Annotated in this window: 41 protein-coding genes and 1 pseudogene (2 of these 42 only partly in view); 10 read left to right on the top strand and 32 right to left on the bottom strand. The window is 45.0% G+C overall.

The annotated features are described in order from the left end of the window. Together RSX24_RS09835 and RSX24_RS09830 are read right to left on the bottom strand one after the other, a co-directional pair. On the bottom strand, positions 1–808 hold the 5' portion of the coding sequence (locus tag RSX24_RS09835; protein ID WP_343260442.1) for a carbohydrate ABC transporter permease. It extends 89 nt beyond the left edge of the window; the window shows 808 of its 897 coding nt (coding positions 1–808); its start codon is at positions 806–808; its stop codon lies off the left edge, out of view. 84 nt (positions 809–892) lie between these two features. Continuing rightward, a complete protein-coding gene (locus RSX24_RS09830; protein WP_343260441.1) occupies positions 893–2,230 on the bottom strand; it encodes an ABC transporter substrate-binding protein in 1,338 nt (445 codons plus the stop codon). 262 nt (positions 2,231–2,492) lie between these two features. Here RSX24_RS09830 and RSX24_RS09825 point away from each other — a divergent pair, with 262 nt between their 5' ends. After that, positions 2,493–3,557 carry a GntR family transcriptional regulator gene (locus tag RSX24_RS09825; protein ID WP_236412828.1) on the top strand — a complete coding sequence of 355 codons (1,065 nt, stop codon included), beginning with the start codon at positions 2,493–2,495 and terminating at the stop codon, positions 3,555–3,557. Positions 3,558–4,574: 1,017 nt separating this feature from the next. On the opposite strand, the gene ilvD is transcribed toward RSX24_RS09825, so the two are convergent. The 4 genes from ilvD to RSX24_RS09800 all read right to left on the bottom strand — a co-directional run bounded on the left by ilvD (position 4,575) and on the right by RSX24_RS09800 (position 9,062). Continuing rightward, positions 4,575–6,266, bottom strand: a complete 1,692-nt coding sequence (gene ilvD, locus RSX24_RS09815; RefSeq protein WP_339272240.1) for a dihydroxy-acid dehydratase — start codon at positions 6,264–6,266, stop codon at positions 4,575–4,577. A gap of 17 nt (positions 6,267–6,283) precedes the next feature. Then, positions 6,284–6,949, bottom strand: coding sequence for a GntR family transcriptional regulator (locus tag RSX24_RS09810; RefSeq protein WP_343260440.1), 666 nt, complete (start codon positions 6,947–6,949; stop codon positions 6,284–6,286). Positions 6,950–7,451: 502 nt separating this feature from the next. Continuing rightward, positions 7,452–7,949 (bottom strand): SRPBCC family protein, encoded by a 498-nt coding sequence (locus tag RSX24_RS09805; RefSeq protein WP_343260439.1) that lies wholly within the window; start codon positions 7,947–7,949, stop codon positions 7,452–7,454. A 177-nt stretch (positions 7,950–8,126) separates the two neighbouring features. After that, the gene (locus tag RSX24_RS09800) at positions 8,127–9,062 is read right to left on the bottom strand and encodes a phosphotransferase family protein (RefSeq protein WP_343260438.1); all 936 of its coding nucleotides are present in this window, start codon (positions 9,060–9,062) and stop codon (positions 8,127–8,129) included. A 583-nt stretch (positions 9,063–9,645) separates the two neighbouring features. Here RSX24_RS09800 and RSX24_RS09795 point away from each other — a divergent pair. Continuing rightward, the gene (locus tag RSX24_RS09795; protein WP_236412818.1) at positions 9,646–10,218 is read left to right on the top strand and encodes a sigma-70 family RNA polymerase sigma factor; all 573 of its coding nucleotides are present in this window, start codon (positions 9,646–9,648) and stop codon (positions 10,216–10,218) included. Then, positions 10,208–11,257 (top strand): hypothetical protein, encoded by a 1,050-nt coding sequence (locus RSX24_RS09790; RefSeq protein WP_343260437.1) that lies wholly within the window; start codon positions 10,208–10,210, stop codon positions 11,255–11,257. The genes RSX24_RS09795 and RSX24_RS09790 overlap by 11 nt, the downstream gene beginning before the upstream one ends. Positions 11,258–11,727: 470 nt before the next feature. Here RSX24_RS09790 and RSX24_RS09785 read toward each other — a convergent pair whose 3' ends face one another. From RSX24_RS09785 to RSX24_RS09755, 7 genes are all read right to left on the bottom strand, one after another. After that, positions 11,728–12,606 (bottom strand): CPBP family intramembrane glutamic endopeptidase, encoded by an 879-nt coding sequence (locus RSX24_RS09785; RefSeq protein ID WP_343260436.1) that lies wholly within the window; start codon positions 12,604–12,606, stop codon positions 11,728–11,730. A gap of 156 nt (positions 12,607–12,762) precedes the next feature. Then, positions 12,763–13,407 (bottom strand): response regulator transcription factor, encoded by a 645-nt coding sequence (locus RSX24_RS09780; RefSeq protein WP_343260435.1) that lies wholly within the window; start codon positions 13,405–13,407, stop codon positions 12,763–12,765. Beyond that, positions 13,394–14,572, bottom strand: coding sequence for a sensor histidine kinase (locus RSX24_RS09775; RefSeq protein ID WP_343260434.1), 1,179 nt, complete (start codon positions 14,570–14,572; stop codon positions 13,394–13,396). Before RSX24_RS09775 ends, RSX24_RS09780 begins: the two co-directional genes overlap by 14 nt. A 942-nt stretch (positions 14,573–15,514) precedes the next feature. Continuing rightward, positions 15,515–17,320, bottom strand: a complete 1,806-nt coding sequence (locus RSX24_RS09770) for a response regulator (RefSeq protein WP_343260433.1) — start codon at positions 17,318–17,320, stop codon at positions 15,515–15,517. Positions 17,321–17,425: 105 nt separating this feature from the next. Then, positions 17,426–18,013: a sensor domain-containing protein gene (locus RSX24_RS09765; RefSeq protein WP_343260432.1), complete on the bottom strand. Its 588-nt coding sequence runs from the start codon at positions 18,011–18,013 to the stop codon at positions 17,426–17,428. A gap of 508 nt (positions 18,014–18,521) precedes the next feature. Then, a complete protein-coding gene (locus tag RSX24_RS09760; protein ID WP_343260431.1) occupies positions 18,522–19,862 on the bottom strand; it encodes an erythromycin esterase family protein in 1,341 nt (446 codons plus the stop codon). An 813-nt stretch (positions 19,863–20,675) separates the two neighbouring features. Beyond that, positions 20,676–21,527, bottom strand: coding sequence for a helix-turn-helix transcriptional regulator (locus RSX24_RS09755; RefSeq protein WP_343260430.1), 852 nt, complete (start codon positions 21,525–21,527; stop codon positions 20,676–20,678). A gap of 148 nt (positions 21,528–21,675) precedes the next feature. Between RSX24_RS09755 and RSX24_RS09750 the strand changes: the two genes are divergently transcribed. Next, entirely contained in the window at positions 21,676–22,470 is a 795-nt protein-coding gene (locus tag RSX24_RS09750) for an SDR family NAD(P)-dependent oxidoreductase (protein ID WP_343260429.1), read from the top strand. A gap of 170 nt (positions 22,471–22,640) precedes the next feature. Here RSX24_RS09750 and RSX24_RS09745 read toward each other — a convergent pair whose 3' ends face one another. Beyond that, positions 22,641–23,492, bottom strand: a complete 852-nt coding sequence (locus RSX24_RS09745) for a helix-turn-helix domain-containing protein (protein ID WP_343260428.1) — start codon at positions 23,490–23,492, stop codon at positions 22,641–22,643. 117 nt (positions 23,493–23,609) lie between these two features. Between RSX24_RS09745 and RSX24_RS09740 the strand changes: the two genes are divergently transcribed. Continuing rightward, entirely contained in the window at positions 23,610–24,779 is a 1,170-nt protein-coding gene (locus tag RSX24_RS09740) for an epoxide hydrolase family protein (protein ID WP_343260427.1), read from the top strand. A gap of 438 nt (positions 24,780–25,217) precedes the next feature. Here the strand turns inward: RSX24_RS09740 and RSX24_RS09735 are convergent, their stop codons facing one another. The 8 genes from RSX24_RS09735 to RSX24_RS09700 all read right to left on the bottom strand — a co-directional run bounded on the left by RSX24_RS09735 (position 25,218) and on the right by RSX24_RS09700 (position 40,414). After that, positions 25,218–32,534 (bottom strand): DUF5695 domain-containing protein, encoded by a 7,317-nt coding sequence (locus tag RSX24_RS09735; RefSeq protein WP_343260426.1) that lies wholly within the window; start codon positions 32,532–32,534, stop codon positions 25,218–25,220. Between the two features lie 1,131 nt (positions 32,535–33,665). Beyond that, complete coding sequence (locus RSX24_RS09730; protein ID WP_236412798.1) at positions 33,666–34,082, bottom strand: helix-turn-helix domain-containing protein; 417 nt, start codon at positions 34,080–34,082, stop codon at positions 33,666–33,668. 402 nt (positions 34,083–34,484) lie between these two features. Beyond that, positions 34,485–35,444 carry an L-threonine 3-dehydrogenase gene (locus RSX24_RS09725; RefSeq protein ID WP_339272263.1) on the bottom strand — a complete coding sequence of 320 codons (960 nt, stop codon included), beginning with the start codon at positions 35,442–35,444 and terminating at the stop codon, positions 34,485–34,487. A gap of 37 nt (positions 35,445–35,481) precedes the next feature. Then, positions 35,482–36,672 (bottom strand): glycine C-acetyltransferase, encoded by a 1,191-nt coding sequence (locus RSX24_RS09720; protein ID WP_343260425.1) that lies wholly within the window; start codon positions 36,670–36,672, stop codon positions 35,482–35,484. A 601-nt stretch (positions 36,673–37,273) separates the two neighbouring features. After that, the gene (locus RSX24_RS09715; RefSeq protein ID WP_236412795.1) at positions 37,274–37,963 is read right to left on the bottom strand and encodes a metal-dependent hydrolase; all 690 of its coding nucleotides are present in this window, start codon (positions 37,961–37,963) and stop codon (positions 37,274–37,276) included. After that, on the bottom strand, positions 37,960–39,201 hold the full coding sequence (locus RSX24_RS09710; protein ID WP_343260511.1) for a multidrug effflux MFS transporter: 1,242 nt from the start codon (positions 39,199–39,201) through the stop codon (positions 37,960–37,962). The genes RSX24_RS09715 and RSX24_RS09710 overlap by 4 nt, the downstream gene beginning before the upstream one ends. A 153-nt stretch (positions 39,202–39,354) precedes the next feature. After that, positions 39,355–39,990, bottom strand: coding sequence for an FMN-dependent NADH-azoreductase (locus RSX24_RS09705; protein ID WP_343260424.1), 636 nt, complete (start codon positions 39,988–39,990; stop codon positions 39,355–39,357). Between the two features lie 40 nt (positions 39,991–40,030). Further along, positions 40,031–40,414: a tautomerase family protein gene (locus RSX24_RS09700; protein ID WP_343260423.1), complete on the bottom strand. Its 384-nt coding sequence runs from the start codon at positions 40,412–40,414 to the stop codon at positions 40,031–40,033. A gap of 124 nt (positions 40,415–40,538) precedes the next feature. Between RSX24_RS09700 and RSX24_RS09695 the strand changes: the two genes are divergently transcribed. Next, complete coding sequence (locus RSX24_RS09695; RefSeq protein WP_343260422.1) at positions 40,539–43,067, top strand: helix-turn-helix domain-containing protein; 2,529 nt, start codon at positions 40,539–40,541, stop codon at positions 43,065–43,067. A gap of 786 nt (positions 43,068–43,853) precedes the next feature. On the opposite strand, the gene RSX24_RS09690 is transcribed toward RSX24_RS09695, so the two are convergent. The 3 genes from RSX24_RS09690 to RSX24_RS09680 all read right to left on the bottom strand — a co-directional run bounded on the left by RSX24_RS09690 (position 43,854) and on the right by RSX24_RS09680 (position 46,488). After that, positions 43,854–45,251: a catalase gene (locus RSX24_RS09690; RefSeq protein WP_343260421.1), complete on the bottom strand. Its 1,398-nt coding sequence runs from the start codon at positions 45,249–45,251 to the stop codon at positions 43,854–43,856. Between the two features lie 174 nt (positions 45,252–45,425). Beyond that, complete coding sequence (locus tag RSX24_RS09685) at positions 45,426–45,566, bottom strand: hypothetical protein (protein WP_236412786.1); 141 nt, start codon at positions 45,564–45,566, stop codon at positions 45,426–45,428. A 103-nt stretch (positions 45,567–45,669) separates the two neighbouring features. Beyond that, positions 45,670–46,488, bottom strand: a complete 819-nt coding sequence (locus RSX24_RS09680) for an alpha/beta fold hydrolase (protein ID WP_343260420.1) — start codon at positions 46,486–46,488, stop codon at positions 45,670–45,672. Positions 46,489–46,887: 399 nt separating this feature from the next. Here RSX24_RS09680 and RSX24_RS09675 point away from each other — a divergent pair, with 399 nt between their 5' ends. Then, positions 46,888–47,322, top strand: coding sequence for an Rrf2 family transcriptional regulator (locus tag RSX24_RS09675; RefSeq protein ID WP_236412784.1), 435 nt, complete (start codon positions 46,888–46,890; stop codon positions 47,320–47,322). A 54-nt stretch (positions 47,323–47,376) separates the two neighbouring features. Here the strand turns inward: RSX24_RS09675 and RSX24_RS09670 are convergent, their stop codons facing one another. The 7 genes and pseudogenes from RSX24_RS09670 to RSX24_RS09640 form a co-directional block, all read right to left on the bottom strand. Continuing rightward, complete coding sequence (locus RSX24_RS09670) at positions 47,377–47,739, bottom strand: VOC family protein (RefSeq protein WP_343260419.1); 363 nt, start codon at positions 47,737–47,739, stop codon at positions 47,377–47,379. Positions 47,740–48,155: 416 nt separating this feature from the next. Then, a complete protein-coding gene (gene licT, locus RSX24_RS09665) occupies positions 48,156–49,007 on the bottom strand; it encodes a BglG family transcription antiterminator LicT (RefSeq protein WP_343260418.1) in 852 nt (283 codons plus the stop codon). A gap of 17 nt (positions 49,008–49,024) precedes the next feature. Next, positions 49,025–50,467 (bottom strand): glycoside hydrolase family 1 protein, encoded by a 1,443-nt coding sequence (locus tag RSX24_RS09660; protein ID WP_343260417.1) that lies wholly within the window; start codon positions 50,465–50,467, stop codon positions 49,025–49,027. Between the two features lie 59 nt (positions 50,468–50,526). Continuing rightward, positions 50,527–52,464: a beta-glucoside-specific PTS transporter subunit IIABC gene (locus RSX24_RS09655; RefSeq protein ID WP_343260416.1), complete on the bottom strand. Its 1,938-nt coding sequence runs from the start codon at positions 52,462–52,464 to the stop codon at positions 50,527–50,529. A 418-nt stretch (positions 52,465–52,882) separates the two neighbouring features. Beyond that, positions 52,883–53,190: pseudogene (locus RSX24_RS09650) on the bottom strand (MmcQ/YjbR family DNA-binding protein). 25 nt (positions 53,191–53,215) lie between these two features. Continuing rightward, positions 53,216–54,544, bottom strand: a complete 1,329-nt coding sequence (locus RSX24_RS09645) for a replication-associated recombination protein A (RefSeq protein ID WP_343260415.1) — start codon at positions 54,542–54,544, stop codon at positions 53,216–53,218. Positions 54,545–54,557: 13 nt separating this feature from the next. Continuing rightward, positions 54,558–55,319: an AraC family transcriptional regulator gene (locus RSX24_RS09640; RefSeq protein WP_343260414.1), complete on the bottom strand. Its 762-nt coding sequence runs from the start codon at positions 55,317–55,319 to the stop codon at positions 54,558–54,560. 340 nt (positions 55,320–55,659) lie between these two features. On the opposite strand from RSX24_RS09640, the gene RSX24_RS09635 reads away from it, so the two are divergent. The 3 genes from RSX24_RS09635 to RSX24_RS09625 all read left to right on the top strand — a co-directional run. Beyond that, entirely contained in the window at positions 55,660–56,505 is an 846-nt protein-coding gene (locus tag RSX24_RS09635) for an SPL family radical SAM protein (protein WP_343260413.1), read from the top strand. A gap of 51 nt (positions 56,506–56,556) precedes the next feature. Beyond that, positions 56,557–57,126 (top strand): 3'-5' exonuclease, encoded by a 570-nt coding sequence (locus RSX24_RS09630; protein ID WP_343260412.1) that lies wholly within the window; start codon positions 56,557–56,559, stop codon positions 57,124–57,126. Between the two features lie 193 nt (positions 57,127–57,319). Next, positions 57,320–57,671: the beginning of a carboxylesterase family protein gene (locus tag RSX24_RS09625; protein WP_343260411.1), read on the top strand. 1,118 nt of this gene lie beyond the right edge of the window; the window shows 352 of its 1,470 coding nt (coding positions 1–352); its start codon is at positions 57,320–57,322; the stop codon falls past the right edge of the window.

Here is a 57,671-nt window from a genome sequence, read left to right as displayed (position 1 = left end):
CAGCTGCGTAACCCAGCTTATTTTTCTCAATCCCTTGTCTATACAGATATCCGACAATGGTTAAGCCAATATTTTTGGGTGAATTATTACCGTTAAACATCATCAGGCTCTCGGTAAACATGGCTAAACCTGCATAAACACTAATTGTCGTAACATATACCGTGGTCGGCTTCAATAATGGCATTGTGATCGTTCTAAACTTCTGCCAGGCAGATGCTCCGTCAATTGAAGCAGCTTCATAAAATTCATTGTCAATGCTTTTCAAACCGGATAGATAGTAAAGCATATTAACACCTGTCCATCTCCAACATGCGAGGATTAACAGTGCTGCCATGCTCCATTCTCCGTCTTTCAAGAATTTAATAGGCTCTACACCAAATAGACCCAGGAAACTGTTCATTAATGAACCTTCCATTTCACCGAATGTAAGGCGGAAAATGGTACCCGCAACTGCGACAGATGTCAATGCAGGGAGAAAGAACGAAGATTTAAAAAACTCTCTTCCCATCATTAACTTACTGTTGATCATAACGGCGAATAACATGGGAAAGGGAATTAACAGCACTAAGGTTCCTAACATGTACACAACGCTATTTTTAATAGCCGTCAAAAACACTTTATCTGTAAGCAATTTCGAATAATTCGCTTCACCAATCCATTTAGGATCCTGTCCCAACATCTTATCTTGAAAGCTCATGACGAATGAATTTAGAAGCGGATAAAACCAGAAGATCAAAAATACGAGTATAAATGGCAAAACAAAAACATAAGGCGCAGCTTTTTGAGAGTATACAAATTTCTTTATCATATTCTCAATCTCCCTTGACTATGGTTAAACCTGCCGGCCACTATGCCTGCCGACAGGTTTAATCAAATCATTTGCTTATTATATTTATTTCAATTCTTGTTCAATTGCTGCTTGTGCTTCATCCAGCGCTTCCTTCACGTCTTGGCCATCTTCAAAGATCGCATTCAAAGTAACCGTATTGAAGACATTGCCGATCGTCGGTGAAGCCTTAACGGATTTGATCGCTTGAATTTCGTCTTTGATTTCATTCAAAGTATCAAACGCATTTGTTTTAAAGTATTGGACGTATTCATTATCAGGGTTTTTCGTTACTGCATCATCTTTCCATACTTCCATGTTGATTGGATCAAATCCAAGCGTATTCCAGATTTCAGTGGTAGCTTCTTTCGAAAGCTTAGCAAAGGCTACAAATTCTTTTGCCAGCTGAACGTCTTTACCATTCTTAGTAACAACTGTGCCGGTACCGCCTAAGCCAACGGAACGAGGATTACCTTCTTCAAATACAGGCAATGGAGCAATGGCATACTTACCTTTCAGGTCCTTCATTTCGTTTACAAAGCGGGACATGTACCACTCAGGCATCAATGCGCTTGCGTAGTTTCCTTTGTTGTATTCGCCTTTTGCTTCTTCTGTGTCGGGTTGCCCACCAGGGATCGTATGAATAACATTGTTCTTCTGCAGATCGACTAACATTTCATACGCTTTAATCATTTCAGGCGAGTTCACTTTTGGATTACCATTTTCATCTGTAAAATCAGCGTTTTGCTGAGCTAGCAGCATCGAAGCTTGCCACGTTGCTGATGTATCAGCAGTACCTAAGTACTTGCCAGTTTTTTCATAAACCTTGATACCTGCTTGTTTGTAATCTTCCCAGGTTTTGATTGTCTTGTAGTCAACACCTGCTTGTTCGAGAATTTCAGTGTTGTAGAAAGCAAGCGTAGCACCTACGTGATAATCAAAGCCATAAACCTGGTCGGCTTTGGAGTAAATCTCGACACGTGAAGGAACAACAACGTCTTTGTATGGTGCAAATACATCATTCAAAGATTCCAGTGGAACGTTGTCACCTTCCAAGAATTTAGGAAATTGACCAAGCTCAATATCCGCGATATCAGGAGCACCTTTTCCGCTTGTAACTGCCAATAAGAGCTTGTTGTGCATATCATCGTAAGGCATAACCGTTACATTCAACTTAATCTGTTTGTCTGGGTTCTGTTGGTTCCATAACCCCAGCATTTTATCCAAATGCTTGCCGTGCAAATCTACGAATGTCCAAAATGATAATTCTGTTGCATTCTCACCGGCATTAGCGCCTAACTGCTGTGTTTCCGTTTTTGAATCAGAAGGAGTACCACATGCTGTAAAAACAAGTGACATAATAAGGAGTGTAACGATGGAGATTAAAGCACTGCGTTTTTTCATTTGTTCGTCATCCTCTCTTTTTTTGTTATGCATTTGAAAAGTCGGCTGACTAGTTAGTTCTGTTAATTTAAGCGGGTTCAATCTACCTTGGCACCACCATCCTTAACATAATTCTAACCGTTCAAAGAAAAGACCCCTTCGCAACAATTTTTCAGATTCCATATTGTAAGCGCTTTACATGCCGTATTATAATATAGATGAAATATGCTTTATATAACCAATTGATTATAAAATCATAAAGTTTATGGGGAGATGCAACTTTTTGAAAAAGCTGGCGCTCTACAAACAAATTCGAGAAGATATTATACAGAAAATTAAATCAGGGCAGCTTCGGCCAACGGACCGCATTCCTTCTGAGCAAGAACTAATGGACGAATTCAGAGTAAGTAAAATTACCGTCAGGAACGCCCTAACCCTACTAGCTGACGAAGGATTAATTATACGCGTACAAGGCAAAGGCTCATTCGTCTCTTCTAGTCTTGTTGTTTCTAGCATCAATTCTCCACCATACTCACGCAGCGCGTCCTCCATGCCGCTCATCGGCTTCATCATTCCGACGATGAGAACCCGTGTCATTCAGAAGCTCGTTGACTACACGGAACACTTCCTGCAAGAAGCCGGTCTCAGCATGGTACTAAGCATCACGCGCGAGTCCTCCTCTATCGAATCAAACGTCATTCATACACTAACGGAGCTCGGTGTGAAGGGCCTGATCGTTTTTCCGACAGAAGATGAGAAGTACAACGAATCATTACTGCGTCTGTCGCTCGATAAATTCCCGTGCGTGTTCATCGACCGTTATCTGCGCAACATTGAGACGTACACCATTACATCCGACAATTACGGCGGTGCGTACAAGGCGGTCTCCCATTTGCTATCCAAGGGTCATCAGCAGATTGCGCTCATCTCACCTGAAAATGCCAATACAGCCGTCGAGGATCGCACGCTCGGCTTCGAGCAGGCGTACACAGATCAAGGCATCTCGATTGACAAGAGCTTGTGGTGTCACATCCCTCTCGACATTCTACGCGGAGAGCAAGCATTGGACTATGTATGCGACTTCTTGCAGGACCACAGTGGAATTTCGGCAGTCTTCTCCTTGACTGAAGAAACTGCACGTCTTACATCGGCTGCTATAAGTCGTCTGAACGATCACTCAAATATCGATTTGCTATCTTTCGATAATCCACATCTTTCAGGCGTAGCTTATGTGCAGCAGGATGAACAGGAAATGGCACGAACAGCCGTAAAGCTGTTACGTGAACAAATGGAAGATGTTTATTCTCCTAAGAACGCCGTCATTCCCGTGCAGCTCATCTTCCCATGACACGACAAACGTTGCGGCGATAGATGAATTGGGCATATTGATTGGTTTTACCAGCGATGTTGTTCATGATTGTCTGCCCAGTTATTTTAAGACTCACTACCAATTTGGTCGTGCCCCTTGCAACGCGAATTTCTACGCGAATACTAATAAATCTCCGAGCATAACGGTCATGAATGGTCCAGATGAATGGCGGAGCTGGTGTGAAAAGGATGGCAGTTCGCTCTAGTTTCTCGCCACAACAACACGCCCATCGGTTGTCTTTATGTTATTACAGGTCAACGCTGGGAAACATCATTACCAAGAATTGTGAAAAAGCGAAAGTGCCGTCAAAAGCATGTTCGCTATAAGTATCGACACTTCTGACACTGTTCTTTCTCAGCTTCGGGGAGTCTCCTCCATTCACGAAGACCTCTTCCCTCCGTGGGATGTGACAATGTATGTAAACACAAAGTACAGTTCGACCACAATATATACAAAAACCACTCCTGAAAATGGAGTGGTTTCTTTGGATTTAACTTCTCTTTTATGGAACTTTCGTTCCGCTAAATCAAGGGGGAGTAGTATTTCTAACATATTTTATTCCAACTCTAAAACTGATTCGACTATCGCCTGATCAATCTCATCAAGCATCCCATCATAGATGTCATCAAATGCGCTCGGCGAGGCCGTGATTGCTTCGGCAATCCGTTTGTGGATCATATCCTGTGTTTTCTGAAAATGACATTGTAATCACCGCTATCCGAAGGAATCGGTATGTTATAGGCAGCTCCCCACTCTTAACAGGTACTCTTCCTCAAAAGGGAATAAATCCTTCCACGTACTGATACCGTAATCTGCAAGAGCTTCTGTTTCCGCATTTGAATAACTTTCTTTGCTGTATTTGTTCAGGATAATTGGTTGTGTAATAGTTGCCAGTAGAATCTTTAACCCCGTCTCCGTAGTGAGCCCCCAAAAGTATGTATTACAAAAAAAACCGTTAATTTTCAAATGATGAAATTAACGGAGGTTTAAAATTGTCTATTCCATCAAATCTGTTACTGCACCTTTTGAAGCAGAGGAAACTAATTTGGCATATTTGCCGAGCACACCGGATTTTACTTTCAGTGGAGGTTGTACCCACGCTTGCGCTCGAGCGGCTAACTCTTCTTCTGACACCTCAACCTTAATTTCCTGAATGTCACTGTTAATGGTAATAATATCTCCATTTTGGAGCAAAGAGATCGGCCCGCCTACTTGTGCTTCAGGTGATACATGGCCGACTACAAATCCATGCGAACCACCAGAGAATCTACCATCTGTTATGAGAGCAACTTTCCCACCGAGACCTTTTCCTACAATTAGTGCTGTAACGGAAAGCATCTCAGGCATACCTGGTCCACCCTTCGGACCACAATAGCGTATGACCAATACGTCCCCTTCTTGAATTTCATCGTTCATGATCGCTTCTGTCGCTTCATCTTCGCTATCGTACACCTTTGTCGGGCCGGAAAACTGCTGTATCTTCATGCCTGACATTTTGGCAACAGCGCCTTCAGGAGCGAGGTTTCCTCGAAGCACAACCAGTGGTCCATCTGGCTTAAGCGGATTATCGAGTGGTCGTATAATCTCTTGATTATTCTGAAGTGGAGCAGCTTCCGCTAAATTCTCCGCCAACGTTTTACCAGTTACCGTGAGGCAATCTCCATGAAGTAATCCCTCAGCGAGCAATAGCTTCATTACCCCTGAAACACCGCCAATATCATTCAAATCCTGCATCACATATTGGCCACTTGGCTTCAGATCTGCCAGATGAGGAACACGCAAGCGAATTCGCTCAAAATCATCCAAGGTTAAATCCACTTCTACGGAGTGCGCAATAGCTAGCAGATGGAGAAATGCGTTGGTTGATCCCCCTAGAGCCATAACAACGGTGATCGCATTCTCAAATGCTTTCTTCGTCATAATGTCTCTTGGGTAGATTTCCTGTTCAAGAAGTGAAATGACCTGCTTACCGGCTGCTTCGCATTCCAATGCTTTATCCGCTGAGATCGCTGATGTCGAAGAAGAACCAGGCAAACACATACCCATTGCTTCTGCAGCTGCGGCCATCGTATTAGCGGTATACATGCCCCCGCAAGCCCCTGGACCCGGGCAAACACTACATTCGACCTTATGCAGCTGTTCATCTGTCATTTTTCCATCTTGATATTGACCAACTGCTTCAAAAGCTGAAACGATATCCACTTTTTTACCGTCGAGATTACCAGGTTGAATGGTTCCTCCATAGACATAAACGGAAGGAATGTTCATCCGTCCAATAGCCATCAAACATGCAGGCGTATTCTTGTCACAACCACCGATTGCAACAATGCCGTCAAAACGCTCCGCTCCAGTCACAATTTCAATCGAATCAGCTATAGCTTCCCTACTTGGCAGCGAGAACAACATCCCTCCATGCCCCATTGAGATCCCATCAGAAACGGTAATCGTATTAAAAATTAATGGAGCACCGCCATGATCGCGTGCTCCCATCTTGGCTTGCGTCGCTAAATCATTGATGTGCATATTACAAGGTGTTACCTCACTCCACGTACTCGCTATTCCAATCATTGGCTTTTTAAAATCATCATCCTGAAAACCAACTGCACGCAGCATGGCTCTGTTCGGTACCCGGTTAGCACCTTCACTGATCACCTTGCTTCGAATACGAAGATCTTTTTTATTCTCCATGTCCCTTACCCCTCATTTCAAAGTATTTCGTTCAGTTCCTGCATCGGTCGAATAAAATTTTGTTTCATTAGTACGTGAGCATCATCACTATTTTTGCCTTCAAAAGCTTTAATAATCAAATCATGCTCTTCGACTGAAGCTAGTGTAGCCGTAATAGGTTGTTTTAAAAACACATATTTAAATCGCCTGATGTGAATCTGGAGAGAGGCATTAAATGTGGCCACATAAGGATTATCTGAGAGCTCCACGATATAATTATGAAATTGCTCATCCACCTCCATAGCCTGATAGACTTGTCCATTTCTAATGGAACTTGCAAATTCCAAATTTATAGATCTTAGTTTCTCGATCTGTTCTGGAACAATAATTTTAGCGGTGATTTCAGCAGCCAAGGCCTGAAGAGCAGCCATGGTTGAATACATCTTAAAAATATCGTTTTTCTCAATATTTGTTACTCTTGTTTCTTTTCCTGGATGCATAGACACGAGGCCTTGAACTTCGAGTAACTGAAATGCCTCCCGAATCGGTGTCCGGCTGACTCCAAGCGATTCAGCCATTTCCGCATCAATAAGTTTTTCACCTGGTTGCAGTGTTCCATCAATAATCCATCGTTGAATCTGTGAAAACGCTCTTTCTTTTGCGGACATACGGACGGGTAAGGAAAAATCTTTAGGAATTGGCATTGTTTTTCATCCTCATTATAATTATTCTTATATGCAATATATCGCATACACAAGTGAGAAGCAATAATTATTTCATTTTTTACTCGCTCAATAAGTTTATCCAGATAATTACCTGTTTTTCGGAAGCTGAGCTGCACGGGATGTGGGTGCAATATTTAAAATCTAGGCTATGCTAAATTTTGATACTATGATTTGATCATAACAAAACCACCTGCGAAAAGGTGGTTTTGTTATGGTCTCATAGCTCAACAGTACACTATACATTGTACTATCTAGTACAGCCTTATAAACCCAATCATTAAACTATCCTGTCCGTTAGTTTAATGAATTAAAGGGCAAGATGCCGATTAGATACACGTCTAATCGGCAATAGGAACATGTTATTGTCCAATGCGGTAGCCTTCTTAAACAATCCTGCCAGCTAGCGCAACGAAGGCAGTCGATTTTTGTAGCCAACTGCCGTAGGGTCATCATTAAGCTATAACCCTCTCATGCTAACAGTTTAAGATGGATCATTTAATTTACCTGTTTCAACTAATTGTTTTAACCCCTCAAACATTAAATCCCATCCTTGTTCAGAACCATCATGGTATTCTGTAAGAGCTTTTTTGATATCTTCTGAAGTCCAACCTTCTTCATGAGGAACGATAATCACCTGTGTAAAGGTCATCTCGCAACCCTTTTCATGGGGTTTAATCTCTACAGTAATTCTATCCTCTAAGTCATTAAACTGAGGCATCCTAAATGTGAAAACTAATTTAGTTGGTGGATCAATTTCTAGGTACTCACCAATCGCTCTGTAATCTTTACCACCGCGATGATCAACAATTTCCCATGTCCCACCGACGTGAGGTTCGTTCTTTGTCACTTTATTTGTTGCTTCCATAGTAAAAAGCCATTTTTTAATCATTTCTGAGTTCAACCATGCATCAAACAATTTATCTGCATTAACATGAAAATAACGTGTCATCTTTAGTTCGGTAGTTGATGTATTAACCATTTCGATCATCCCTTACTAATTATTTCGCGCTTTAATTGTACCCATATTATTTCACGACGGCAACCGATCGTTCTGAGACCGTCTGCCGTCGTTTGAACTTGAGCTATTGTTCCCCGTTAGTTCAATCATTTTCTTCATCTTGTTTAACTGAGATACAAAAACATTGCTCAATCTCCGCTAGTCCATAATCATATCAACAACTTTTTTAGCGAACGCAGCATAGGATTCGATCAGGTCCGGATTTCGATCAATGGCCCATCTGAGGTTATCAAACGCGCTTAATAGCAGCAAATGTCTCATATCAGTCAGGTTTTCTTCACTTATTCCGTACCCGTCTAGAAATGCTTTGAATTCTTCTATATTCGGATTTCCGTCTAGGATATGGCACCGCATCAGCCAAATAATTTCTCCATGCGGCACCGTTCTTACTTCTGCATTGCCCCAATCCAATAATATTACTTGTCCCGTCTGATTGACGATCGTATTCTTCAATGAAATATCTCCATGAATTAAACCGAAGCGGAACGTTTCTTTTTTCAAATTCTCAAACAGTTTTCGCACTCTCTGCGATTTCATTGGATTGATTACTCCAAGCTCAATCAATGGATCATACTCCGTCAAACTATTGATATTATATTGCACATATCCTAGCCAACTTCCGTCCGACCCTGCATGCGAGGGTGAATGAAACTCACCATGGACTGGATCTATCAGATTTTCCCCATATCCCTTCACTGGGATCGAATGAATAAGTTTGGCATATTGGCCAAGCTGGCTCCAAATATCGGACTTAAAAACCGTACTATCTACCCCGTTGTCTCCATCAACGAAAGCTTGAATCATATATGCAGTTCTATCAATTATGCCAATAGACAACACCTCAGGTCCGGGAATGCCAATTGCCGCAGCTTGTTCAATACACCATTTTTCTTTCACATAGCTTGGATATGTACCTGAGTCGTTCATGCGAACAACGACTTTACGACTCTCTGTTTCGACTACGAAAACCTGATTTACGAAGCCTTTCCCTATGACCTGGTATGATGTTTTTACTTTTTCAAGAAGTACATCGCTTACAATTCGTTCTGCTTGTGTAACTACAGAGTCTCTCACAGTTTTTCACCTCCAAAAGTATCTTGTTTCGAATAGTTTACCACACACTTTTTTTGGAAAGTACGTTTATGACTAAACTAACCTGCCCGTTTGTTAAACCAAAGCATCCGATCACTTGGATCGGATGCTTTCTTGACTTTATTAAGCTACAGTTTCCCGTTAGCTCAATGAGTATCCTCCTTTTAAATCCCAGCTCCTATGCATAACGACAACCACAATGATTTCGCGAAGTCTAAGGAAAAGCTTCAACAAATCCTTCAAGTTATCTGGCGTGTGTCGGCCATCCTCTCCTAGCTCGAAGTGCTTTATGATAAGTTCATACTGGCCCTTTCGTTCGAGACTGATTATTACGCATCATTCATGTTCGCTTGAATCCGAAGACATGAATAATAATGAAAATAAGCTTCTCTCATGGGTTAGAGGCTTATTTTCTTCTCTTCCATACCTTGCGGCTTGTTTATTCAAGCCATAAACCTCACACTAATTACCGATGAGTTTACAAAAAAACAAAAAGAAAACCGAACCTTTTTCCGATAGAGAGACAATATAGGGTGTAAGCTGCTTACTCAGGAGGGCCCTCTGAATGGAAAGTGATATGTATCAATTACTCAAAAGGATGAAAGATGGTGATCAACAGGCGTTTCATACGATATATGATGCCACTTATCAGGACGTCTATCGGACCGTCACCTTTCTGGTGGATCATCAGCAGGATCGGGAAGATGTCATGAATGAGATTTATATGCAAATGTGGACCTCACTTGCCAACTACGATACGAGTAGACCTTTCCACTTCTGGTTGCACGGCTTGGTGATCCGTCAAGTGCAGAGACTTCGGGTCAAGAGCTGGCGGAGATTCCGAATTTTTGAACGGATCCGTTCCTTCTCTCGGGAAGAACCTCATTGGGATCAACCCGCGGTGTTGATGGATGGGACGAACGACATGATATCGCAGGCCATTAAGAAACTGACCGACAAACAGCGAACGGTGATTATCCTCCGCTTTTTTCATGACTATACGCTCGAGGAAACCGCGACTTTGCTCGATATTCCATTGGGTACAGTCAAGTCGAGATATCATGCTGGCCTGCAGGCGCTTCGAAAAAACATATGGAATCTCCCCCCAGAAAGGATGGAAAAGATCAATGACTATTGAACGCAAAATCCGTGAACATCTGCACAAAGAAGCCGAAACGGTGGAGTGCCCACCGGCCATTTCCAATCGAATAGAACAATCCTATTCTCAATATTTGCAACAAAAAAGGAGCGGAAGACCCATGAAAAAACGATTGATTGGTGGAATTGTTGCTGTTGCTATTTTGATTCCAAGTGCAGCATTTGCGGCACCTACCTTGATTGATATGTTTACCAGAACACCATTGACTGCTGAGCAAGTCAAAGCGGATGAGATTGGCAAAGCAGCACTTGAGAAGCTGTATAGCGCATTTCCCGAAACAAAAGCGTTTGAGATCATCGATGCAAGCAACGTTCAAGGTGTTCAAACAAGCATCATTCTACAAGAGAAGGGAGGGACCGGCAAAAAGATTACACTTCATATAAACGGTATTACCGGTGCGATTGAACACGTGATTCAAGAGAATTGGGAGCCTAAGGAGAAGCCGCTCACTGCTTTAACCGATCAGGAAATCATGTCGAAGGTAGATTTTCTCATTGATAAATTGTATGGTAACATCGAAAAGTACGAGTTTTCTATGGAGCAAATGGAGAACTCGAATCAAAAAACGTTTATATTGAATTACAGCACTAAGGGATCAACAACACCGTTCTACCAGGCATTTGTTCAGGGCAATTCCATCAGTGTTTCTCTGATCGGAGTTGAGACTACACCTTCAAACAAGGTAGAAGGTTTCTTCTCTACAAATGGTAAACCAGATTATTTTGCCGATGCCTATCTAAATGATGAAAAACTGTTTGCTTTACTTAAAATCAGCCCAGCAGAATTAAAACAAGAATTAGAAAAGGGTAAATCTGTTGTGGAGATTGCAGCATCTAGAAATGTATCAAAACAACAAGTGATTGACGTCATTGCAAAAACGCAGGCTGACGGACAGATTCAAGGTGAAAAAAATGGCGATGTTCCAAAAAGCAATCGTTCAAATGAACAAATGTTAAAAGCTGTTGAACTAAAAGTATTACAAGTTATTGAGCACAAAACTGAAACACCTTCAAAGTAATTATCCATTCAACTAAGAGGATGTACGCGTAAATATCGAGATTGGTAAAAAGTAATAAGAGGCCGGTATCCTTAGCATCCAGGAAACCGGCCATTTTTAGTTCAAAAGAGGCTAGCGACTTCAATGGGAAAACGTTCTTGTACCTTAACAACATTAACGTTTACTTCCTCTTTCCACTCCTGCAGACCAATAAATCAATACGAAGCAGCCGATCACTATGGTCGACTGCCTCATGGGTTTTACTGGGCTAACGTTTTCCGTTAGTTTAATACATCTTCATTATCACCTAAAGTCGCAGCCGGCAGCTGGCAACTTATTGGGTGGCACTTTGTTCCTGAACCTGGACCATCCTACCAAGAAAGACATCCTCTCGCAATTGCAGAGTATTTTTTATATACGGCGGGTTGGAATCCGGTCTGAAACAACAAGGGTATCATAGTGTTCAGGAACATTCTCTCTACTACCTAGCCTTATACCTTTTGAAGCATATGATTGCGATTTCGATTAGCGGCATACAGCATGGGAATGGCAATCAGCAGGCTGATGATAACCGGAACTACAGACCCCTCAAGCCCAAAATCACCTCCAGTGAGAAGATAAGGACCTTGCATTTTCACAATTAACAGACCGGCTGTAGTGTGTCCAGAAACAGGAATACCAAGCAAACCTTCAAGTGCATTCCAAGAAAAGTGCAGTCCCATGGCAAACCACAGATTCCGTCGCCACATAAATGCGGCTCCAAGCAGAACACCTGCTTCTAAGGTTATGGCGAACGCACTCCATAATGTTGCTCCTGCATTCCCAAGATGGGCGATTCCAAAGAATAGAGAAGTCACAGCGAGTGCGGCCCAATTTCCCAGCAATGTATTCATGGCTTGAAACATTAGTCCACGAAAGATAAGTTCTTCGACAATGGCTGCGCCTAAAGCGGCTTCAATAGAAGCGATTAGATTAGTAACCGTATCTGCGTTATTCGCCCATTGAAAGGAGTAACCTCCCAATGAAACAATAATAATCGTGGATAAGGCAATAAAGATAACCCCGGTTAGTGCTCCCATAACAGCTTCAAACCCTGCGCCCTTTTTTGATAACTCAGGAATGGATCGACGGGCCAAATATTTCATGGTGAGCATATAGACTATGATGGCCAGAAAGCTCATCGTTAGTGTCAAAAGAAGAGAAAGCAAGCCCGGTACTTGCTCCCCTAGCGGCCGGATGAGTGCATCAACAAGAATTATGCTGATAGCCCCCGCAACCATCCAGACTATTGGAAAGCGCCAAAATAATCTCCATTTGCTTAATTTCTCATCCATCTGCGAATGTTCTTTTTGTGCAGATCTTTTCTTCATGTCTTAAATCATCTCCTCTATGGCTTGATCATAGTTATGAGTATAGGGTGAAAAAGTCATAAAGTGACAGTGCTCTTTTGTCATATTAAAGTCATGTGACTATACCCCTAAGAAGCCGGCAACTATATACGTTGCCGGCTTCTTAGGGAGGTTGTCTTAGTATTTCATGATTCCCGAGTCTCTGGCTTTACGGGCTGCCTCTTGTCTTCCCTTAACATTAAGTTTTGAGTAAATCGTTGAAATGTAATTCTTAACCGTTCCTTCGCTAAGAAACAAAGCCTCTGCAATATCTCGATTGCGCATGCCAGAAGCCAGCTTTTGCAATATTTCAATTTCACGGCTGCTAAGCCCGTATTCATTATTTTTAATAGCGGATCCCGTATTCATACTTTTGATCATTTTACTCGCCATCTCCTGCGAGATTAACGTCCCGCCCGCATGAACCACCCGTATACCTGCAGCCAGATCCCTGGGATGGATGGCCTTAAGAAGATAACCTTCTGCTCCATGGCTTAAAGCCGCCATGACATACTCCACTTCCTGATAGGAGGTCAGCATCATCACTTTGATGATAGGCATTCGCTCTTTGATCAGAGCTGTTGCGTCAACGCCATTCATGACTGGCATATTGATATCCATCAATACCATATCGGGCTGAAACTGATGACAGCTTTGGACTGCTTCTTCCCCATTTTTAGCTAATCCAACGATTTCTATATCATCTTCCATGGACAATACGATATATAGGCTCTCCAAAATTAATTCCTGATCATCCGCAAGTAATACTTTAATTTTCCCCATGTAGCCCCACTCCTTTTAGGGGTATCTCGCATCTGACTTCGGTGATCGTTTCATCTCTCATCTCTGATGATACGAACAGGTTGCCCCCCAACCGCTCAACGCGATGTTTCATTGAAGTTAACCCGAAGCCATATTCCAATTTGTCAATCGGTTTCCCATTATTTCGAACAACCAGGTACAGAACGAATTCAGAAAATTGAAGCTCCAAATATAGTTGAGACGCTTTTCCATGTTTTAGTGCGTTCGTAATGGACTCCTGGATGACTCGCAGAATTGCCTGTCGTACTTCAAAATGCGTGTGCTTCTCTGTTCCTAGTACATTTAACGTCAAGAGAATTCCTGTATGTTCCCGAAAATTGGCCACATAGGCCTCAACCTGCCGTACAAGATCAGACTCTTCCTCTTCTTCTCCAATCTCATGAACAATACTTCTCATTTCGTCCAGATTTTGTTCAGCCAGTGCTCTTAAGCGAATTAACCGTTCCTTGACCTCTGCAGGCTTACGGTCCATAAGGGCGATGGAAGCATCAAGACTCATAATGATTGAGATAAAGGAATGCCCCAGGGTATCATGAAGTTCCTTGGACATACGATTGCGTTCTTCAAGCAGAGTCATTTTCTCAATTTCAGCAGCGTAGTGGGTTAACAGCTTATTTTGCTGCTCTACTTCGACCACAAGTTCATTTTTCTGGTGATACGCTTTGGCCACGAAGCTGGCCCACATGCCGATGAAGCAGAATAATACATTATCTGTCCCGCTACTAATGGCTTGTTCCCAAGGTACCTTTAAATAAGACTGGAAGATAAAAGGAATGAACAGAATTACGGGAATGACCCAGAATGTCTTCTTGGTCAATAAGTACCCCATTATTAGACTCGGCAGCAGGTAGTCTGCTTTGGAAGTCAGTTCCGGATGAATAACCGAGTTCACATAATAAGAACCACCCAGCATTAGCTCCGCGATACAAAACCAGACCTTGTTCGTCCGCCGTTGAGGAAACCAGAATATCATTGGAACGATAAGTGCTGCCATTAGCCAAATGACATTTAACCATGTTCGGTTTGACAGGTCACTTTCTGTAATCAGCCGTGATGAAAGCAAAATGTAATGGTATAAACGAAGAGCAAAAATACCCCAATCCATAAAAGATAATATCTTTCTCATATCATCATCCTACACTGTTTTTCAGTAAAAACATCAGAACCCGTGAATTTAGTGTATCACTTTTTGTTCGTTTGTTTACTATTAATTACATTCCTTAATTCTCGATTCTCTTAGAGGTGGACTCCATGACTCAATTTCTTGATGCAAGATCAAGCCAAAATGCTAGTTATGGAAGATCTATCTCAATATAAAATAGAAGACTAACTTAGTTGAGTTTTCAAAGTGCTTTGACGAGTTTGTTTGATCTAATTCAAATGAGGTCACAGTTTAAATTGAAGTGCTTCCGATTAATGAAACGGGTCTCTTTGACCATTAAACAGCATTTAGCGTTTCAGTCTCTCCAAAGAGACACAACACTTCTAATCAGATCTTCATCTAATTGAAATGCAAAACTGTCCTACATTATGCTGCTTATTGAGGTTTTAATTAATCGTTTTCACTTAGATATATGACTAATCGGCAATCGGACAATGTTCTTGTTCTTGGGTCGGGACAAGAACTTGTACCGATAACATGAAAAAGCCGCTAAATTAGCGACTTCAATGGGAATAGGTTCTTGTCCCTCGACATCTATGCGATCTCTGCTATTTTATTACTGCTATTCCTTAATCGTTAGGCGGCAAGATCTAATTGGCGACCGCGTACATATGACATGACGGTGAAGCCAGTCTCCGCCTCAAACACACGCAAAAAATGTGACTTAGAAAAGCCGGCTAACGCTACAAGCGACTCACACGGAATGTCTTTCTGTACATCCGTTTCAATATAATTAAGCACGGATTGAATTCTTTGTTTATAATCCATGGATGTGCACTTTCATGGCGTTCATTGTACCATGGAAAACAATTGGTTTCTCGATGTTTTTTCTCATATCGGCGGAGAAACACGGTTAGTACGTAATTCTGCCCGTTAGCTTAGGAAAAATGGATACATAACTTGGGGTTATTCCAGAAGCCCAGCCTCCCTGGCTTTCAGCACCGCTTCCTCACGGTTGCGGACTCCCAGCTTCAAACAAGCCGATGACGCATAGTTTCGAACCGTACCATCGGATAAATACAATTTGGAAGCAATGCTTTTATATCGCAGCCCTTTGGACACGAATTGTAAAATTTCAAGTTCCCGCGGTGTTAAATCATAGGCCGAGGAGACTTTGATTGACGAATGGTCATCGACGCTATTGTCCGCTTCCAGTTGGGCAAATAATTTGTGTGACATGCCCTGATCGATCAGCATGCCCCCGCGGTGGACGGTGCGAATCGTTTCAGCCAGCTCTAACGGCTGCATGGACTTCAATAGGTATCCATCCACCCCGCTTCGCATTGCCTCCATAGCCTGTTTGGTATCCTCGAACGTGGTGAGAATCAGAATCCGGATGTTGGGCCACGATTCTTTTATCGTACGGGATGCGGAGATTCCATCCACATTCGGCATTTCAACATCCATAAGCACCAGTTGTGGCCTAACTTGCCTGCACAGCTCGATCGCTTGCTCGCCATCCTCCGCCGTCCCGACAACCTGAAAATCCTGCTGCTCCTCCAGCAAAGTCCGCAAGCTTTCACGGATAACGGGATGGTCATCGACGACCAACAGGCGGATGACATCATCCTTAAGCTCCGTTTGTCTGGGTAGCGTGCAGGTAACGAGAGTGCCTTCTCCCCGCTCCGTATAGACGGCAACATGGCCTTGCAAAATCATTGCCCGCTCCTTCATGGCGCTGAGGCCAAAGCCCTCCCTTCCATGCTCCATCCCGCGGCCGTTATCATGAATTTCCAATCTCGTCTGCTGGGGCTCGAAATGCACGGAAACCTTAATCTCTGTCGAGTGTCCATGGCGCACGGCATTCGTCAACGACTCTTGCAGGCAGCGGTAGAGTGCTGTCTTCGCTTGCTTCATTACAGGGTATTCCTCCCCGTAGGCATGGAAAGTAACCAATACCTTGGCATGTTCCTGAAACTCCTCCGCCAGCTTCCTCAAAGACTGAAGCAGCGGGAGAGTCTCATGCGGCGATTCGATTTGATGCACGTAACCTCTGACCTCCTCCATATTTTGGCGGGCCAGGTTCAATAGAGAATCGAGACTTTCGGTTCCTGTATTCGTTGCCATCTGAGGACGCAACGTTTCCAATCCCATAATGAGCGAAGTGTAGGAATGACCGACGGTATCATGAAGCTCTTTGGACAGTCGGCTCCGTTCTTCGGCAAGCGTGATACGCTCGATTTGGGACAGGTACTGCTCCAACACCGCATTTTGCTCGCGAATCGTTTCGCCTTGACGATGATTGAGCGCGAGTAAATGGAAGGAGAATCCGAAGATATATGCCATCCCTATGTGAACGGCCATGAGCCAGTATTCACTCTGCTCTGCAAGCTGCTTGATTATGGCGGGCAGGAGCAATATGGATACAGGTCCTGACCAGAGATAGGCCCTATGCGCGCTATGGGCAGCAATGAAAAATGCATACAGCAGGAATGCTAAGTAGGCTTGGGGAAAAAATGAAGCCAGATACAAACACAACCCGCCCGAGATCACAATTTCGGTAAACAAGTAGTATTTATAATTGAGCTGCAAGCAAAGCCATGGAACGGAAAAAGCAATCAGCTGCCATAGGACAAGGACCATAATCGGCAGCGTGAAATATTGTTGCAGACTTATTGTCGTAAACACGAGAGAAATGCTGGATATCAGGCGGATTATAAACATGAACCAGTCGTACCAGTACCATTGCTTGACTATATCGAACAAAACCATCATCCCCTAAAGACTATCAGTGTGACATTACGTAACTATTATAAAGTAAATTGCTATAGAGTAAACTATCCTCCGACGACCTACGAGGCGAAGCGGGGCATTCATCTACCGGTTCACATGCTTGATCATTAGACGCGTGTAGCCGCCTATCCAGCGCGCCAAGCGGTCCGCAAGCCAGTAGCTCACCATCAACAATACGACCCCTGTGGCCGATACCATCATAGCTTTGGCAAACGTGTCTACCGTCGCACCCATAATGGAAAGGCTGATAAACGGATAGAGAAACGGGACCGCAATCAATACAGGCGGCGCCACATAGAGTAAGGCCGCACTGACCAGACTTAAAATCCCTACCGGAAACTTCAACATCAGCCAGCCAATCGCCTTCCAGTTGCGTCGGTTCAGCAGCTCCTTTTTCGCTTGGAGCCAGTTGGACACTTTCGGGTTGACGGCTTTAACACAAGGCTCGGTGGTGATATCCATATAGATCTTGGTTTGTACTCGTTCGAATTGCAGGAAGACAGTTGTCGTTCGCAAAACGTTAGCCAGGAGAGGAACGCCCACGACAGTAAACGAAAGACTCAAACCTAGAATAATGGCAACCAGATAAAAGCAGAAGTAAAACAAGCCGGTGACGAAAGTAAACAGCAGGAAATAGCCGTTTTGAACATAACAGGCGACGGTTCTTGCCATCAAAGAGCTCACATCCTTTGCAAGTAGTAAACGTATCCTACTGCTCTTGATGTCAAATCTGCCAGTGTCAAAATGTCATATGACATAAAATGAACGGATTGTGAGCTACAGTCATAACCAACTGCACAGTAGAATTGTTCAAACTCAGGATGCCCCCTGTGTGCCAGTGATACAGGTACAATCCGCAACTATTCTCTTGCAATACTACAGGAAAAAAAGTAATTAAGCACTATGCCAAAGCAGCAGTTCATATCATGGAGCCATATACTCCGGATGTTCCTCTACAATCCGCATAATTTATATATGGCATTTAGACCAGATGGATCCCTGACGCTCATAAGCGCTCTGATATTTTCACTAATATGTTTTGAAAAAATAAGGTACAGAAAGAACTCGGAATTCCAGATCCTGCAAAGAAACCTTCGAGTCTATCGGTTTTTGACAAACATGGATCGTTAAAACAAAAAAGCCGCATCTAAGCGACTTTTAAGCATACATAATTAAGATTTTATTGATTCAGTTGAGATGGCTTCACTTTCTGAATGTGAACGAGGATGTCAAATGTTTTACCTAATGATACATCAACAGTCGTTGGGATATCTGGACCTACCGTTGTTACTCCGGCAAAAATGGGATGTTGCTCGTTTAGCCAAGTTTTAGCCACTCCGCTTGCCTTACGTAAATCAACAAAGTACTGGTCGTATTTTACTTGTCCAAAGGTATAGTTGAAACTATTCGGGTCATCTAATTTTAAGATTCCATAGGGCCCGAATTGTTGGCTTGTGTTATAAACATTGTAACGTCCCTCGAAAACAGATGTTCCAATGGTTACATACCGTTTTCCATAATGTTCTGCTAAGTGCTGCCCAGCCATTTTAGGGTATACGAAAGGGAGCATATTTGTTTTCGACACGTGCCCATTATGGCCCCACACGATTGTTTTTCCTATATGTTCTTCTGTCCATTTCGCATTCTCATACATGGCAATATCGTGTTTCAAATAAAAGTCTTCCAGGTTATCAGGATATGCGGCTGTCATTGTCGTAAATTGCTCGATAATACGGGCATTTTGTTTGATCCATGCGAACTCTGGGGATTTTCCATTCAGTTTATTTTTATTTTGCTCTAATAAAGCGCTGATTTGTTTCGCATCTGAAACATACCGTGCTTTCGTTTCTTTCTTAAGACCGCCAAACGTATCTAAATCCTTGGTTACAGGAATAAGGCCTTTCATCTTTTGTTCGAAACGAGTGACAAGTTTCGGATCGTATTTCTTTACATACGCTAGGATATTGTTATAAACACTCTCGTTCACGGTTTGTATATCCATCCCGATGATCCGTATTTTGGATTTATGCTTTGGATCAGCATTATAATGGCGTATCCATTGAAGCAGATCTATGATTTCTTTTGTGTTAAATACAGGACTTAGATATTGGCTTGGGTCCCCTTTGCCCGTAAGAACATAGCGATCGAGTCCCAATGCTCTGTCCCATCCCTCTTCTAATACTAAAGCCTTAAAGCCCATTTCAGCTGTCAAATAATTAACAATGCGATGCTTCATGGTAAAAACTTCGTGAGCTCCATGCGTCGCTTCGCCTAAACCAACAATTGTAGCTGATCCGATCATATCCTTAAGCGGTTTTAAATCCTGAAGAGATGCTGTTGGATTCGTTGATTTTAATGGCATGGCATGCTTTTCTAACCATTTTATCTGCTCGGCTTTTTGATTTGAGTTGTAGGGAGCTATAAGAGAAGCACCTACTTTCGAAGCTGCATGAATATTTCCTGTAAAACCAGCCAGTGTGATCATCGAAGCAGCAATTGCGATACCCATTTTCTTTTTCATAAAATCCTCTCCTTAAATACTTTGTGATTTGGTTTGATGAGATATATTCTAGTTCCCAGAACTCTCTTCTGTATCCTACTGCACTCGTTGTTATGTACAACAGTGTCAAAATGTCATATGACACGCCCTTCAAAGAAGTGATCAGCCATACTGTGGGAAATCAAGCCCTTCGCTCATAACTAGGACTGCCGGAATGAATCATGAAGACGAGCCCTATCCAATCACATACTAAGGAGTGATAATCAATGAAATGGAACATTCAAAAAGAGAAAACGGCATTTCTACCTGTATCTACGGGCTTTAACAACTGCCAAATGGACCTCTCTAAAAAGGCGTCTGCTGCCTCGACGAAATCATATCGGGAATTTAGCCATGTTCTTGTTCATTGTGTTTTGACTAGAACTTGATAACATAAATATAAAAAGCCGCATAATCAGCAGCTTCTATTGTTACTATGTTTTGTGACCCGACCATTTCCCGTTGGCTTTACGGGCTACCGTTTACTCCACTATCCACAGGATTTTGTCTGTGGGTAATGAGCCGAACAATTTGCTATCATTACTGCGTAACCAATCATCACCTATAATTTAGCAATATATGAGTTTATAACCTGTAAAATAATTTTAAAGTTCGTATTACATCCTGCCTGTTAGCTTGATTAAATTGTATGAAAATCCAATTATATACTTATCTAATCGGTAATCGGCTCATGTTCTTGTCCCTCGACAGTAGAGTACCGAACTCATTTTGGAAGCTGCTTGATGAAATAACCGTGTCCCACATCGAAAGTCCCCCGCGTTTAGGATAATGATGTTATCCCTTACTTTCTTTTGCAGGTGATCCCTTTGCCAAATATTTTTCCAGCTTTGATCTTGTTGCTGGTAAAGGCATGTAAATCATCACTCTCATATCAGGATCATTGGGGATTTGCAGGGTAATATGATCAAACTCCAGGTGCCCCATGTAGGGATGCTCCACCTCTTTAAATCCTTCAAGAGAGCCGGGAGTTTCATGCTGCAGCCATAGCCGGTCAAATTCCGGATTTTTTCGTTTAAGATCTTCTATTAATTCGGCAAACGACGAATCTTCAACATAGCGGGCTGATGCCGTGTGGAATTCAGCAATCATTCCCGTAGCCTTTTGATCGAAATTTTTAAAGCGCCCTTTCCATGCCGGGTCCGTGAAAAACCGCCAGATTAAATTGAATTCATGAGGCGGTGCTGCCGAGGAAATAGAGAAAACTTCATTTGCAGCATCATTCCAGGCCACAAAATCCCAGCGTCTCCCCAGAATATATGCAGGATTCGGAGTAAGGTCATCCAGCATCCTTTGAAATGCTGACCCGATACTTTCTTTATGAGGAGACAAGTAAGGAGGAAGTGATTCTCCTGCAAGAAAAAAAAGATGGCGTCGTTCATTGGGATTAAGCTTTAGAGCCGCAGCTAGGCTTTCCAACACTTGTACTGACGGACGGATATCACGTCCCTGCTCCAGCCACATATACCAGGATGTGCCGATATTCGACAGCTGTGCGACCTCTTCCCTGCGTAATCCGGCTGTCCGGCGGCGCGACCCAGTCGGCAAACCCACATCCTCCGGGGAAAGACTTGACCTCTGTTTACGCAAAAAATCACCGAGAGCCGAACGGCGCTCGCGATCGTTCATCTCAATCCCTCCTAACCTATTACTCGGAAACCTATGATTAAGCAACCTCTCGTTAAAAGTGTATTAGAAAATTATACTCAATCATAGAAATCGCTTCAATTCAATTTGAAACATTTCAAACCATTACCGACTTTAAAGGAGACAGGCCATGCAATCAATAACACAGCACAAAAATTACAACTCTCAGGGAATGCTTATCAATAAAGTAGCTCTGGTTACAGGGGCCAGCCGCGGCATCGGAGCTGCGGCAGCCAAACTCTTCGCCGAAGAAGGAGCGGCGGTTACTCTCGTCGCAAGAACAGAAGCAGCTCTACGCTCTGGAGTTGAGGAAATTATCGCGAAAGGCGGTAAGGCCGATTACATTGTAGCCGATCTAGCCGATTCCGCCAGCATCGAACGGGCGGTTCAAACGACCGTTGAGCGTCACGGTCGCCTGGATATAGCATTCAATAATGCTGGAATCGGGGCTCCCCTTTCCCCCTTAACAGAGGTCTCAGAAGAGGATTTCGACCTTCTTCAAGCTGTAAATTATAAAGGAATCTGGGTGGCAATGAAAGCGGAAATCAAGGCAATGATCGATACTGCAGGTACCGGTGCCATTGTCAATAACAGCAGCGTCGGCAGCTTCAGAGGTAATCCGGGGTTGTCTGTCTACGGAGCCGCCAAACGGGCTGTTAATAGTCTGACCGAGACGGCTGCCATTGAATACGGACCTTCAGGTATCCGCGTAAACGCTGTTGCACCTGGCACCACCATGACTGAGATGATCGAGGGGTTAGTTGCACAAGTTCCAGATATAATCGAAAAAAGCAGCTCTGTGACGCCTCTTAGGCGTCCTGCCGATCCTCATGAGATCGCACAAGCGGCTGCCTGGTTATTGAGCGATCGCGCCTCTTACGTAACAGGCGTAGTTCTGCCGGTGGACGGTGGAACAAGAGCGTAATCCCATACGGAAGGAGTATCCCAAAGGGTCCATTGACCTGGGATGCTTCTTCCGTATGTTATCACACGCTCCGAGAATGAATCCTTCCCACAAAAGATGACGGCTGTTACTTATCCCTGAATTCTTGCATCTTCCTAAGCTTTGGGCACCGGGATCCTAAGGGCATTCGTCTATAAAGCTCCTGCCAGCTTGCGGGAGGTCAGCCGGTAGGTGGTCGGAGACATCCCCAGCTTGGCCGTAAACTGTTTGATGAAATAAGTATCATACTCAAACCCCGTGGCACGGGCAATTTCAATCAGGCTCATATCGGTATGGGTCAGAAGGTCACGCGAAACCTTTAACCGATAGGCGATCAGGTAACCCATCGCCGTATTTCCGCACCTTTCCTGAAACCGTTTATTCAGCGATACACGGTTCAAATGGGCGCAATCCGTTAGTTCCTGCAAGGCAATCTTTCGCGAGTAATGCGTATGGATGTAATCCAGCACGGCATCGACGGGCGAGTGCTCCCTCTGCTGATTCAATTCCTCGAGCAGGCCTAAAATCTGGATCAGGTATCTTTTGATCCTGCACACCCAAAGGGAGTCGCTTTGCGCTTGAACCTCCGTGCCCAGCACAAAAAAACATTCAAATAGCAGCGGATAAGCCGTTTCGGTTATACGGGGTGCACCATAACAACCCTGCTCTCGTTGAAATAGGGAAAGGCCTGTATGAATCCTTGGCACTGCCGGAAACGACTTTGTTTCAGAAAGAACAGTCGAGTTCATAAAGTCCAGATGAAAGCTGAAGGATTGGGCAGCAATGCTGCATTTTTCCGTTATCTCCACCTTATCCCCGTCTGCCAGACAAAGAATTCCGGGGGCGCTTATCGATACAGGTCGCTCGTTGAGAGTACCTTGAAGGCTTCCGAACGTAATAAAAATCAGCGTAAGCCGCTCAGGATAAGGCAGTGCCGTAAAACTCTCCACCGGAGCAAATTCTATGTTTACGGTCCGGTTTTTGTATCGGTCTATTTGAGGCATCTTGGTCATCCACCTATCAAATCGTATAGTTAAATGCTTCATTTATAACAGTGTATCATGCCGGCACGAAGGATATAATGGCGTTGTGAATCCACAGGAAAAAGGAGGAGCAGCGTTATGGCTGTTGAACGATTTCACATTCATGTCTCTGATGAAGTCCTTGATGACCTGCAAGACAGGCTGCACCGTGTCCGCTATCCGGATCAGCTGGAAAACGCCAATTCCCATTGGGAACGGGGGACGAATCTGCAGGCTTTAAAATCGCTCATCTCGTATTGGAAGGACCATTATGACTGGCGCGCCCAGGAATCGGTCCTTAACCGGCTGTCCCAGTACCGCTGTCAAATCGACGGAATCGATGTACATTTCGTCCATGAACGCGGGAAAGGTTCCGAACCTTTGCCTTTAATTCTCACCCACGGGTGGCCGGACAGCTATCTGCGTTATCAAAAAATCATCCCACTGCTGACCGATCCGGCCAGCTATGGAGGAGACCCTGCGGATGCTTTTGATGTCATCGTCCCTTCGTTACCCGGCTTCGGTTTCTCCGGCCGTCCCGCGCATGCCGGCGTAAACAATTTTCGAGTCGCCGAAATGTGGGCTAAACTCATGACGGAGGAATTAGGTTATGGTCGGTTTGGTGCCGCCGGCGGCGATATCGGCTCCGGCGTAACCCGCTACCTGGCTTCCAGCCACCCCGGACAGTTAGTTGGCATACACCTGACGGATATCGGCATCATCCGGGATCTTATGGCTGCGCCGGAGCCGGACAAACTTTCCGAAGAAGAGCGCCAATACAGGAAAAACGCCGCAGAATGGATAGCCAAAGAAGGCGGTTATATGACGCTGCAATCGACACGTCCGCAGACGCTCGCATACGGCCTTTCCGATTCTCCGGCAGGTTTAGCGGCCTGGCTCATGGAGAAATTCCGGGCCTGGAGCGATTGCGGCGGCGACCTCCTGAACACGTTTAGTTCGGATGAACTGATTACCCATATTATGATTTATTGGGTTACCAACACGGCAGGCTCATCAGCCCGGATGTATTATGAAAATGCAAATACATTGCCGCCGCTGGCCCGTATAGAAGTCCCGACGGGGCTGGCCTTGTTCCCGGCAGATATTCTGCTGCCTCCCAAGGCTTGGGCTTCCCGCAGCCTGAATATTACCCGCTGGACTCCGATGCCCCGCGGAGGCCATTTTACCGCCTTGGAAGAACCCGAGGCGTTGGCCGAGGATATCCGCGCCTTTTTCCGGCCGCTTAGGAACAAGAAAATTCGTCCGTGACAAAATATTGTTAGATACCGAAACACGGTAATGATCCGCTTTCCCGCGCCGTCTGTCTGCAACATATGCATCTTAACGCCAAATCCCCTCTGAAAGTAAAGTCATCCGGGATGGATGGTGAGCATCAGCCCGTTAGCTTAAATGATATCTCGGTAAAATTAGTTTTTTGACTGATCAATGGTACAATGTACACTTATCTTCAGCTCAAAAAAGTTATAAACCGTCTATTTAGCTAGATTTTATGGTAATTCGCTTTTGGCATGAGGTATGATTTTTCAAATTGCTAATGTTTAGATAAACATTTAATCAGAAATGCCACATTATTCTTGTCCCTCGACACCCGTTTATCATGTTAATGACGGATTAATAATGTAATCTTCTCCTAATTTAAGACGACCTTGGTCCTGCACAAAACAGGATCAAGGTCGGTTTCTTTGATTATAGCTGCAAGAAAATCTTATACAGAACCTGAGCTGCTTCTGCTCTGGTTGTCGTTCCGTCAGGACTCAAGATGACATTGCTTCGCCCGTTTATGAAACCCATTTTAACCATTGCAGCCATGTCATCAACAGCGTACTTTGCTACATTTGCCGCATCTGTAAATCTATTGAGATCCTCAGCTGTACGGGTCTGCTCGGTTTTGCCCACTGCCCGCAAAGCCCGCATGGTCAGCACAGCCAAATCTTGTCTAGCAATGTCCGTTTCCGAATAGAAGCTGCCGTTCGAGCCCAGGGTGATCCCGAGTGCTTTCGCGATTCCGATTTCCTCATAGTAGAGGTCTGTTCGCTTTATATCACTGAAGGTGGTGTTGAACTCTGCTTTGAGATCCAGTGTCCTTACCAACCAAGCTAGATACTCACCTCTTGTGACCTTTTGTCCGGGACTAAAGCTTGTTGCCGATGTCCCGTCGATGAATCCTTTGGACGCCATGGTTTCAACCGCTGGTGCGTACCACGAATCCTTGATGACATCATTGAAGAACTTCTTCGTATAAACAACTGCATATTCACCTGTGCTTGCCGCTGGAAAAACCATGGCTTGTAGAGCACTGTCGTATTTGCCATTCAGCAGCTGAACAATCGTACTGTTTGCAGCCAAGTACGAAACTGTAAGGTATTTGGAATTGGCCAATTCTTCAACATCAGGAGCATAAAGCAGTCTGATTTCAGCCGGTGCATTCAAGGCTACCATTTCTTCTCCATCTAATTGAACAGCGAATGCAATAACAGGTCTGCTGTCTGTCACTGATTTTACATCTGAATGAAGCTTTACAGTATCTAGCCGGCTTAGTGACAGTTCTACACTCTTGGCACCTGATGTATACTTCAGCATATTAGAAGGTACGGTAACGGTTCCAAATTCCGTGTTAATCTCGATCTTGATGTTGGCATGCTCTGCGGTTAGTGCAGCGGCAGGAAGCTCAACCGCATAGGAATTGGCTCCCTCTGCTTTCGGAATGTCCACCATGATTGTTTTAATACTACTGCTATTCGCCTTTACATGCTCCAGAGCCTTATTAAGGTCTTCCTGCCGGATGGGTGCTCCTTTAGCTTTACCGGTTTTGGTATTCGTCTTTGGTGCCACAATCTTAATCCAATTCCCTTCGACTTTGATGTTTTCAGGAGCCGGTGAAGGTGTGGTCACTGACACAGGTCCATCCGTTGAAGGCGGTGTTTCCGTAGGCTTCGGATTGATGACTGGATTGCTGATAACGACAGTAAGAGATTGGCTCGCATAATGAGTTGCCGTTTCTTTATATCTTACTTCGTAGACTCCGTTGCCAAGACCTGTAACCTCTGTGCCTGTGATCGCATTCCAGCTGCCAGCGTCCCCTCCCACTTGCCGGTATTCCATTCCAGGACTTACACCAGTGATCTTGCCGTCCTTGGCCCCGGCTGCACTGACATTTACAGCCTTGACCTCTGCACTGGAAGGCGGACTTTGCTCCTGCTTGGTTCCGTCAGGCACAACGATCAGGATCGCAGGACTTGGATTGTTCAAATCCGTTCCGGCGTACCGGAGCTCGTAGCTGCCAGCCTCCAGTCCTTCAATGCTGGTTCCACTAACCGGCATGTAACCACCTTGATCCGTCCTCCGGTACTCCATATCAACAGTCACATTTTCAATTCTGCCATCATTTCCGCCTGCCGCTGTAGGCGGTGTAATGACGAGTCCTTCTGCTGTTGGTGCCTCTCTGTCTGCCTTGGCTTCATTGCGAATGTCCACGGTTACCGGCGGGCTTGCCTTTAGGATGTCTGTGGCTGCATACCGGATCTGATAACTGCCGGGCTCCAGATCGCTAATACTCGAACCTGTAACAGGCGTGTAGTCCTCTTCGCCCAGCTTCCGGTATTCCATCGTATCATCCAAACCCTCAATTATGCCTTTTATACCGGTATCCGAATTGGCGTGTGAGATCACCCACCCACTCGCATCGGGTGCAGCCTGCTCCTGTGTCTGCCCTTCCGGTATAACGACTTCCTTATCCGGGCTGGCGCTCAGCGAACCAGTCTTCATATACCGGACATAATATTTACCGGCGGTGAGACCTGTGACCTCAATTCCTGCAATTGCTGTATATTCTTCTTCGCCTTCCTTCTTATACTCCATTTCTGTTGTCACACCGATCAGTTTGCCGTCATCTCCATCAGGAATGGACGGTGCCACACCGGCCGGTGTTACTGGAGCCTCACGATCAGGACTGGATATGGCCTGGTGAACTTCCCATTCCCATAGGCCTACACCGTTATCGCCTGCCCGCGATTGCTTGGTCAGGGTCACTCGCACTGCCTTTACATTCAGCACCGAGTCAAACGTGTAGGGATTGGAGGATTCCGCCGGAGTATGTTCAACCACTTTGATTCCCTCCGTAACCGTTCCCGCAGTTACCCATTCATCAGTTGCGCTATCCGCCGGGATATAGGAATATACAATTTGGGTAGGCGGCTTGATTCCGCCGGCATCTGACCACAGCACCAGATTCGAACTCCGGATAGATGCACCCTGCGGCCATTCATATTGCACCCACTCCTCTGCGCCTTCATGACCCCAGGTTCCCCAATGCGAAATGTTGTTGCCATCTTTCTTTCCGTCGTTTACTGCAGCCAGACTCTCCCAAGGAGAGGTATAGCTGGAAGAAGCATTTGCGAGGAAGGCCATATTGCCGTCTCTCGGACTGAGCAGACGCAAATCCATCAGCAGCTTCTCAAGCGCCAGGGTAACTTCTTCGTCTGTGGCATTCATATTCTTGATCACAGCAGAAGCATCTGTCTTCGACGCTTCGATTGGCGCAAGGCCAGGATCTGCAAGGTTTGAAGCATTTAATGTATTTACATAGTTATAGACCTTGATCAGTTCTGACTTATCTACCGCTCCGGTATAGCCGTATACCTTCCATTCCAGAATACCGCTGCCATTAACGGAAGGCTTCATGTCCATACGAACACCTGTAATATAGGCGGGCTCAAAGGTAGTCGTATTGTATTTATTAAGTTCATTGCCCAATCCCTTTATGTCCCGCGGGGTGTACCATTTTCCATCTTCGCCGCGAAGCATAAGCTGCATATCCTTCGGACGGAAGTTCCCGCCGCCGTCCTGGAAGACATATACATCCATAGAAGAGGCCAGGAATGGCTGATCCCATTCATACGTCACCCATGCCGGATCTCCTTCTCTACCCCAGTTATGCCATGCACTGTTGGGGGCACCTCGGTTCGGAGAGAAATCTGCCGAGCTTTTAGGTTCAATGCCGTTATTCATCGCTTCCGGATAACCGTCGCCACCAGAGAAGCTGGCGGAAGCCTTGGCTGTCAGCGCCGCATTTTGCAGCTCAGTATTCACGACATGGACGGTAGCCCGAACCTCCAAAGCACTGCCAACGACGTTTCCTTTGGCTTCGAATTGGCCTGCACTAGCATAGAAGCTTGGATCAATAGCATCCCAAGTGATTTCCTGCTCTAGATACCCGTCCTCTGACAAAATATGGATTTGTCTAGGAAGTTCTGGTTCAATATCTTTCTTGGTGACAACGCTGAGTGCCCGGTAAACGTCAACGGTATCTTCCTTGATCTCTATCGTTACATCCTTGCTGGCCTTCTTGTCTCCGTCTGCCGCACTGAAGGTAAACGTGTAGGTACCTGCCTTGCTTACACGTGCATAGGCCGCTGTTTTGTCACCATCCACAAAGGAAATGTCCGCTGAACCTTCGGGCTTTTGCTTAATGGCCCATGAGTACTTCAACTGGGGTTCTTCTTCCTCGCTATGCACAGGATCGGGAATGGCCTCCCCGGACAATACCACGATACTGTTATTGCCAACATCCTGAACCGCAGACACTTGGCCAATTGCTGGAGGTTGTTTCTCCGGCGGTGAGGCCAGCTCGAAGTTTACTTGGTTAGAGCCCGTCAGTTGTCCATCACTTGCGCTAAGCATAACCGTATAAGAGCCTTCTTTGGTACCCGTAGCCTGTGTAATGCTTGCTTTCGGATGAGTAAAGGTGAGCTTGCCGCCATCCGGGGCGCTGACCACTTCCCATTGGTAAGACAGAGTCCCTTCAGGCGCGCCATCATCGGTTACAATCCCATTCAGCATAAATGGAATCAACGCCTGTGGATGTTGTGTCGCCAGCTCTGCAGTAATTTGCGGAGCTTCATTTTCACCGCCGGCTGACTTTTCAATGATCAATTCAGCACGCTGCACGCTACCCATCTGAAACATGGCAACGCCTTCATTGTTCTGAACATAGAACTGTCCGGCAGCTGCACCATTCAGCTTCATGGTATAGTATCCGTTCTCCATCCCCACTCCATCGAACAAAATCCGTGAAGTATGCTCTTTCCCTGATGGATTCAGGAGCTGAAGTCTAAAACCGTTACCATCTTTTTGAATTTGCGCGCTTTCTATTTTATCGCTTTCCAGCTCCAAATAGATTTTCTCATCGATCAGATTGATCCGCTTGCCGAAACCGTCTTTCGGCGTAATGTTGTAGCTGTTTCCTTCGTCACTCACCAGCGCTCCATAACCGAACAGCCCGAATATCGGATCTGTAACAATATCGGAGCTGATGCTGAGAAGGGAACCATAGAGGCCTTCTTCCGATTCGCCTGAAAAATCGTTCCAGCCGTTACTCATGACGCGTGAGCCGCCATCGTATACGTCCTTCGTGCCTGTGCCTCCTTTATACATCGAATATCTCCAAGAGGTGCTGCCAACGGAATTAGCCGAAATCTGTCCCATATTGACGGCGTTAAAGTTCGAAATCTTCGCGGCATAATTGCGCTGCTGTGCAATTGCCTTCTGCTCCACTGATCTGCCATCATTCTCATACCTAAGCCAGTCATCCATAATGTATCCAGCTAAAGACGCAGTATATTGAAAATTCCACCAGCCTTCACCGCCGCGGAATACGGGCACGGAATAATGGAACCAAGTAGGCTGAATCCCGCGCATGGCACGTGTTTTCCAATCGGCCATTTCCATACTTTTCTCAGCTGCACCTGTAAGAGAGTCTGCTGGATAGTACGTGCGCAGAGCCTTCGCTGCGGCATAAGCCCCTTCTTCGCCAGTATTGTCATATTCAAATTCCGATCCGTAAGGATAAGTGGCTCTAGTCATATTCCGTCCCTTGTCGAGGGCGAACTTCTTCTGCAGATTGGCTGACTCGGTCTGCATCCCCTCTTCCTTCAGTGCTTCAATCATATCCGGGATTTGCTGCTCGCCATAGAATCCGATGGCCCCGGTGGAAACGCGCTTATAGTAGATGTTATAAGCTTTCTCCAGATAAAACTGAGGCGATTCCCGGTACTCGATCAGATTAGGATAAGCCTTCTGAATCCGGTACATGTTGAAAAATCCGGTAGCTTCCATGATTTCGGAGAACGTACGTGTATAAGGCTTATCCTTGTCGGTGTACGCTCCAGAATCTTTCAGCCAGTTCGCAACGATATAGCTATCCTGAGTATTCTTCATGTATCGTTCCCACATGAAGTCGATCAGGTATGTCTCGATAGATCGAATTTCATCGGGGTTGGGAGCCAGATAGTTCTTCATCGTCATGAAATTAATGTTGTCATGGCTCCAGTCATCTCCCCAGTGGTTTGTGTTGAGATCCATGCCGCTTGAAAGATACCAGTCGAAATAGTTCCCGTAAGTTGGACTTTCCGGGTTGTTATCCTGTGTTTGCTCAACCATGAATTCGGAATGCGCATCCGAGATTGCATCCAGCTCGGCCAGAACATTGAACTCAAATTGAGTGAATTTATCTACCCATTCGTTGCCGTCCTTCAGCTTATATTCGATACGCACGCTGTTGTTGCCGATCGAATCAAACTGAAGCGAATAGATATGATGCTGTTCACCATTTACGATCTTGGTCTCCACAAACTCAACCGACTCGTTGTAACCGGGGTTTCCGTCAGGCAGTCCACGTCCGGCCCGCGAGTTGTCAACCATTTCCTTTCTGCTCTTCCCAGGCTTGATATCCGGAATATGCGCTTCGTCAAACGGATCATTCTCTGCCACATTTTGAATATCGATGGATTGTACATCAACGATACTGTCGTCATAGTGCAGGTCCAGCTTGACAGGCATATTGATGGCTGTCTGGAAGCCCGGCACCGCTACGGCATCAATCATGCCTGATTTATACAGGATGGACCGGAGATTGGCTTCACGGTCTTCCATTGAAGTCGAACTGTTATTAGGGCTTTGGGCGCTCTCCTGCGGCGTATTGTCGCCTCCACGGACTGCTGAAAATTTGAACTTATACGTCTTGGACTCATCCGGGCCTAGGACGAGGCTGGAAGCATCCGTAAAGTATCCGCGGCCCGTTTTCTGGATTTCTTTGGAGTGGATATAGAGCACGTTCAGCCCCGGATACCAGCCGCCACTGTCTCCTGTCCAGTTCTTAAAGGTGTCTGCAGCACGCCGCTCTCCTGCCTCATGCATCCAATAATCCACATACTCGATTCGAGCGCCGCTTTCCGGCACCGGAGTGAAGAGCATGAAGTTTCCCTCACCACTGGTGCGGATGGCATAAGAATATCCACTGTCAGCACCTGCGAAATTATGCACCGTCACACGGTCATCATAGGTATCGGATAAGGACTGGTATTTGTTGTTCCAGGGCATGGGCAAGCCGATATCCCCGAATTCGATATACTGATTGCTCTTGTTCTTCAGCGTAATCTCCCAAAGCATTGAACCGTCATCGGTCTCCATATCAAAAACGGATTTCACATCGAAGCCCTTCATTACCCGCTGGTCTGTAGAGTCCAGATTCTGTCCAATAAAGTTGACTTCTACCTTCTTGCCGTCTGCTGATGCTGTCTTGTTGATGTAGGGGTTATCCGGATTAATCGTTGAATATTGTGTAGATCCCCCGGCAGCCAATGTTTTATTGGTATCCACTTCTACAAAGCCGTCCCTGTTGTCAGGGAATTGTTCATTGGCACCCGTACGGTAGGAGAAGATCATTTCCCCCATCCATTGGTGCTGGGTACCATTCTGCGGCGATGTAGTGTTAGGCAGAACGAAATTGATCGGCTCCCCCTGTTTATTCGTAGGATTGTTGTTGATATAGAGCTCTTCAATCTGGCCTAAGTCGCCGACTTTGGCCGACAGGCTGGCATTGGAGATAGCGGTCTTGACTGCAGCAGCCGCAACCTCAGGCAAAGCACTAACCTGTAGCGGCAGACTTGGAATAGCCAGGAGCAGCGCGATCATAAGCGGCTTCCACTTCTTCGAAATCATTGTCATTATAACCTCCTGTATACATGTGATCATATCCATTAGGGGTTTAATTCTCTTAAAACCGGTAAGTATAGTTTCTTACACGAAATACCTTTGACCGATCAATCGAAAAATGACGTTCATGCTTTCGTCTAAAGTAGAATCTCTAAGTCGTTTGTTAAGATATCGAATCCTATAACCGTTATTCCACATACGTGGAACTTACATCGTTTAGCACCCCTTCAGATGATGATAGAATGCCCCACCTTCTCGTTCGACGCAGAGGCAATAAAAACAAGACAGAAGCTTGCGACATCCATTTCGTCAATAGAGGGATTTCTTTTAACCTTTCACCCCGCCAACCGTGAGACCTGAGATAAAGCAGCGCTGAAAGGCACCCACATGGTAATCGATACCACTGCAGCCACTCAGAGCCATCACTACAACAAGAAGACATACCCCTAACCATACCTGCATTTTCTTCATGTGCAATCCCCTTCCCAAGGTTGTAATCCTGAATCCGTTTAAGGCTAGAAACTGAATTTCGTAAGCGCTTTATTTTCTATGTTACTTTCTGTATCCTAAAAAATAAATGCTCGATGCCAACATGAATTTTAAATATTTCAACCTGTTCGGAGGTGCCGGATTGGACTCGCCCGAGGGAGCTTAACGCCGCAACTGTTAGCCGTCGTAGACAGCTGCCGATCTCCGCGCCCCGCGTATCCGGAGAGGACTAGGATGGCGGAACTGCTGCGCGAACCGGCGTATCAGTCTATAACTTTATTTACTCGGTATAAAACATTATTCTGCAGTCTACTAGTTTATTTGCTTTGAACTGTCGTAGGGAATAAGCAAAAGCCGAACCCGTCTTTTGAACAGGGTTCGGCTTTCTTATTTACGTGCCGGAAGCTAGGTGCATGTATCCTTTGTTTACTGGTATTTTGCGTACTCATCTTTTAACCAGAGCTTATTGTTCTGCACGATGTATTGCTCAGATTCAGTTGATATTTCACCTTTATTAATACATGACCACCCGTGTTTAACCTCTCATCGTGTCAGTTGTCCATAACAATGTGAACATTTTCATGTATTGTTGTACTTAATGAAGTTTTAAGTGCATGTGATCAATGTTTAGATATACATCAAATCGGCAATGGGCTAACCCTGGTTAGCTTTCCATGGCATATCTTCAAGGTTAACGCCAAACTTCTTTTCTACCTCAAGAATAATCGCCCCATCATCATTTTCCGTAATTCTATGACCCAGCAATACAGGGAATTTTTCGCTTGAGAATTTTTTTACCAACGATTCAGCTTCTTCCCGGCTAGGAACTTCAAATGTTTCAACGGTTTTAAGCAATTTCATGTTATTATTTCCTCCTTCTATTCCTAACAAATAGTCTGTTGTAACTCGGAAATACCTTGCAATTAAGGGCAGCATTTCTAAGTCAGGATAATTAGCGGATGTCTCCCATCTTGAAATTGTCTGAACCGAAACGGCTAGAGCATTGGACAGTTGCTCTTGGGTAATACCACTTTTCAACCTTAGTTTTCTGATGATCGAACCAATCTTCATGTTTGCACCCCTAAAGCGAATTTCTTACGTTACATTTAGATTTTACTGTTCAAGGAAATGTATAACCAGCACTTAAACCGAGAACAAACTTAACAAGTATGTTATGTTAAGATTGAATTAATCGGCTCGTTATCGCAACGAAGGCAGCCGATCTTTGTGGTCGGCTGTCTTCGGGGCATCATTAAGCTATATTTCACCCGACAGCTTAACCGTCAAGTTCAGCGACTTCAATGGGAATATGTCCTTGTCCCTCGACATTCTTCCAGCCCCTACTATTTCTCCTCACGGAAATGGAGGATGAAAAAAGAAGCTGCAACAAAAGGTCCGGGTAATGCCAAACCTCCTCTTGATGCAGCTTCTTTTGTACTTCTACTCGTTTTGCACAGCGAATTCATAATAACTTTAAGCTTTGCGAAGCATTTGTCTCTCGCTTAGCTGTGAAAGCATATCCTTCGTCATGGCCTTCAAGTCGTAGCGTGCATGAAATCCCCATTCTGTTTTCGCTGCCGTCGCATCAATGGAATGCGGCCAGCTATCGGCTATCGCCTGTCTCTTAGGATCAACGTCATAATCGAGGATAAAGCCGGGAAACTCCTCCCGAATCGCTGCAGCGATCGCCTCCGGATCCACGCTCATTGCGGTGACATTAAATGAGTTTCGGTGAATCAACCGGGAAGAATCCGCTTCCATTAAATCAATGATAGCATTCAGGGCATCCGGCATATACATCATGTCCATGCTTGAGTCTTTGGCGATATAAGATGTATACCGGCCAGCCGTCACGGCTGCGTAATAAATTTCCACCGCGTAATCCGTCGTTCCTCCGCCGGGAGGCGTCATATAAGATATTAAACCTGGGAATCGTAGCCCCCTAGTATCCAGGCCGTACTTGTGAAAATAATAATCACAAAGCAGTTCGCCGGACACTTTGCTCACGCCGTACATCGTATTGGGCCTCTGAATCGTATCCTGCGGGGTATTGTATTTCGGAGTCGTATGGCCAAAAGATCCAATGGAGCTTGGAGTGAACAATCTGCAGCCGAGCTCTCTGGATATTTCAAGTGCATTCATCAATCCGCCCATATTCAAATTCCAGGCAAGCAGGGGTTTCTCCTCTGCGGTAGCCGACAGCAGCGCAGCCAAATGAATGACGGTATCAACTTCGTACCGCTTGGCGATTTCGAACATCGCCTTATCATTCGTCACGTCCAGCAGCTCGAATGGTCCGGATCGGGTAATTTCGTGGGCTGATGACCGGAGATCCGTAGCAACGACGTGATCCGCACCATAAATCTCACGCAATTTAACAACTAACTCAGAACCGATTTGGCCCAGTGCTCCGGTCACCAATATCTTGTTCATAAGACATTCCTCCCGAAATATACTCCCGCGAATGCATCTAAATCAGCTTCATTTCCTTACCAACTTTCTCATAAACGGAGATCACCTGGTCAAGCATCTCCTTGGTATGGGCAGCTGTCGGCATGTTGCGTATTCTACCGGTTCCTTTCGGAACTGTCGGAAACAGGATTCCCTTGGCGTAAACGCCTTCTTCATAGAGCCGTTTGCTGAACTGTTGGGTGGTTACTTCATCGCCAATGATACAAGGTGTAATCGGCGTTTCGCTTTGGCCTACATCATATCCAAGCCGGCTCAAGCCATTTTTCAAATGATTGCCGTTCCCCCACAGCTTCTCGATCAGCTCTTTGTCATTCATCAAAATGTCGATAGAAGCGCTACAAGAAGCGATTGCAGCCGGAGGTAGCGATGTCGAGAACAGAAACGGACGGCTTCTTAGCTTCAACCATTCGATCAGTTGTTTTTTACCCGCCACATAACCGCCGACAACGCCGATCGCCTTGGAAAGAGTACCAATTTGAAAGTCAATGCGGTCGGACAATCCAAAATGCTTTACGGTTCCCGCACCTGCTCCGAGAACGCCCGAACCGTGGGCATCATCCACATAAGTAATCAGATCGAATTCTTCTGCTATTTTCACGATTTCGGGCAGCTTTGCTATATCACCATCCATGGAGAAAACCCCGTCGGTGATGACCATAATTTTATGGTACTGACCGGATTCCTTGGCCTCTTTCGCCTGCTGTCTTAAATCATTCATATCCGAATGCTTAAAGCGAATCACCTTGGCTCTCGACAGGCGGCACCCATCAATAATTGAAGCGTGGTTCAGCTCATCGGATAAAATCGCATCATGCTGGTCCATAACCGCGGATATAGCAGCCATATTACAGTTAAATCCCGATTGATACACGATAACGGCTTCCGTTTTTTTGAAACGGGCCAGTTTTTCTTCAAGCTCAATATGAAGATCCATCGTACCATTAATTGTTCTCACAGCCCCTGCGCCTGCCCCATATGTCTGCGCCGCCTTAACTGAAGCATCAATGAGGCGGTCATCTGTTGCCAGTCCCAAATAGTTATTAGAAGACAAATTGATTAGGGACTTTCCGTCGATACGAATAACAGGACCATTTGCACCCTGCAGCGTATCGATGACGTTATATAGACCTTTAGTCTTTAGATTTTCGATGTTCGAATTTAAAAATTGGTCCAATGCTCGACTTGACATTCGATTCCCTCCTTGATATACGTTTGTACTCGTACAGGAGACATGAAATTCTGCGAAAAACCTTTTTATAAAAGGGTTTAGACTAATTTCAATGTAGCATCTTTTTTATTTTTTGTACACATGTGAAGGACATAAAAATAAAAAATCCGCAAATAAACATAGCGATTGCTTCCCCCCTCCCCGGAAGCAATCGCTACTGAATCCTTGTTTGTATTTTTTGCTGCTCGGTAACTTCTTGTGCAGCCATTATTTCTTTTGCTTATTCCTTTACATCATTCGATTTACCCGAATTCAAACGGTATTCTTCCGTGGCAAACGTAATAAGCTGACTCCGTACGGAAGCACTTGCCGAGGTTAGGCTCTCCTGACCGCTATAGTTCCATAGCTACAAACTCCTTAAGGTGCTAGCATTCCCCATGCCATCAGCACTGTTCGGATCATCATGTTCGCCTGCAGCACTCGGAACAAAAAGTTGTACCGATAACATAAAAAAGCCGCTATAATTATAGCGACTTCAACCGGACTATATTCTTGTCCGATAGCATCCCAAGCATACAGAGCGACGGCTGTGAAATGTTTCCCTCCGGTGTCTTATCGATGTTTAGGATGACAGATGGATAGCTTCTCCCGGTTCAAGGACGACCCCTACTCCATCCTCAAGGAGCGAGGCGAAGTAATAGGGGTCTTGTTGAATGTACGGAAACGTATTGAAGTGGATCGGCACAACTTGTTTGGCTTGAAGCCAATCTGTGGCTACGGCCGCGTCTTCCGGGCCCATCGTATGGTTGTCGCCAATCGGGAGAAAAGCCAGGTCAATGTCATTGCGTTCCCCAATCACTTTCATGTCGTAAAAAAGGCCCGTGTCACCTGCATGGTATATTGTTTTGCCTTCGGCGGTGAACAGAATTCCGGTAGGCATTCCCGTATAGATAATGGTTCGGGTCTCAGGGTTAACATAACTAGAGCTATGGAAAGCCTGAGTCAGCTTCACTTTACCAAAGTCGAAGGTGTACGCCCCGCCGATACTCATGGCATGGGTTCTCACTCCCTCCCATCCGAGCACATCTGCCAGCTCTGCCGAGGCAATGACCAATGCGTTGTTTCGTTTCGCAATGTCTACCGTATCCCCTACATGATCTCCGTGGCCGTGGGTTAACAGGATTACGTCTGCTTGTATACTGGCCGCATCCAGATCGGTATTTGCGTTGCCTGTAATGAACGGATCAATCAGGATGGTAGTGCCGTTTGTTTCGATTTTTACTACAGAATGTCCATGATAGGATACTTTCATTTGTATTCCCCCTTTGATGAAATTGCTGATGCCGGGTTTCTTCGGATTAACGTGAGGTAACAGATGACTGCGGCGATATTGGATAACGCGATGACCGTTCCCATAGGGATGGCTGATTGACCTCCTCCGATCCCGGTAAGAGGTGCAGCGAGTCCGCCCAGCACGAATGAGATCAGGCCTAACAGCGCGGAAGCGCTCCCGGCGGCTTGTCCATAGTTCTGCATCGCGAGGGAGAAGCCAGTCGTAGTTACGACGCCGACGCTGGATACTACGAAAAATAGCGGCACTAATACCGCGTATAACCCCCCACCGCTCAATAACACCCCGAATAACGCCAAGCTGCTAATGGTTGCAAGCATAATTCCACTGACGAAAAGTGTATACCCGCTTATTTTGCCGGACAGCCTACCCGTAACTTGCCCAGCGATGATCAAACCAACCCCATTCAGCGCGAACAAAATGCTGAACAATTGCGGCGAAGCACCGAATAGGTCTTGAATTACGAACGTGGAGCCTGAAATATACGCAAACATCGCAGCCAGAACGAAACCTTGTGATAAGGCGTAACCCATAAAGATCCGGTCCCGAAGCAGGGTTCGGAACGTAACAATCGTCTCCTTCCAGCCGCCCTTCACTCTGTCCTTCTCTGGCAATGTCTCTTCCAGAGTGGTGAAGACTGCAACGAACAGAATCGCAGCAATAAGACTTAACGCTACGAATACGCCCTGCCAGGAAGCCACCCGCAGGAGCTGCCCGCCGGCAATCGGCGCAAAGATTGGACCGGCCCCGTTCACCAGCATCAGGAGTGAGAAAAACCGGGTCAATTCGGCCCCTGAAAAGAGGTCCCGCGCCACCGCCCGGGAAATCACTACGCCGAAGCTTCCAGCCAGACCTTGTACAAACCGCAACGCGATAAATGACCAGATGGCCCCGCTTAAGGTACACCACACGGATACGGCGATATACAGGAATAACCCCACAAGCAGCGGCCTGCGCCGTCCGTGCATATCGCTCAGCGGACCGGCTGCCAGTTGCCCGAACGAGAGTCCCAACATGCAGGCAGTCAAGCTAATCTGCGCCATGGCAGGTGATGCCTGCAAATCGCTGGCTAATGTCGGCAGCGCGGGCAAATACATGTCCAGGGAGAACGGGGCGAGCGCAGCCAAAGCACCCAATATGACCGCCACCCCCGCTCGTTTCCCCGCTTTCAGCCCTGCTTGTGCCTGAAGCTCTGTCATGCTCTTCCCCTCCTTGAATTCACCAAATACGCCTTCGATTCGAACGCCCATGAACACCTCCATGAGGATGCCCATCCAATGCTCGTATACCGGGTGAGCGATGGATGGGCAAAATGTTGCGAAGCATATTCAGCGTGTTATCTGAATGTAGTCTTAGAAGTTTTTGGCGGCTATGCGTGCTTTCTCGATCGCTTCGGCTTTGATTTGTGGAGCGCGGTCTCCTGCAGTGGACACTCCTTCAATAAACAGATTATCTAAATCGGTGATGCCTACGAAGTTCAGGACGGTTTTCAAATGACGGCTGCCGTTCTCCCGGTCCGCCACAGGTCCTTCCGAGTAAATGCCGCCGGTAGCCTGGATATGGAATGCTTTTTTGTTTTCAAGCAGGCCAACGGGACCGTTCTCTGTGTATTTGAAGGTTTTGGCTCTGACGCAGAAGGAATCAATGTATGCCTTCATTACCGGAGGGTAAGAGAAGTTCCACATAGGTGTTACGAACACATACTTGTCTGCAGCAACGAATTCATCAAGCAATGTATTCAACTGAGTTAATTTGAGTTGCTGCGCGGCAGTCAATTGATCAAACGAACCACCATTTTGAAGGGTTCCCCAGGCTTCCCATACGTCAACGTCAATTTGGGGAATGTCGCGCCGATACAAGTCTACATGGACTACTTGATCTCCCGGATTGCTTTCTTTGTAAGCTTGAACGAATTGCTCTCCGACGGAAAGACTGTAAGATGCTTCAACGCTGCCGGGATGGGCAGTTATATAAAGTACAGTTGACATAATTAAAACTTCCTCTCATCATTAAGTTTAGTTTGTGAAATTACACGATAAATGGAGCGATGCCGTTACCATAAGACCAGTTTTCTTTGGTGACCTCAACCAGATTGATGAACACATCTTCCGTTCTGATGCCGCACTGCTGATGAAGCTGCTCGGCTAATACCTCATAGAACTCTTTCTTCACTTCTGCTGATCGGCCAGCATTCAGCGTGACCTGAACGATTAGAAAACCGTTACTTCTATCAATATCCAGGCAATTCGGATCAAAGCTGAAATGGTCACGTTCAAGTTCTTCTACAATCAGAAAGCGATCGTTCTGGGGGACATGCAGCTTGTCCACAATCGTCTGCAAGACGACCTCGCTAATACGGGCTTTCTCTTCGCTGGAGCGACCCTTCAATGTGGTAATGCGAGTCAATGGCATGTGTGTTACCTCCTCGTTGTTGTTGATATGGCTAATTATATCTGTTAGAATCCAGAACACGAATGTACATAAGTTCGTGTTTGTTCGTGTGAAGCTGCGGAAACTATGGAATTCAGGTGATAGGATGGAAGACGGGAAATTGCCAAAAGATTGGCCTCATGAATGGATCAAAAAAATTCGTTCCAGACCTGCCAGGCACAGCTTATCCAAACGGATGCGGCAAGTGGACCTGGCACGGCGGGTCGGTGTTGATCCACGAACGGTGCAGCAATGGGAGAATGGAGACCGCCTCCCCAGCGTGGGCAGTCTCAAACGAATGATACAAGCGTTCTGCGAAGAAGGGCTTCTCCTGGAAGCCGATCCGCGTCATGAGGCTGAGGAGCTTTGGAATTCTGTAAAGCGCTTCTCGGAAGCGCGGTCAGCGACCTCACGGGAGTTTCCCGATTTCGACGCAACCTGGTTCGACACATTGGTTACTATGGAAGGGACAACACCGAAACCAATGATTGCCGCGCCGCAGGCTTCAATCGCGCCAGCACACCGGCTGCCCAAGCTCCCTACGCTCTTCGTTGGACGAAGTCTAGCCATGGCTGACTTGAAGGAACGGCTGAATGCTCACTCCCTGGTCTCTGTCGTGGGTCCCGGAGGAATAGGCAAGACGTCCCTTGCTGTTCAGGTGGCTTCAACGCTCGGGGGAACGTACCCACAAGGGATATGGATGTTTGAATTCGGCTCTGTCAAAGAACCGCAAGACCTGGGACAACTGCTTCTGTCCGCATTAAGGCTGCAGAACCAGGCAAACGGGACCGATCTTCAAACGATACTGGAGGCTTTGTCCGACCAGAAAGCACTCTTTATTTTTGATAACTGCGAACATGTCATTGACGCAAGCGCGTCTTTGGCTGAATCACTTCTTGCATTCGCGCCGGGGCTGACGATCCTCGCCACCAGCCGGGAACCACTCAATATTCCCGGGGAATCCGTCTATCGGCTTCCTCCGTTATCTTTTCCAGCGGACGAGCATTTGCTTGAGGAGATAACCGAACAGGAGATCATATCCTTTGAAGCCGTGCAACTTTTTTTGGAGCGGGCGCATATTGCTGCGCCCCAGTTTCAGCCCACATTGCAGAATCTCAGACTTGTTGGCTCTATTTGCAAAAAGCTGGAGGGAATCCCGTTAGCCATTGAGCTGGCGGTTGCCAGAATGAACATGCTGACACTGGAACAAATCACGGAACGCCTAGGGAATCTGCTGACCTTACTGACAGCAGGCAAACGAACCGCTGTGACCCGTCAGCAAACGCTCAAATCCACAATTGATTGGAGTTATGAATTGCTGACCGGCAAAGAACGTCTCATGTTGAGGCGGCTTAGCGTATTTGCGGGAGGGTTTACTTTGGAGGCGGCGGAAGAGATCTGCATCTGTGAGCCCGGAATGCCTGAGCGGGAAGATCGCATCACTCGCGAAGACGTACTCGACCTGTTGTCCAGTCTGGTCAACAAGTCTCTCGTTTCTATCGAGATCGGCGAGAATTACCGCTACATCCGCTACTTCATGCTGGAAGCTATCAAAGAATATGCAGGCGGAAAGTTGCAGAAAGAAACCGACAAGCATAAGAGCCATCAGCTTTCTGAACGCCATGTTCGTTATTACAGTCAATGTTTGGTCCGTGCGGAGCCCAAATTCAGGACTCACGAACGCGAAGCGTGTATTGATGAAGTACGGCAAGAATATGCGAACCTGCGTTCTGCCCTGGAATGGTCGTACTCTAACCCGCATGCCTATTCATTTGGACTTCACATGGTCTCAAACCTCTATTGGTTCTGGCTGCACGAAGGCAGGCTGAAGGAAGGATTGTTCTGGCTGAATCGCTTTCTGGATAATGAAACACACGAAGGACAGTCTGGCACCGATTCCGCAAAGGCTTTGCATGGACGTGGTGTCATTCAATTTATCCGTGGAAATGTTGAAGATGCCATGTATTCGGCGATCAGAAGCGTGGAACTCGCTCGCGATTTGGGAGAAAGCTCTCTCCTTATCTCCTCCCTTCGACTGCTCGCGTTTCTTCACATCAAACAGAAACGGCTTGAGGAAGCCGAACCGTTGGTACAGATGAGCATTGATATTGCTAGAGCCACGGGCGATTTGTGGAATTTAGCTTCCTCATTGCATGCTTACGGGAAGCTCCGATTAGGACAGCATAATTATTTTGAAGCGTCTAAGAGCCTGAATGAGAGTGTACATTTCTTCGAAGTCGTCCAGGACCAATGGGAAGTATCTGGTCCATACGAAAGTCTGGGGTATTCCGCCCTGAAGCTTGAGCAGATTACTGCTTCTATTGAATATTTCAAAAAATGCATCGCCGCAAGCCAGATCTACAGAGGTTCTTGGATTCTATCGCGTGGTCTTGAAGGATTAGCCATTGCCTTATGTGCTAAGAAGGCCTTCACCGAATCTGCAATCCTTCTCGGAGCTGCTGAGAAAGGCCGCCAAAGCTCTGGCGGGGAGGCCATGCCCAATTTTCCCGCAGAGCATGAAGAGGTAATTCTTGATCTTCAGCATGTTTTTTCTGAGCAGGAATTGCAAGAATTGTGGAGCAAAGGTAAAGCAATGACACGTTCCCAAGTGCTTGCGTATTCACTGGAAATTTAGGTGATAAGCAAGAATAAGTGACGACCGTTTTCTCAAGATCATAATGAAAACGGTCGTCCACTTTTGCTAACTTTAATATTTTTGGATTCCACCTGACATTGTTGAGGGAAATATCAGCCGCCAAATGGAAATGGTATTGTCCCTTTTTTAAACATCATGAGTTCTAATTTTACAGGAAAGGTATATCCCATTGACTCTAACAACTTCATAGCTCCTTTATTTTGTTCATTAACCAGGAAATCCACTTCGTTTCGGTCATTCTTAATGTCTTTGCTCTTCTTTCCGCGTCATGCCAATGACATCGTGTCCAGCTTGGTACGAGTTGCGGCAGCAACAATCTCCCAATAACATAACACCACTTGCACCAGCTACGAAAATTTTCATAAAAATTAAAACTATAATTCTCATTATTTCGAAAAACAAATAGGGCAGGAATGAACATACGTCATCCCTGCCCTTTTTAGAAACTGCCTAAAAAATATTTATATCAATTATCCGTAATAACGATTAAAATCAAAAAAATCATCGAAATAAACTCGGGCCAAGGATTACAATACACTTCAAAACCGTTCAACTGCAAGCCGGCGATACAACCAGGACCGATTCAGAAGAGACTAAACAACCGTTCCCCGGTGAAATACCGAGAAATGGCCGCAGCTTGAATGTTGTCTTTTTAAAGTGTCTACTTGACAGGGTTATGACCAAATAGCGATTTTTAATGGGAATATGTTCTTGAACCCCGACAATTGATCGACCCCATTCTCCTACTTCATGAAATTGCGTAAATCATCCCTTCTTCGGTGCGGCGATCTGACGCGCTACCCTCTCGGCTAATGTTGCATTAGCCTGGGATAAATAGCCTAACACCACCCTTTGAATCTCATGAGAAGCGGCCGATAAGTCATCAGCGAGGTTTTGAACAAGATGATCCTGCTGAACTTGCGTTAGCGATTGGTAGAATTCTCCCGCTTGCGTGAAATTATCGGGCTGTGGAATATCGGATCGAACGATCCGGCCGGCTACATAGCGCCCTGTCCCACTCGTTACCTGTTCAGTCGGTGACCAGTTTGTTTGATGGTTAATCGGAATTTTACGGAAATCCGATCCAAGGCGATGCCGCTGTGAATCCCAATAAATATTGCTGCGGCCTTGCAGCATTTTATCATCGGACAGCTCGACACCATCCAGAAGATTTGTCGGAGAGAATGCCAGTTTCTCGACCTGCTCCTGATAATTCGTAGGGTTCGTATCCAATACGAGTCGACCAACTGGCAGCAGCGGGAAATGACGTACATCCCATACTTTCGTGTCATCCAACGGATCGAACGACAGCATTGCCTCATCCTGTGGGTTCATCAACTGCACATACAGCCCGTATTGGACTGGTGTGCCTTTGGCAATCGTATCATATAGATCTTTACCCGAATAATCGGGATTCTCGCTGGCCAAACGAGCCGCTTCTTCCGCATCGATATATTGCTCTCCAGCCAACGGAATCCAGCGATATTTGACATAGAAGCGATCGTTCTGTGCATTTTTCCAAACATAGGTGTTAACACTGTGTCCTGGCATATGGCGGAGACTCTTGATCGTCCCTTCGTCCGAGTACAATCGTACAACGAAATGGGTTGCCTCTGGTGCTCTAGCAACGAAACCCCAGAATCGATTGGGATCGATGAGATTGTTAACGGGTGATGGCAGGAAAGCACGGATGGACTCAGGGAACCGGATCGGATCTCGTACGAGGAACACAGGGATATGATTACAGAGCAGGTCGAAAACGCCTTGCTCGGTATAAAATTTCGTCGAGAATCCACGCACGTTGCGGGATGTATCCGGTGTCCCTTTGTTGCTGACCGCAAGTGAGAAACGAACGGTAACGGGTACCCGTTGTCCCGGCTGTTGCAGGAAGCACAGATTCGTATAAGCGGCCATCGAGTGGAGGGTTTCAAAATAACCAAAGGCACCAAACCCCTTCACGTGAACCGGACGCTCTAATATCTTTTCGTGGACAAAGGTTTCAAGTGTTTCATGCAGCATGCTATCCTGTTCCAAAATCGGTCCCCGTTCCCCTACTGTCTGTGAATGGTATTCCGGCGACTGCTTAGCATGCCATTGTGATTGTACGTTCCCTCCCTGCCAGCTTCGACCGTTTGCCTGATGGTTAGCTTTGTTACCGTCCATTGATCCGCCCCCCATACCTACATTCTCGGGGATATATATGCATGGCTATGTACGAATATGACAGCATGTCATATTCGATGGCCGTGTCTCGAACTTACAACGAATAATACTGGGACGATCCCTGGTTTGAAACGACCATGCGTCTTATTCAGAACAGTGCCGAGTTAGGATGATTTAGGAGACAGTACGACATTCAACGGCCAGGTAACCCCCAGCTCCGTCCACATTCGGATCGGCTCCTTGGGACTGTACCTCTTTGAGGAAATTAATCGTCTTGGCAGAATCCCATAATTGATTGTTCTCCATACCTCCCATGAGAGATTTCTTCTCTGAAGGTACGTCTGGGAGATTCACTTTTTTCCCATCGACTTTGGCAACCAGATAACGTTCCCGGTTAGTTTAATAGGTTAACATAAAACTAAAATCCATGCTCTGTTACTCTTTCAAGCCACTCACACATAAGAGACTCAAATAACAGAGGCTGTTCAATCTGAAGATTATGGCCTGCTCGGTCTAGTACAGCAAAGGTTGCTCTAGGATAATTGTCTAAAATTCTAAAAGCATCTTTGTAACCAACGACTGCATCTTGTCGCCCAAGAGTAAATACGGTTGGTTTATCGAAAACTAATTCATCGATATTTTTGGAAAATCCATAGTTTCTTTGAAGCTTACTAAGAAAATCGTAGTCAGCGATCTTACAACCGGCAATGATCTCCTCAGAATACCTTTTCCAATTATACTCATTGAGAACGACTTGATTTGCGCTAAAATCACTTATTTGCTCTTCACTTAAGGTGTCCAAAAACTCGCGATCACGATGAACAACCAAATGCTCGGGGACTTTCCTTCTTTTGTGATCGGGAATAATTAATGGACAAATCAGTGCAGCGCCACCAATACGATCTTTATGTTTATTAATTATTCCTCTTGTAATATATCCGCCGTATGATTCGCCTGCTATGAGATAATCTTGATTTGGGATGAGAGTTTCAATAAAATGTATAACTGCTTCCAGCATATCATCTGAATTACATATTTGATCGTAATCCTTTGTTTGCCCCATTCCAGGCAGGTCAAGATAAATACGACGCCAACCGGGGATCTTTTCAAATATCGGTTCCATACATCCACTCATTAATCGATGGTCTGGCGAAAAACCGTGGATCATTATTATCGGTTTGCCTGTACCCATTTCCTCGTAATATATACGGGCATTCTTAACTTTACAATATGGCATACAGACTCCTCCAATTAACTATGTATAACTTGCTTAAATGAAGAAAAATCTTCATTGTTTAATCAAGCAGTTCTCCGTTTCCGTTACGTTGTGATTATACCCTCACATATTGCACATGTAAAGAACGTATGTTCCTGAATTCTTGTTTCTAGAGGCGGCTTGTGAAACTCCATTCCCAGTCAGCTTCATCTAAACCGGTTCCTGCACTACATTGAAGTAAAGATTCCCGTTAGCTTGGATGAAAGATCGTGTTCTTTTTTTCGTGCTAATTTCTTATCTGATGGGAATCATAATATGTTCGGAAGTGATCTTTGACCTACATGTTAACCTGCTGATGATGCCGTCGATTGACCTGTTCTTTAAATGAAACTATACTATTTAGCAAAGAAGGTGAGTAGATTGAAACAAATAAGTAGTCGCTTTTCGATGGCAGTCCATATTCTGTCCATGATCTCGCTGGACCCTCTATATAGTACAGGCGATCGAATTGCCCGCAGCATCAATAGTAACCCTGTAGTCATTAGAAGGATTATGGCCCAGCTCAAAAAAGCAGGTTATATTGAAACAAAACCAGGAGTTGCGGGGGCCTCTCTTCTGATATCTCCTGAAAAATTAACCCTACTGAATATCTTCCAAGCAGTCGAATCTGTGGATGGAAATCAGCTTTTCAAAATTCACAAGGATACTGACCCAAATTGTTCTGTAGGAATGAACATTGAATCCATTCTATTACCCCAACTCTCTAATGCACAGAAGGCTATGGAGCATGAACTAGCTTCTGTTACCCTAGCTCAGATTGTAGAGCAACTACGGATAAAGGCAAATGTAAAATAAAGCTACTCCTCTAATGGAGTAGCTTTATTTTACATTTTTTTGATTTGCACCAAGTCAAACAGAAGCTTGCGCAGGCTCAACATATTCAATAAAACTACCGTCAGGATGTCGAACAAAAACGCTTGGACCAATAGGACCATGCTGATCTCTTACGATAAGGGTATTTTGTTTTTTTAATTCTACCTTCAATTCGTTCATGGAATCAACATACACCACTGCACGGAGTGATCTAGCAGGCTCCAAGGCCTCCGGACTTCCAGATACAATGACGTAAGGATATACTGTGGCTATAGATAAGCCAGCCTCGGGAATATTCCACGTACGATCCATAGATCGGTTTGCAAGAGATTCATAATATGCAACGGTTGATTCCAATTGCTCGGTAAAAACGGGTATAAAATGATTTATGATTTTCATGTTAACCTCCAATTTTATTTTTATATATAACTACAATGGTTATAACTGATTTAGTTATATACAAATGTTTTGACCTTGTCAAGCTTTCAAAAAGGATCGACATGGTTAAAAATGATAGAAAGCGTTTCATGTTTCTCCTTTTGCTGGCAGGGTTTGGAAAACCGAATCATCCTCGGCCGCTCTGCCGGGAACGTAACCTATAACCGCACAGATGCTTACGGCCAACATACGAATTACCATCCATTTAACAAGGTTATAGCACTGCTTCATTTCATTGCCTCCTGACTCGCTTAAATGTAGAATTTTGCGCAATAATAAAAGACCGTTTCCCGGTAGAATACGAGAAAACGGCCATCGTTTTTCCTGTCTGCTATTCAAAAAATCGCTTGCCATAAGTAAACAATATAAACTTTGTTTTATAATCCTCCCTCGTCACATTGCTCCTCCTGTACAATTCGAGCAATGTGAATCATCAAATATAATAACTCCTCGTTCGATATGGAAATATCCAGCATGTTTTGAACGTAGGTTTTGATCATCTCCGCGCATTTGTATTCAAGCGGATGCTCATTCACCATATGTTGAAATATAAAATCTTTCGCCGAATTGCCCAGTCGCCCTTCTTGTAAACGCTGGATGAAAAATTGCAAATGTGTAACGAGTCTCACATAATGGATGGAGTTTTTGTTCAATTGCATATCAAAGGTGTATTGGATAATGTTAAAAATATCTTTTAACATCTTAACGGATTGCATCGTGCGCTCCATATTCTGCTCATGTGTTTGGGCATTCACGAAATGAAAAGCGATATTCCCTGCTTCTTCTTCCGGCAGTTCAATACCCAGTTCCAGATTCAGCATCTGAACGGCTTCAACCCCCAGTTCGAATTCGACAGGATGAAACCTCTGGATCTCCCATAACATGCGATTCTGTAATGATACACCTTTTTTCCATCGTTCAATGGCAAACGACAAGTGATCCATAAGCGTAAAGAAGATTTGATCGTCAAGAGACAGCTTTTCTTTCGCATTGGTAATCAATTTGTTTATGACATTCACATGTTTTTCTGGCATGTTTTCGATAGTTCGTACGTAAGCCTGGGCAGACGGATTATTTTGCAGAATGAATCGTTTCTGGATGTGCTCTTCATCCAGTCGCTCGCCGACTTTGCCTTTGAATGCCAAGCCTTTTCCCATGACAATCATTTCTTGTCCCTGTTCATCTTTGGTCAGAAGCAAGCTGTTATTCAATATTTTGATTACTTTCATGCATTCATCACGATCCTTTATTCTTTCGTGACCGCCTGATCCGAATTACCGATACATCTGCCATTCTGTTTAATGACCTCCTGATACCACGAGAAGCTTTTCTTCTTCAAGCGCTTCAAGTCTTTCAGATCCTGTTCACCACGGTTTACATAGATCATGCCGTAACGTTTCCCATAACCTTGATGGGTGCTTACCACGTCAATAACGGACCAAGGGCAATAACCAATCACATCTACCCCATCCGTTAGAGCCAGTCTGATCTGTTCCAGGTGTTTCTCGATAAAATCAATCCGGTACGTATCGTTAATGGTGTAATCTGCCTCCAGTACATCCGGAGCTCCTATACCATTTTCCGTAATTAGAATCGGGAGACCATATCGTTCATATACCTTACGCAATGTTAGCCTTAGGCCAACCGGGTCAATGACCCAGCCATATTTCGTTTTTTCCGTATAAGGATTCTCCGCGGCCCGGTAGACTCCCTGCTCGCCAAGCATAATTTGCTGATCGCCCGCACGAGCTGTAACATCCGACGCATCGCCCGTACTGGCGGCAATGGTTGCCGTCGAATAATAATTGATTGCTACCAGATCAGGGCGGCCAGACTGGATATCTTCCATGTCGCCCTGCTCAATAACCGGCTCGATGCCACGTTCCCGCAAATAACTCCAGAATAATGGATTATACCGTCCCCACACCGATAAGTCGAGAAAACCCCATCCGCGAATCGTCTCCCAGTTATGTGCAGCGATTGCATCTGCTGGTCTGGAGGTTGCCTGATACATGGAAGTCATGTTTAATGCAGGACCGATCTTGCCTTGCGGGAGCATGGCATGAAATAGTCGCATCGTTCTGCCTTGAGCCACAAACATGTGATGATTTTGCTGGTACTGTTCCTTAGTGGAGGGCATACGGCCGCCCTTCGGTGTACCAATGGCACCTGGATGGAGAATCATCGTATTTTGCTCATTAATGGTCAACCAATATTTCACTTTATGCCCGTAATGCGTAAACAAGATACGCCCGTACTCGACAAAGGCATCGATCGTTTCCCGGTTGTTCCATCCTCCGGTTTTCTCAAGCTCGTAGGGTAAGTCGAAATGGTACATGGTCACAATGGGTTCAATACCATGGAGCAGCAATTCGTCAATCAATTGGTGATAAAAATCGAGCCCCTTCTCATTAACAGCTCCTGTGCCTGAAGGCAATATTCGAGTCCATGCAATTGAAAAACGATATGCTTTGAGGCCCAGCTCTGCAAAAAGCTTCACGTCTTCTCTGAATCGGTGATAGTGATCGCTCGCAACCGTGAAATCGGCGGTTCCAGCCGGATGATCACACATATCGATTACGGACAGACCTTTGCCATCTTCGTTCCAGGCTCCCTCCACTTGATAGGCCGAGGTAGAGCCTCCCCACAGAAATTCATTGGGGAATGGTTTGATGTGTTGATATATCATCTCAAGCACTCCTTCATATTAATGTTGATCAAGATATATGACGAGCCGTATTAAGGTCGTTACGAAAGGTGGATAATAGTCGCTCCAACCTCCACAGGGCTCTGCTTCTCCAGCTTAATGTCCGTGAAACGATCCGAATTGGCGATAATGATCGGGGTTATGACTTCATACCCTTCTGCCTTGATGGCACCGATATCAAAGCTGATCAACAAGTCACCCCGTTTTACCCGGTCCCCCACTTTAATGGAAGAGTCGAAATGTCTCCCCTTCAGGTTGACGGTATCCACTCCAATATGAATGAGCACCTCTTCTCCATCATAACCATTTAATTTGACCGCGTGTTTGGAGTCCATGAAGGCCGTAACTTCCCCTGTGATCGGTGCATACAATTCTCCTTTGGCAGGAATAATTGCAGCACCTTTACCCAGTAATCCCAAAGAGAACACATCGTCTGGTACTCGGTCCAGATGGACTAATTCCCCTTGCATCGGGCTGGCGATCGTAAGTGGGCGTAATTCATTTTGGCCGGGTACATTTGCATTTGTTGCAGCAGACTGCGTGCCTGGATTGTTGTCTTTAACAGGTTCTTGGGAAAGCGTCTTGTCATCGTTAATGTTGGTATTTCCTTCTTCATCGTCTACTGGATCCTCAAAACCAATGATCCATGTCAGAGCAAAGGTAACGATAAAAGCGATCAGACAAGTGACAATAGCATGAACGATGTTCATCGGATTGCTGCCTATGAAGGCAGGCAAAGCGGCAAGTCCCGGAGAAACGAAGGCATAACGCACTAATCCGGTCAGACCGGCGTATATCCCTGCTACACCACCACCAATCATTGCGGCAATCAAGGGTTTTTTCAGTTTCAGCGTTACGCCGTACAAGGATGGTTCCGTAATTCCCAGCACAGCGGTGAAACCGGATGAAGCAGCGAGCTGTTTCAGTTTTTTGTTTTTTGTTTTTAATGCTACAGCAAGCGTGGCCCCACCTTGAGCAATATTGGACGCGAGCATCCCCGGACCGTTGATCATTTCATATCCATTTTTGGTCAGTTGGCTAGTTGCAATCGGCGTCATTGCCCATGCAGTGCCTGTCACGATCAAGAACGGCTGCAAAGTTCCCATTAACAAAGGGATCAGCCAACTGGCTCTGGCATTAATCGCTTCTGCACCCATCGCAACCAGATCATTCAGGTACGTCCCGAAAGGCCCGATCGCCACCAATGCAAGAGGTGCTGTGATCAATAGCACAATCATCGGTTTCGTGAAAAATTTGATCATTGAGGGCGATACTCGATCCGCGAAACGTTCAATATAAGACATGAGCCAAACGACAATAATAATTGGCAGCACGGAGCCTGCGTAATCGGTTAGTCGAACTGGAACACCGATGAAAAACACGTCTTTTCCTTCCGCCATCAAGGCGCTCCATCCCGGGTGTAACAAAACACCGGCAACTGTCATCGCCAGAATTGGACTTGTTTCGAACTTAATGGAAGCTCCATAAGCCAGTAGAATAGGCATGAAATAAAACGCCGCATCCGCAATGGTGTTAAGGATATAATAGTTTTGGCTTTCTGTAGTTACGAGGCCTGTCAGCACAAGTACGGCTAATATCGCTTTGATCATACCCGCGCCAATAATTGCCGGTATTACTGGAGTAAATGTCGTCGAGATGACGCTGATGAATCTGGAAATCCAGCTCTGTTTCTGCTTTTGTCCGTTATTTTGGTCGGAATCTGATTTGGACTCCGCACTTCGAGTTGCCGAACCCATCTGCTGAGTGATAACTCGGTAGACCTGCTGGACCTCATTGCCCACGACAACCTGGTATTGTCCACCATTGTTCACAACGGTAATGACACCTGGAAGAGCTTTGAGTTTTTCTGTCTCCGCTTTGGAGATATCATGCAGCTCGAACCGAAGTCGGGTTGCGCAGTGCGTAAGCCGAGCGATATTATCCTTCTTTCCAACCAATTCCGTAATCTCTTGTCCCAACTTGCGATAATCCATACCTTAGCCTCATTTCTGAATTTGGATATAAAAAAAGACCAAAACGATATGCCTTCCCCTACTCACATAAGGAAAAAGCAAAATCATTTTGGTCATGCCTGCTTTACCAGTAACAGCCAAATACTGCTAATATTCAATTCTTTATTGATGTAAACGTTTACTGGATCATAGTATCACACATTTATTCAGTTAGCAATCACTTCATACGACATTTTTCTTTATACCTAACCACTTATGTTTTACCTTTTATCGTGTCAGTTGTCCCGCTACAATGTAAACATCTTCATGTATTACGGTGCTTAATGAATTTTTAAGTACAAATACAAAGTACCCTGCTTTAAGCGTGCTGCGCGATCTCTCAGATCCAAATCGTTGTTGCGTAATTGCAGGAAGGTCACATAAGTTATTTCACTTTACGTTTGGGTTTCGTTAGGTCAAAACTATGTTTTACCATATCGTGAAGATCATCCTCCGGAAGGTTTCCATCTAAGATGATCGTATTCCAATGTTCTTTACTCATATGATATCCCGGCTTAACTTCTTCAAATGCGTTTCGGAGGAATTCAGATCGATCGGGATCACATTTCAAGTTAACGCAAAGATCTTCTCGTTCCCTTTGTGGCGTATGGCTGTCCATCCTTCTCCAAAGGGATGATCCTCATATGAGGCTGGATAAGATAAACAGTATTCTACGATTTCTTCTAATTTCATTGTGGTATCCTCCTATCTGTAAAGCCTATTCATGATTGGTGTTTTTCTTCTTGTGCCATGCTGTAATTTCTTCCATCCTTTGTTTAATTTTAAATTCAGACCCCTGTGTTGTCGGATGGTAATATTCACGTCCGATCAGGGAATCTGGCATAGTCTGCATCGTTGTTAGCTTTTCTTCTGTGTCATGGGCGTACTGATACCCTTTACCATAGTTCAGCTCTTTCATAAGCTTCGTTGGAGCGTTTCGAAGTTGCAAAGGAACAGGTTCACTCATGGAATGTAGGGCATCTTTTTTAGCATAACGGTAAGCCAAGTAAGCAGAATTTGATTTGGGAGCCAGGGTCAGATAGATAACGGCTTGTGTTAGATGTACATCGCACTCTGGCATCCCTATGAATTGACATGCTTGAAACACCGAAACAGCGATTTCCAAAGCCCTATTGTCTGCCAAACCCACGTCCTCACTTGCAAACCTAACGAGCCTACGAGCAATAAATAAAGGATCTTCACCGGATTCCAACATTCGAGACAACCAATAAATAGATGCATTTACATCACTATTTCGCATGGATTTATGCAATGCTGAAATGATGTTGTAGTGTTCTTCTCCATCTTTGTCATACAATAGTGATTTTCGATGAATAATTTGAAGCAGCCCTTCTTTGCTGATTTCAATAGCTTCAGCTTGTTTCTCTCCATTTAGCACAGCCATTTCTAAGGTGTTTAATGCCACTCTGGCATCGCCATTTGAATATTCCGCGATAGCAGATAGTACGCCCTCTTCAAAACCGATCTTTTGATCTCCGTATCCTCTAGGATCCAAAATCGCTTTTTTTAATAATTCAACAATATCTTCACTGCTTAATTGATGAAGGACAAAAACTTTGCTGCGGGATAACAAAGCCGAGTTAACTTCAAACGATGGATTTTCGGTTGTCGCGCCGATGAGAATAATGCTTCCTTTTTCCACATACGGAAGAAAAGCATCCTGCTGTGCCTTATTAAAGCGATGAATTTCATCGATGAATAGAAGGGTTTTCTCCCCTAATTGCCTGTTTCCCTCAGCTTCCTTCATTACATTCCGGATATCTTTAATACCGCTGGTTACAGCACTAAAATCAATAAATTTAGACTTGGTTTGATTGGCAATAATTTTAGCTAGTGTAGTTTTGCCAACACCTGGAGGGCCCCAAAATATCATAGAAGACACTTGATCATTTTTGATCATATCCTGCAGAACTTTTCCAGGGCCAAGTAAATGTTTTTGTCCTATAAAGTCTTCCAACGATTGAGGACGCACACGATTAGCCAACGGTCGATCATGTTCATTATCAAATAATGTTCCTTGTATCACAGTATCACTCCATTTAAAGGTTCTGCTTTCGGAATTCGACAGGCGTATAGCCAGTTTCCCGTTTGAAAAATTTACTAAAGTGAGTGGTTTCTTGAAAATTAAGCATTTCTGCAATGTCGCTAATCAAGTAATCTGTATGCATTAATAAACGTTTAGCTTCGAGACTAATTCGAGCGGATATGAAAGCTTTAGCACTTATTCCAACAGCTGCGACCGTAACCCGTGTTAACGTTTTTTCTGTGCAATTTAAAAGGGCAGCATAGTCACTAACATGATTTAACTTGGCAAAATTTTTCTCCACTAATTCTTGAAATTTTAAAAACTTTGGTGAGACCTGAGAAGGAGTAGGGATATTTTTTTGTTTATGAATAATGTTAAGCCATGCTACGAATGCATAAAGCTGAAACCGTAACAACATATGAACATCCTCTTTGCCTACTTGAATTAAAGAGTCTTGAACCATTTGCTCGATTAAAGTGTTTGCCCGATGCAGCTCTGTATTATTTAAAGTCAAACTATTAGGCGTTCTTCCGATATCAAACGTTAAATTCAGTTCACTCAACGTAAGTGAAGCAGGAAGAAGGAATTCTTCACGGAATAGAATGACCCATCCGTCCCAGTTTTCATCATGTCCAAAATTATGGACTTGTCCTGGTGTTACTATTATCAGTGTTCCTTCCTTACAAGCGATGGGTTCAAAATCGACCCATTGAGTACACATTCCTTCCGTGACACAAATGAGCATATAAAATTCATAACGATAAGTGATTTTCATACGTTCCTCTGGTGTTCGCTCTTTGAGAGAAGATACACTAAAAATCTCCAGATCGTAGGGGTAAGAAAACACGGGTTTATATTTAAGAGGTCTTATATTATTTTCCTGTTTGAATGAATGAACGATTACACGAACCTCCTTTAAGAGTATTTGACGAAGCGAAATGTCTGTAAAGTATCATTAAATTTCCCGTTTTTGCCTTCATCAAATCTGATAAATGACCTAAAATGATCATACCATAATATTGGGACGAAACAAAACAGGCAGTCAGTTCGCGTTACTTGGATTGATCTGATCGCTCTTTAATTTAGTATCAGCATCCGATATATGGGAGGCTAACATGCAGGTTAACAGCATAACAGCAAAAAAAATCTTAACTGAAATGAAAGGAGATTCAAGTGTTGGTTTCACACATTCATTAAATCCTTATAGTGGTTGTGCTTTTGGATGCAGGTATTGCTACGTTAGGGAAATGCCTATTCAAAGGTACAGTGATACTCCATGGGGAGAATGGGTAAGCATCAAAACAAATGCGGCCGACAAATATCGGAATGAGATGGTCAATCTCCGCCGGAGAAATAAGTCCATTCATCTTTTTATGTCTACTGCAACAGATCCCTATCAACCACTGGAACGGAAGACGGAGCTAACACGCTCTATTTTAGAGGAAATGATCAAATACCCTCCGGATTTCCTTCAGATCCAAACACGAAGTCCTCTTGTCGTAAGGGATCTTCATTTATTACTTGAACTAAATCAAAAATGCGAGGTCCTTGTCTCTATGACTATAGAAACAGATCGGGAAGATATGAAACGATTGTTCGCTCCCCATGCTCCAGGTATTAAGTTACGCTTGAAGGCATTAAAAGAAGTGAATAACGTAGGAATAGCTACCCAAGCTTCCATTTCGCCTGTACTTCCATTCACACCCGATTTTCCTAAAACACTGGAGTCCATCGTTGATCGGATCTACATCGACACACTTAACATTGGAGATGGAACTAGGGGGAAACGTTCCGAGCGCTTAGGCATGCCATTTTTGTTTAAAGAGAACGAGTTGTCCGGATGGTATCAAATGGATATTCATCTTAGAGTGGAAAAGTATTTTAAAAAGTTTTTTCCGGAGGAAATGATATTCATTTCTTCCGATAAGGTTTATCCCTTAAAAGGAAAAGTGCTTGAATAGGCGGGGCCTATCCTTCTTTTAAGGTATAGGTAGATAAAGGAGAATGAGCCGTTGAATTTTACAGCAATTGATTTTGAAACCGCAAACTTAAACCGATCGAGTGCGTGCTCTCTGGGTTTAGTTCAAGTTAGAGATGGGATTGTAACTGGTGAATATGAATGGCTAATTGATCCACAACAGCCGTTTAATCGAATGAATATGGCCATCCACGGTATTACACCCTCCATGGTTGACAAGCAACCTGTATTTGGAGAACTATGGACAACCATTGAACCACTAATATCCGGAGAAATTATTATTGCACATAATGCTGTTTTTGATATAAGCGTGCTGAGGTATTGCTTAGATGCCGCTGAAAAAAGCTATCCTGAGATACACTATTTATGTACGTACAGAATTGGGAAAAAGCTGCTGCAAGAGCTGTCCTCCCATAAATTAAACATCATCTCTAACCATTTCGGAATTCGACTAAATCACCATAATGCGCTCGATGATGCCCGGGCATGTGCCCAAATTATGTTAAAGCTAATGGAACAGCAAGAGGAATGTGATCCGCTGCTTTTTGCGAAATCCCTGGGATTCCAGGCGGGATCACTGTATTCAGGTGGGTATACTCGGTAGCTGCGGCATTCAAGATATCTTCCCTCATGTTGGACGTGTACACACCAACACAGCATCCTTAATCACTCTAAGGCAGATGGGTTTGACTGACATGTCCCAAATATGTCATATCAAGTCTTGATTTCACCTTTTCTTATTATAAATAATGGCCTAAAATGATCATACCGCTTCACCTATGAAAGGAGAAATACAAATGACACCTGACCATACTCTCAACGGAAAGAATCATCACACGAACAACACTAATACCGCCGGACAAGCGGTCCGCTCCTGGCTAGGCATCCCCTACGCCAGTGCAGAACGCTTCCGCCGACCCGTTTTGCTGCCGTTTAACCCGGCCTTGTCATATGACCAGAAGGGACCCGCCCCGCTCCAACCCGGCGACAATAGCTGGTTGGAGGCCGACAACGGATTCAGCGAGGACTGCCTGAACCTCAACGTCTGGGCACCCGAAAACGCTGGCGACGAACCGCTCCCCGTAGTCGTCTACATCTACGGTGGCGGCTTCGAACGCGGCGCGAACACCCAGACCACTTCGAACGCCT

It is taken from the genome of Paenibacillus hubeiensis (genome assembly GCF_032334105.1).
In the GTDB taxonomy this organism is placed as follows: Bacteria; Bacillota; Bacilli; order Paenibacillales; family Paenibacillaceae; genus Paenibacillus; species Paenibacillus hubeiensis.
Note: the sequence above shows the minus strand (reverse complement) of the source record. Positions and strands in the feature narration are given on the sequence as shown.

Excerpts from the sequence above, each read along its gene's own strand:
- RSX24_RS09830 (WP_343260441.1), bottom strand. The coding sequence starts at position 2,230 with ATGAAAAAACGCAGTGCTTTAATCTCCATCGTTACACTCCTTATTATG.
- ilvD (WP_339272240.1), bottom strand. The coding sequence starts at position 6,266 with ATGGAGAATAAAAAAGATCTTCGTATTCGAAGCAAGGTGATCAGTGAA.
- RSX24_RS09810 (WP_343260440.1), bottom strand. The coding sequence starts at position 6,949 with ATGCCAATTCCTAAAGATTTTTCCTTACCCGTCCGTATGTCCGCAAAA.
- RSX24_RS09805 (WP_343260439.1), bottom strand. The coding sequence starts at position 7,949 with ATGGTTAATACATCAACTACCGAACTAAAGATGACACGTTATTTTCAT.
- RSX24_RS09795 (WP_236412818.1), top strand. The coding sequence starts at position 9,646 with ATGGAAAGTGATATGTATCAATTACTCAAAAGGATGAAAGATGGTGAT.
- RSX24_RS09790 (WP_343260437.1), top strand. The coding sequence starts at position 10,208 with ATGACTATTGAACGCAAAATCCGTGAACATCTGCACAAAGAAGCCGAA.
- RSX24_RS09785 (WP_343260436.1), bottom strand. The coding sequence starts at position 12,606 with ATGAAGAAAAGATCTGCACAAAAAGAACATTCGCAGATGGATGAGAAA.
- RSX24_RS09780 (WP_343260435.1), bottom strand. The coding sequence starts at position 13,407 with ATGGGGAAAATTAAAGTATTACTTGCGGATGATCAGGAATTAATTTTG.
- RSX24_RS09775 (WP_343260434.1), bottom strand. The coding sequence starts at position 14,572 with ATGAGAAAGATATTATCTTTTATGGATTGGGGTATTTTTGCTCTTCGT.
- RSX24_RS09770 (WP_343260433.1), bottom strand. The coding sequence starts at position 17,320 with ATGGTTTTGTTCGATATAGTCAAGCAATGGTACTGGTACGACTGGTTC.
- RSX24_RS09765 (WP_343260432.1), bottom strand. The coding sequence starts at position 18,013 with ATGGCAAGAACCGTCGCCTGTTATGTTCAAAACGGCTATTTCCTGCTG.
- RSX24_RS09760 (WP_343260431.1), bottom strand. The coding sequence starts at position 19,862 with ATGAAAAAGAAAATGGGTATCGCAATTGCTGCTTCGATGATCACACTG.
- RSX24_RS09755 (WP_343260430.1), bottom strand. The coding sequence starts at position 21,527 with ATGAACGATCGCGAGCGCCGTTCGGCTCTCGGTGATTTTTTGCGTAAA.
- RSX24_RS09750 (WP_343260429.1), top strand. The coding sequence starts at position 21,676 with ATGCAATCAATAACACAGCACAAAAATTACAACTCTCAGGGAATGCTT.
- RSX24_RS09745 (WP_343260428.1), bottom strand. The coding sequence starts at position 23,492 with ATGCCTCAAATAGACCGATACAAAAACCGGACCGTAAACATAGAATTT.
- RSX24_RS09740 (WP_343260427.1), top strand. The coding sequence starts at position 23,610 with ATGGCTGTTGAACGATTTCACATTCATGTCTCTGATGAAGTCCTTGAT.
- RSX24_RS09735 (WP_343260426.1), bottom strand. The coding sequence starts at position 32,534 with ATGACAATGATTTCGAAGAAGTGGAAGCCGCTTATGATCGCGCTGCTC.
- RSX24_RS09730 (WP_236412798.1), bottom strand. The coding sequence starts at position 34,082 with ATGAAGATTGGTTCGATCATCAGAAAACTAAGGTTGAAAAGTGGTATT.
- RSX24_RS09725 (WP_339272263.1), bottom strand. The coding sequence starts at position 35,444 with ATGAACAAGATATTGGTGACCGGAGCACTGGGCCAAATCGGTTCTGAG.
- RSX24_RS09720 (WP_343260425.1), bottom strand. The coding sequence starts at position 36,672 with ATGTCAAGTCGAGCATTGGACCAATTTTTAAATTCGAACATCGAAAAT.
- RSX24_RS09715 (WP_236412795.1), bottom strand. The coding sequence starts at position 37,963 with ATGAAAGTATCCTATCATGGACATTCTGTAGTAAAAATCGAAACAAAC.
- RSX24_RS09710 (WP_343260511.1), bottom strand. The coding sequence starts at position 39,201 with ATGACAGAGCTTCAGGCACAAGCAGGGCTGAAAGCGGGGAAACGAGCG.
- RSX24_RS09705 (WP_343260424.1), bottom strand. The coding sequence starts at position 39,990 with ATGTCAACTGTACTTTATATAACTGCCCATCCCGGCAGCGTTGAAGCA.
- RSX24_RS09700 (WP_343260423.1), bottom strand. The coding sequence starts at position 40,414 with ATGCCATTGACTCGCATTACCACATTGAAGGGTCGCTCCAGCGAAGAG.
- RSX24_RS09695 (WP_343260422.1), top strand. The coding sequence starts at position 40,539 with ATGGAAGACGGGAAATTGCCAAAAGATTGGCCTCATGAATGGATCAAA.
- RSX24_RS09690 (WP_343260421.1), bottom strand. The coding sequence starts at position 45,251 with ATGGACGGTAACAAAGCTAACCATCAGGCAAACGGTCGAAGCTGGCAG.
- RSX24_RS09685 (WP_236412786.1), bottom strand. The coding sequence starts at position 45,566 with ATGGGAGGTATGGAGAACAATCAATTATGGGATTCTGCCAAGACGATT.
- RSX24_RS09680 (WP_343260420.1), bottom strand. The coding sequence starts at position 46,488 with ATGCCATATTGTAAAGTTAAGAATGCCCGTATATATTACGAGGAAATG.
- RSX24_RS09670 (WP_343260419.1), bottom strand. The coding sequence starts at position 47,739 with ATGAAAATCATAAATCATTTTATACCCGTTTTTACCGAGCAATTGGAA.
- licT (WP_343260418.1), bottom strand. The coding sequence starts at position 49,007 with ATGAAAGTAATCAAAATATTGAATAACAGCTTGCTTCTGACCAAAGAT.
- RSX24_RS09660 (WP_343260417.1), bottom strand. The coding sequence starts at position 50,467 with ATGATATATCAACACATCAAACCATTCCCCAATGAATTTCTGTGGGGA.
- RSX24_RS09640 (WP_343260414.1), bottom strand. The coding sequence starts at position 55,319 with ATGAAAATCACTTATCGTTATGAATTTTATATGCTCATTTGTGTCACG.
- RSX24_RS09635 (WP_343260413.1), top strand. The coding sequence starts at position 55,660 with ATGCAGGTTAACAGCATAACAGCAAAAAAAATCTTAACTGAAATGAAA.